The sequence below is a fragment of the Rhodococcus globerulus genome (genome assembly GCF_019334125.1).
Classification (GTDB): domain Bacteria; phylum Actinomycetota; class Actinomycetes; order Mycobacteriales; family Mycobacteriaceae; genus Rhodococcus_F; species Rhodococcus_F globerula.
Window position 1 is genome coordinate 6,150,150 of record NZ_CP079698.1, and the last position, 56,065, is coordinate 6,206,214.

The following is a 56,065-nucleotide window of genomic DNA, read 5'->3' on the forward strand; positions in this document are numbered from 1 at the left end:
CCCCGGCGTCCGTGGAAGGCCGAGCAGTTGGGCGGCGGCTACCGCGTCTCGTCGTGGTCCGAGCGCACGGCCGTGGAGCATGCCGACGCTGTCATCGCGGTCAGTGCCGGAATGCGCGCCGACGTCCTCGACGCGTACCCCTCGCTCGATCCCAGCCGTATCCATGTGGTTCGCAACGGGATCGACACGAGTGTGTGGCATCCCGGTCCGGCCGGAACCGGCGAAGCGTCTGCGTTGACGGCGATCGGCGTCGACGTCAGCCAACCGATCGTGGCGTTCGTCGGCCGCATCACACGTCAGAAGGGCGTCGGCCACCTGATCGCGGCGGCACACGATTTCGACCCGTCCATCCAGCTTGTCCTGTGTGCTGGCGCTCCCGATACACCGGAAATAGCGGCCGAGACGGAGCAGGCAGTAGCGGCCCTCGCCGCGCACCGCGGCAACGTATTCTGGGTTCGCGAGATGCTGCCCACCGAACAGATCCGCGAAATACTTTCGGCCGCAACAGTCTTCGTTTGCCCGTCGGTGTACGAGCCGTTGGGGATCGTCAACCTCGAAGCCATGGCCTGCGAAACCGCTGTTGTCGCTTCGGATGTGGGCGGAATCCCCGAGGTGGTCGACGACGGCGTGACCGGGCGACTCGTCCACTACAACGCGTACGAGCCTGCTGCCTTCGAGGAATCCTTGGCCGCGACGGTCAACGAGGTTGTTGCCGACAAAACGGGTGCCGACGCGATGGGGCGGGCCGGCCGGGTCCGCGCCATCGAGCATTTCTCGTGGGCCGAGATCGCCAGACAAACCATCGACGTCTACGACGACGCGATCAGACGCCGCGGTTGACCTTGCGGTAACTGGAGATCGTCGCAGACGCGGTGATCGGTGTGAGTTCGGGCAGTTCCGCTACCGAGGCTTCGAGTTGCTGCGCCGTAAGATGCCGCGCGGAAGGCCCCATGCCCACCAGATCGAGAACCTCGTCGTGCGTGAGGTGCATGGTGAACTCGACGCCCTCGGAGTGTTCACGCTCGAACAGTCCGGCCATGGACGATCCGAGCCGTTCCACTTTCTTGTCGTCGACGCGAACCATGCCGAGCAACTCGATCAGCTCACGCAGATGCCTGTCCGTGGGCGTCAGAACCACGAGAACGCCCTCGTCGGCCAGAACGCGGTGGGACTGCTCACCGTTGCGCGGAGCGAACACACAGAGCACGTGAGAGAGCACGCCGTCACGAATCGGCAAGGGCTGCCACACGTCCGCGACGATCGACCCGATTCTGTCGTGGACCTTGGCTGCTCGCCGGGCCGCGAATTTCGAGACGTCGAGGGCGATTCCCCGAGAATCCGGGAGTCCGCTGATCACATGCTCGAGATATTGTCCTGTGCCGGAACCGATTTCAACAATCCGCGCCGGGTCGACGCCCCCTGAGCGAGCACACGCCGCCGTAACCGCTTCCATCAACGGATCAAAATGCCCACTACCGAGCAGCCTGGATCTGGCCGCAATCATCTCGGCGCTGTCGCCGGTGAATTTGGTGGACCCACCACTGATCAGGGAAACGTAGCCCTGCCTGGCGATGTCGAATCGGTGGCCTCGGGCACATTCGAGGGCGCGGTCGATCAGATCGAGTTCAAGACTGCACTGCTGGTCCACATAGCACTGCGGGCACGCCAGCAGATCGATCACTTCGGCAAGCACACAACTGCCCTTCCGGCTCGACTCGTACACGCGCCCAGACCAACACACACTTCAGGCCCCGCACCGAAGATCGGTTGCGGAGCCTGGGTGCATTTCCTACCTGGACCCGACTAGCTGGTGACGTTTGTAAGTTCCACACCCAGCGCAGCAGCTTCATCCGGGGTCAGCTCGACGACAAGGCGTCCGCCACCCTCGAGTGGAACCCGCATGACGATTCCTCGTCCCTCTTTGGTTGCTTCGAGGGGACCGTCCCCGGTCCGGGGCTTCATGGCCGCCATCCTCTGCTCCCTCCAGATCTGCGCTGCACTTCACTGCGCGTCGACAAAACGGTGCGCCCCGCCAACGATCAGCGAGGCTCGTAGCCTCCATTGTTCCCTATCCGCCCCCGAACCGGGAATCTGAGTCACATTTACGCGTGTCCGCACTACTACGGCACTACCGGTGGAACCCAACATTCGGCAATGTGATCGTCAACCATTCCAGTGGCCTGCATGAGCGCATATGCCGTGGTAGGGCCGATAAACTTGAAGCCCAGCCGTTTGAGTTCCTTGGCCATGGCGGTTGATTCTTCGGTGATAGCGGGAACGTCTGCAATTGAAGCGAGTCGTGCGGTGCGGCGGGGCGGTGCAAACGACCAGAGCAACGCATCAAGATCCAATTCCGGTGAATTCACGAGAACCCGCGCATTGGAAATTGTTGCCTCGATTTTGGCCCGATTGCGAATTATCGAGGAATCCGCGAGCAAGCGGTCAACGTCCGCTTGGCCGTATTCGGCGACCTTCCCGGGAACAAATCCGTCGAAGGCCGATCGGAAAGCCTCACGCTTTCGCAAAATCGTGATCCACGACAAACCTGATTGAAATGCTTCGAGTGCGAGTCGCTCGAACAGGGCGTCGCGACCGTGGAGGGGTTGCCCCCATTCCTGGTCGTGGTAATCGCGGTACAGCGTGTCTCCAGGTGATTCGATCACCCAGTCGCAGCGAACAATTCCGTCAGACATCTTCCGGGCGCTCACTCACGGCCGCCGCCTCCGAGCCACTCACGGCCGCCGCCTCCTGGCCCTCCACTTCTGGGGCAGCATCCGACCTTGCTTCCAATTGCGCACGGAGAGAGTCGATTTCCATCCCAAGCCGATGCAGGGCCCAATCCACCTCACTGGCCTTGTACCCGCGCAGAACCTGCTGAAATCGCAATGCGTCGACGTCGGCGCTTGTCACACCTTCCGCGGGAAGCACAGCCGCTGTAGTGCCGGGAGGAAGCGGCGGCAGTTCTTCCGAGCGCCCGAATACTGCACTCGCGGCAAGGAAAATCATCCCGCCGACAAGCGCCATGACAATCAGGTACAGGAGGATCGTCAACATGCCCCGATACTCCCATACACGTTCCGCTCCGGTCAGACCCCCGCGCTGCGGATAATCGAATTCATCGGCGGACGGTCGAGCAACGACACCTCGGTGGTAGCCGGTGCAAACGAATCGCCGTCGACCAGGAACTGCGTCAATCCGGCGCCGGAATCCTCGATGCCACAGCGCCGCAGCATCGTCCCGATGATCTGTCGGCTCATCACGCCCAGATCGGCAAGCGGCCGATTGCGATGTTTCCGGACACCGAGATTGACCTGACCGATCGCGCTGAGTCCCAGGGTGTCGTATGTATCGAGCAACAGCCCGATCTCGACTCCGTAGCCGGGTGCGAACGGCACGGCGGAGAGCAGCTCCCGGGTTCCGGCGTACTCACCGCCCAGTGGTTGCAGAACGGCGGTGAGTTCTGGTCGCAGGGCAGCCAGCATCGGCCGCGCCACCAACTCGGTGACCCGCCCACCACCGTTGGCGTCTTCTGTCCCGCTGACGCGCAACGGGCGCCGGTAGTACCCCTTCACCAGATGAATACCGTCGACGGTGAGCAATGGACCCAACAGCTTCGGAACAAACGCCGGGTCCGGATTGATGAGATCGGAATCCACGAACGCGATCAGATCACCCGTGGTGGCCGCGATGGAGCGCCACAGGACTTCGCCCTTGCCGGCTGCGGGAGGGAGCGACGGCACCGCGGACTCGCGGCTGATCACCCGTGCGCCTGCGGCCCGTGCCCGCTTCGCGGTGCGGTCGGTAGACCCGGAATCTAGGACGACAAGTTCGTCCACCAACCCGCCGAGCAACGGATGAATGGTGTCGACCACCGATGCGACGGTCTCCTCCTCGTTGAGCGCCGGAAGCACCACGGAGACGGTGCGGCCTGCTTTGGCTCGCTCGAGTTCCTCGACCGTCCAACTGGGGTGATCCCAACTGTTGGCTTCGGACCACGTGCGCGTGGACCCAGTGCCGGTAATGCTCATGCCAGCCCCCGAACTGTTCGAACAGGGGCGCGTCGGCCCTGAATTGCCGCCACCATGTCGACCACGCGGCGCGTAGATGCCACCTCGTGCACCCGGAACACTCGGGCACCGCCCGCCGCGGCCATTGCTGTCGCTGCCAATGTTCCCTCCAGCCTCTCGGAAAGCTCTACCCCCAGAGTCTCCCCGATAAAGTCCTTATTGCTCAGCGCCATCAGCACTGGCCACCCGGTGTTTACAAGAATGTCCACTTTTCGCAACAACTCGAGCCCGTGAAAGGTGTTCTTGCCGAAGTCGTGGGTCGGATCGATCAGAATCGCATCGCGTGGCACGCCTAATGCAAGGGCTCGTTCGGCGGCGGTGACAACCTCGCTCACCACATCGGCAACCACATCTGTGTATCGGACGCGGTGCGGACGCGTCCGCGGCACCGCACCGCCGGTGTGTGAACACACGATGCCCGCACCGGTTTCGGCGGCAACCATCACCAGTTCCGGGTCGGCGCCGGCCCAGGTGTCGTTGATCAGATCGGCGCCTTCCTTGCGTGCGAGACGGGCGACGTCGCTGCGCCACGTGTCGATGCTGATCAACAAATCCGGGAACTTGTCGCGGATCGCCGCGACAAAGGGAATGACGCGCCTGATCTCCTCGTCGGTGTCGACCAGATCGCCGGGGCCGGCCTTCACTCCCCCGATATCGACCAGATCGGCGCCTTCGTCGACCGCCCGATCCACCGCAGCCATCGCGGCAGAATCCGAGAACGTCGCACCTTTGTCATAGAACGAGTCGGGTGTTCGGTTGACGATCGCCATGACCAATGCACGGTCGACCGCGACCGGTCGACCGCACAGAGTGGGCGCCGGATCTGACTGCGCGGATGAACCGGCCAATGAAGACATGCCTTTCATACTGGCATGACGGAACGCGGTCTAGCCCTTGGGTACCGAGCCTGCGGCCACCTCGTCGACGTAACCGTCGTACGAATCGCTGTAGCCGCTCTCACGGCCGGCGAGGACGTGCAGGGTGTCGGCGCCGACGTCGTATCCGTCGTTGCGCAACTCCACCTTGCGCGATTTGAACGTGCTGGTGTGTTCGAGGGAGTCGACGATGCGAACGAACAGCGGCACGGCGTAGCTGGGAAGCTTTCCGTACAAATGGGTGGCGATGTCACTGCCGTCGAAGGAATGACCGTCGCGCAGGGTCACTGCTGCCATACCGGCCCGCCCGTCGGTACCCGGGATCTCGACGCCGTAGACGACGGCCTCTTCGATCACCGGATGTGAACTGAGCGCACCCTCGACCTCGGTGGTTGCGACGTTCTCGCCCTTCCAGCGGAATGTGTCACCGAGTCGATCGACAAAGGCCACATGGCTCCACCCCTGCTTGCGCACGAGGTCGCCGGTGTCGAACCAGGTGTCACCGTCCTTGAAACCACCCCGCACCAATTTGCTGTTGGTCGCGGCTTCATCGGTGTACCCGTCGAACGGAGCTCGGTCGGTGACTTTGGAAAGCAGTAGTCCAACGGACCCCGTCGAGACTTTGCGCAACCGTCCATCCGGACCACGCAACGCCTTACCGGTTTCCTCGTCGAATTCGACTACGGCATGCGGCAACGGGCAGATTCCGGCGGTCCGATCGACGTTGAGCGCGTTGACGAAGGCGATGTTGCATTCGCTTGCACCGTAGAACTCGGCAACTCGCGCGATACCGAAACGCTCCGTGAATTCCTTCCAGATTTCCGGCCGCAGCCCGTTTCCGACCATCAGTTGAACGGAATTGTCACGGTCGGTGGGCTTCTCGGGCTGATTGAGCAGGTACCGGCACAATTCTCCGATGTAGGTGAAGGCCGTGGCTTTGTTGAGCGCGATATCGTCCCAGAATCTCGACGCCGAGAACTGCCGGCCGATGGCAAGCGTCGCACCCGAAGCCAGCACCGAAGACAACGACACCGTCAAAGCATTGTTGTGATAGAGCGGCAAGCAGCAGTACAGCGTGTCGGACGGACGTAACCGAACACCCATGAGCCCGAGACCGGACATGGACTTGAGCCAGCGGAAGTGAGTCATCAAGCTGGCCTTGGGCATTCCGGTAGTACCCGAGGTGAAGATGTAGAACGCTTTTTCCTTCGCAAGAATCTGGGCCGTCACAGCCGGATTGGTTGCGTCGGCCGTTTTTGCCAGGTCGTCGAGCTCGCTGACCAGAAGTTGCGGCGGTCCGGTAAACCCTTCCGGCAATGATTCGAGCGCTTCTTCGCTCGCATCGGCGACAACAAGCTCGCGTGCGCCGAGCAGCGTAAGACTGTGTGCAAGAACATCATCACGCTGGTTGTAATTCAGCATTCCCGCTGCCGCACCGAGTTTGACGGCAGCCAAGGCGATCAGCAGCGATTCCGGAGTGTTCTTGCCGAGGATCGCCACGACGTCGCCGCGTTGGACGCCGCGCGTGCGCAACACGTCGGCATATCGGTTTACCTGCGCGTTGGCGTCGTCGTAACTTGTTGCATGGCCTTCGAACCGGATGAACGGACGAGTCGGATGCGCTGCGGCGTTCTGCTGGAGAATGAGTCCGATAGACATCGCGGCCGAAGGCTTGCGCAGCAGGCCGGACGCCCCCTTCAGGAGTATCGGCACCTCGGTGATCATCGACGGGAGTTTCGCCGCCAGATCCAGCATGCCAACTTTGTCGCGTGCTTCCGAACTCATGTCTCCCCAATCACGTATCCGGCGACTCGACGGCCACCCCCGGGGCCACCTTACTCCACGGTAAGGTGACCCGTCACGCACTTGGTCAGGAGCTCACACAAGCGTCGAGCGCGGCCTCGACATCAGTCCTGACCAGCAACGTATCCAAAGCTTTCCGGCCCACAAACCCCGTGCCGTCCAATTTGTCCAACCATTCGAGCAGTCCGGTGTAGTGCCCCACCGGATCAAGCAGGACCACAGGCTTGCTGTGCATCCCGAGGTAGCCGGCGGTCCACGTTTCGAACAACTCCTCCAACGTCCCGATACCGCCGGGCAAGGTGATGAACGCGTCCGCGTTGTCTTCCATCAACTGCTTGCGCTGACGCATCGTGTCGGTGACGATCAACTCGTCCGCGTCGACGTCCGCAACTTCCTTGTGCACCAACGCCTTCGGGATGACGCCGACGGTCCACGCGCCCGCAGCCCGAGCCGACTCCGCGACAGCACCCATCATCGAGACGTTGCCACCACCCGAAACCAACTGCCACCCACGTCGACCGATCGCGGTGCCCACCTCGGCGGCCAAAGCCAGGAACGACTCGTCCACCGGACCCGACGCACAGTAGACGCAGATCGAGTACTTCTTGTCGGAATCGGTCACCATTCTTCTTCTTTCCCCAGATCGGCGGCCTCGTCGACGCCTAGATTGGCTTCGGCGACTATCCGGACTGCTTCTTCCACACTGTCAGTGACGTGCAGCAGATTCACATCACCTTCGGAGATCTTTCCGTCATGCTCGAGTGTGTTTCGGATCCACTCGACCAATCCGGACCAGTACTCCGTGCCGAACAGGACAATCGGGAAGCGCGTGACCTTATGGGTCTGCACCAAAGTAAGAGCTTCGAACAATTCGTCCAGCGTTCCGAAGCCGCCAGGCAAGCAGATGAAAGCCTGCGAGTACTTCACGAACATCGTCTTGCGGGCAAAGAAGTACCGGAAGTTGATGCCGAGGTCGACCCACTCGTTGAGCCCCTGCTCGAACGGCAACTCGATGCCGAGTCCGATCGAGTAGCCACCGGCCTCGCTGCAACCGCGGTTGGCGGCTTCCATGACTCCCGGCCCACCACCGGTGATGACGGCGTACCCGGCTTCGGCCAACGCCGTTCCCAGCTCACGGCCGGCCTGGTATTCGGGATGATCGAGAGCGGTGCGTGCCGAACCGAACACGGTGACCGCACGAGGGACCTCGGCGAGCGCCCCGAAACCTTCGATGAATTCGCTCTGGATGCGCAGCACACGCCACGGATCGGTATGGACCCAGTCGGTGGGGCCGCGTTTGTCGAGCAGACGCTGGTCCGTGGTGGTTTTCTCATCCTTGCGTTTGCGTCGGAGTTGAACAGGACCGCGGTGCTTGATCGACGAACTGTGCTTCTTGGAGGCTGAATTCTTCTCTGGTGCCATGCACGCAAGGCTAACGCTCAGGCCGACAAATACTTCCTCAGCACGGCCGCGACGTCGGTGATCTGCTGCACCGGGACGTGCTCGTCACGCTTGTGCGCCAGGTTCGGATCGCCGGGGCCGTAATTCACCGCGGGAATGCCGAGAGCCGAGAATCTGGACACATCGGTCCAGCCGTACTTGGCCCGGAACTGTCCGCCCGCAGCCTCGATCAACGCGGCCGCCGACGGGTTCGCCAGGCCAGGCAGAGCGCCGGGCGACGAGTCCGTGATCTCGAATCCGAGATCCAAGCCGTCGAAGACTTCCCGCACGTGAGCCTCGGCCTGGGCCTCACTGCGATCAGGTGCAAATCTGAAGTTGACGTCCATCTCGGCTGCGTCCGGCACCACGTTCCCCGCGACGCCGCCGGAGATCCGCACGGCCGAGAGTCCCTCCCGGTAGACACAACCGTCGATATCCACCGAACGCGGCGAATATGCCGACATCCGCTCCAACGCGGTACCGAACTTGTGAATCGCGTTGTCCCCCAACCAGGACCGTGCCGAATGCGCCCTGGTTCCTGACGCGGTCAATCGCACGCGCATCGTTCCCTGACACCCGGCCTCGATGAACCCGGCCGTCGGCTCGCCCAGAATCGCGACATCCGCCGCAAGCCATTGCGGGATCTCGCGTTCGATCCGTCCGAGGCCGTTGTAGGCGGCGGCGATTTCCTCGCAGTCGTAGAACACCAGCGTCAGGTCGTGGGCCAAGTTCTCGATCGTCGCCGCAAGGTGCAGGAACACGGCGTCGCCGGATTTCATGTCCACGGTTCCGCACCCGTGCAAAATGTCACCCTCGCGGCGAGACGGAACATTGTCCGCAATCGGAACTGTGTCGAGATGACCGGCAAGCATCACCCGACTCGGCAATCCGCGCGACGTCCGGGCCAGAACCGCATTGCCGTTGCGAATGATCTCGAAGCCGCTGGTCTGCTCGCGCAACGCAACCTCGACGGCGTCCGCGATAGCGGATTCGTCGTGGGAAACGCTGGGAATGTCGACCAGAGCGGCCGTCAGATCGATGGGGTCGGAGGCAAGATCGAGGATGCTCACGGCCACCAGCCTAAGCCCGCAGCCAGCGCACCCAGTAATCTCTAGTCCTGTGAGCGCACACGGAGCATCAGCAGTAGGTATCGCCAACGTGACCGCGGACGGTACCGTCCTCGACACCTGGTTCCCCGCACCGGAGCTGGGAACATTCGAGACGACCGGTACCGAGAACGTCGAGGGAACAGACATTCCTTCCGATCTCGCACTGCTGGCGGGAACCGACGAGGCACGCGAGGTTTCGCAGGTCATCGTCCGCACCACCATCGCTGACCTCTCCAAGGCTCCCGTCGACGCGTACGACGTCTACCTGCGCCTTCACCTGCTTTCCCACCGCCTCGTCGCTCCGCACGGCGTCAACCTCGACGGCCAGTTCGGCCTCCTCGCCAACGTTGTGTGGACCAACTTCGGGCCCTGCGCTGTCGAAGGCTTCGAGCAGGTCCGCTCGCGTCTGCGCATCCGCGGCGTTGTCACCGTCTTCAGCGTCGACAAGTTCCCCCGCATGGTCGACTACGTCGTCCCCTCGGGTGTCCGTATCGCCGACGCCGATCGTGTCCGCCTGGGCGCACACCTCGCCTCCGGCACCACTGTCATGCACGAAGGCTTCGTGAACTTCAACGCCGGCACACTCGGTAACTCCATGGTCGAAGGCCGCATCTCCGCAGGCGTCGTCGTCGACGACGGTTCCGATGTGGGTGGCGGCGCGTCCATCATGGGCACCCTGTCCGGTGGCGGCAAGGAAACGATCTCCGTCGGCAAGCGTTGCCTCCTCGGCGCCAACGCCGGACTCGGCATCTCCCTCGGCGACGACTGCGTCCTCGAAGCCGGTCTGTACGTGACCGCAGGCACCAAGGTCACCGGCCCCGACGGAACCGTCGTCAAGGCATTGGCTCTGAGCGGCAAGTCCAACCTGCTGTTCCGTCGCAACTCCGTTTCTGGTGCCGTCGAGGTCGTGCCGTGGAAGGGCACCGGCGTCGAATTGAATGCCGCACTTCACGCCAACGACTGATGAGTAATACCGACGCCCCCGAAGAAACGACCACCGCTCTCGGCCAGGGTCTCAAGGTCCGCCATCTGACGATGATGGGCCTGGGCTCCGCCATCGGAGCCGGCCTGTTCCTCGGAACGGGCGTCGGTATCGCGACGGCCGGTCCCGCGGTCCTACTGTCCTACATCATCGCGGGCGCCGTAGTCGTCTTCGTGATGCGAATGCTCGGCGAGATGGGTGCTGCGATTCCCGCCAGTGGTTCGTTCTCGCATTACGCGCGCCTCGGGATCGGCGAGTGGGCCGGTTTTGTGATGGGCTGGCTCTACTGGTTCATGCTCATCATGGTTCTGGGCGCCGAGATCACCGGGGCGTCCGCCATCGTCAACGAATGGCTGCCGTCGATACCGCAATGGATGATCGCGCTCGTCTTCGTGGTGTTCTTTGCCATCGTGAACCTGGCCAAGGTCAGTAACTTCGGCGAGTTCGAATTCTGGTTCGCGGCAATCAAAGTCACCGTCATCATCGGCTTCCTGATCATCGGCGTATTGCTGGTGTTCGGCCTGCTTCCCGATACTGACCCGGTGGGAACCTCGAACCTCTTCGGCCAGGGCGGGTTCATGCCCAACGGGTTCTCGGGTGTCGCTGCCGGCCTTCTTGTTGTTGCCTTCGCGTTCGGCGGTATCGAAATCGTCACCATCGCCGCGGCGGAATCGGAGAATCCGGAACGCTCCATCGCGCTCGCCGTCCGCAGCGTCGTCTGGCGTATCAGCGTCTTCTACATCGGCGCTATCTCGATCATGGTGTTGGTTCTGCCGTGGAACGATCCCGATCTCGAGACAAGTCCCTTCGTCTCCGTCCTCAATCTGGCCAACATCCCCGGTGTTGCCGGGTTCATGGAACTTGTTGTGGTTGTTGCCTTGCTGTCGGCCTTCAACGCCAACATCTACGGCACCTCACGGATGGCCTTCTCTCTGTCACGACGCGGCGACGGCCCCGCATTCATGGCCAAACTCTCGAGCACGGGAGTTCCGACCAATGCGGTATTGCTGTCCGTGTTCTTCGGCTTCGTCTCCGTCATGCTCAACTGGCTTCTGCCAGACGACCTCCTCGGCATCCTGCTCAATGCAGTCGGCGCCGCTTTGCTCGTCATCTGGATTTTCATCGTGATCTCCCACCTTCGGCTGCGGAAGCAACTCGAAGCCGAAGGCAAACTGACCATCCGCATGTGGCTGTTCCCGTACCTGAGTTACGCCACACTGGCGATGCTCGGAGCGTTTGTTGTCCTCATGCTGTTCGACGAAGACGCCCGGGATCAGTTGATCTCGACGGCAGTCCTTTTTGCGGTGATCGCCGCGCTCGGATACGCAAACTCGCGGTGGCGCAGGACCAAGGCGCTCGCAGAAACCAGTTAGCGGACTCCCGAGTTACGCGAATCTGGAAACGAACCGCCGCTGCCACGGAGTTTCCACTGCTCGTCGCGAATAGTGTTCGCGCACGTAGGCAACCGCTCCCTCGGCGGCAACACCATCGAGCACCGTCAGACAAGCCAACGCTGTTCCCGTACGACCGAACCCACCGCCACACGCAATCTCCACCCGTTCGGTTTCGGATCGCAGCAAGAGCTCCTCCAGGGCACGCCGAAACTCCGGGCGATCGCTTGGCAGCCAGAAGTCGGGCCAGCGTATCCATCGGCTTTCCCACTCAAACGAAGACGGTTGACGCGCTTGCGCATACAACCCGAAATCGGGCAGTGGCCCGTCAGGTAGTGGATTGCGCAATCCCCTACCCCGAACCAGCCGCCCCGACGGCAGCGGCATCACTCCATCGGCAGTCACGTCCCACGAATTCACTCGAGCTCCTTGCTGCAGTGATCGCCACACTCTGATACGCAAACTCGCGGTCGCGCAGGCCTACCGGAATGATTCCAACAGGTCGTCCGATGCCTGTCGCTCCGTTGTAGACGATGTACCCACAAATTCGGTGGAGGAGAATCGACAGAAATAGCTGCCCACCGACAGCGACGTCGGCATCGTGGTACCTGTTGTCGGAGGTTGGTACGTCGGCCGGCAATTCGACAGTTCGTAGATCTGATCGTCGGACAACGGTATTCGATGTTCGGTACTGCCGACCGACGTCAATTCTCTGACAGCGGCCAGGCCACCGGGTTTCGGTGATCCGCACGAGTCGGAGGGATACCCCGGCCGTACTGCGCGGCCTCGGTCGTCGACCAACCAGAATTCCTCCAGCACGGCCAAGCTGTAGTTGTCGCCGCAGCCGGGAAACCCGGTCCTGTGCGAGGACGAGCGGTTCAGCAGTTCCACCGCCCGACCGAAATCGCCCTTGGTGTCGCCTGGAGTGGGCCGATCGGATACGGGGTCGCGCACTCCAGAGTCTCGGCGTCGACAATTACGGCAACAGGACGGTCAGGGGTGGTCAGGGGTGGTCAGGGGTGGTCAGCTGCCAGATGCCGGCGACAGCGAGTACAACGATCATGATTGCGAACCATCGGCGGAGCATGAGCACACCGTATCGGTCCCCATCTGCGGCGCACGTCAATGTCCTCAAGCCAAAGACCTTCTTTCTGGTCAAAGCTATTGCGCAGGTGGATGTTCGACGGTAAGATCGAATACACGTTCGACATTACCGGGGGGCAATGATGACGACTGCAGTTTCCGACCACACGATTACACAGTTTCGTTCAGTACTGATCGACATGGATCGTTCCGTCGACAATGCAGCACGAGTTGACTTGCTGCGTGCACTCGAGGAACTGAAAGCCAGTTGTGCAGGCGCACAAGCATTGCTAGCTGCTGATCTGGATGCTTCCACTCGCAAAGACCGTGGCGAACGCGGCGTTCCAGTTGCACATCAGGGTCGCGGGATCAATGCCCAAGTTGCTCTCGCTCGACGCGAATCAGTCTGGTCAGGCACTCAACACCTAAGCCTTGCCCGCGCATTGAACGACGAGATGCCCTACACACTCAGGCTCCTGATCTACGGCGCCATCAACGAGCAGCGGGCCACCATTCTCATGCGCGAAACCGCTTGTCTCACAGTCCAAGATCGCGCCGCACTCGATCGCGAGTTCTGCTGCGACGCAGATAACCTGGCCGGCTGCGGAGACCAACAACTGACCGCCAGAATCCGCGCACGCACCGCCGAGGTAGATGCCGAAAGCATGGTTCGGCGCGCCCGCAAAGCCGTAGGTGACCGGCGGGTGACATCACGGCCGGCGCCCGACACTATGTGCTACCTCAGTGTTCTGCTCCCTGTCACGGAAGGGGTTGCCGTTCACGCCACATTGATGCGAGATGCAGATTCCATCCTCGCGCGTGGCGATGATCGCACTCGCGCTCAGATCATGGCCGATCTCGTCGTCGAGCGAGTCACCGGAATCGGGCGCGCAACGCCCACACCCGTCACAGTGAATCTTGTGATTTCCGACCAAGCACTCTTCGGCGATGCCACAGACCCCGCACACGTCAACGGTTACGGACCTATCCCCGCCGGCATTGCCCGGGAATGGATTGCGCAGTCCGGCAAACACATCCGGAGACTCTATGCCTGCCCCTCCACGGGAGAGCTGACAGCTATGGAATCCAAGTCCCGAATCTTCCCGAAGGGACTGGCGCAGTTGATCGACCTCCGCGATCGAAGCTGCCGCACGCCGTGGTGCGACGCACCGGTTCGTCATCGCGACCACATTCGCGACCACCAGAGAGGCGGCGCCACCAGCGCAGTCAACGGTGCAGGACTGTGCGCGGCATGCAATTACGCCAAACAGGGATTGGACTGGTACGCGGAAACCGACGATCACGCACCCGGCACCAGGCACTCCTTCACGACCACAACGCCTACCGGCCACCGGTATTCGTCGGTCGCTCCACCACTTCCGATACCGTGGGCCAGCCCCGAAGCCGCCTAAACAGTCACGCGGGCGAGGCAGATCCGGGCAAGCTCGTCGAGTGGCACCGAGAGCACATCGGCGAGTGCGGCAATCGTGACAAACGCCGGCGTCGGCATGCGCCCGGTCTCGATCTTGCGCAGTGTTTCCGGCGAAATCGCGGCGGCCTCCGCCACATCGACAAGCGTGCGACCACCGCGGGCCTGACGCAGATAGGCGCCCAACTGCTGACCGACAGCAAGCTGGGCCGGAGTTAACGGAAGTCGCACCATGCGACCAGAGTACCGTATGGTGGTATTTTAATACCGGCCCGAAAGGAAATTCCTGTGGTGGAACTGAAAACAACCAACGAGATCGAAGCAATGCGCGTCACCGGCGCGTTCATCGCCGAACTACTCGCCGATCTCGCTGCTCGCGCCAAGCCCGGAGTCAATCTCCTCGACCTCGAGCACCGCGCCCGCCACCTGATCGAAGAACGCGGCGCCGTGTCCTGCTACTGGGACTACTCACCGTCATTCGGACGTGGACCCTTCCGCAACGTCATCTGCTTGTCCGTCAACGACGCGGTGCTGCACGGACTTCCGCACGACTACGTGCTACAGGACGGCGATCTGCTGACCATGGACATCGCGGTCTCCATCGACGGGTGGGTTGCAGACTCGGCGCGCAGTCTCATCGTCGGCGTTCCCCGCGCCGAGGACCAACGCCTCATCGAAGCCACCGAACGTGCCCTCACCGCAGCTATTGCAGTCGCCCGGCCAGGCAATCGCCTCGGCGACATCTCCGCTGCGATCGGCGCTGTCGCAGCCGATTACGGCTACCCCGTCAATACCGAATTCGGTGGCCACGGTCTCGGCCGCACCATGCACGAAGATCCGCACATCCCCAACATCGGACGCGCAGGTCGCGGCATGAAACTGCGACGCGGACTGACCCTCGCGATCGAACCGTGGTTCGCTCTCACAACCGACAAGATCATCTTCGACGACGACGGATGGACTATCCGCTCGGCCGACGGATCACGCACAGCGCACAGCGAACACACCATTGCCGTCACCGACGGTGATGCGCTCGTCCTGACGCGCTAAGCGCCGCGGTGAGCCAATGCGTTGACAAATACGCCGGAGATTTCCGACGGATCACGGGCGATGTAGGTGGACCCGCCGGTGACGCGTGAAATGTCTGCCAGCGCAGCCGCATCGGCGTCGTCGGTGATTCCGATGGTCACGATGATCACCGGTCGCGCTGGGTCCTGCTCCCGTTCGAGCACGTCGAGCAACTGCTCGCGCGTGATGCTGTCGGGGTCCTCGTTAGCACCGTCGGTCAGGATGATCACACTGTTGACCGCGCGCGGGTCGTACGATTCCTGAACTTTCCGAAACGCCGCGAGTGTGGTGTCGTAGAGGCCCGTTGCGCCGCGCTTGAGTTTCGTCAAGGTCTTGGTCTGCTCTGCCATGAGGCTTCGCTGCGTTAATCCACCAACCATGGTGTCGTAGCGGCGAATCGGAACCAGTTCCTGGTAGTCCTGGGTTCCGTTCATGCCCTGGGAGAAGGCCCAGAGTCCGGCTGCGACACTGTCCGGGAACACCTGGTTGCCGGTGAGCGCGGCAGCTGTCGTGAGGTCCATGCGGGTCTTCCCACCGGCGGCCGGGAAGTCCATCGACGACGACACGTCGATCGCGACGAGAGTACGGATCGGTTTAGCCAACAATGCCCAGGATCCGAGCGTCTTGTCGAGTGCGGCTTGGTCCGGCACCGGCAAGGCCTGGACAGCTCCGACGCCCCCATCTACCTGTCCCTGGCCGGACGGGTCGCGAAAACCGTTGCGAGCCAGTATTTCCTGTGACTCCGGGCTCTCGAAAAGCGCCGCGAGGACTTTTGCTTTCTGCGCCGCGGCGTAATGGCGATCGGGCGCCGAGGCACTTACCACCAACGGATAGTCCATCAGCACGGTTCCGGTGGACGGTACCGTCGCGCTGATGGCGGAGTTTGCGAACTGGGTGACCTGCTGTTCGGTCGACACCCCCACCTTGCCGGTAGTGACAAGTTCGGTCAGCATCTTCGCGCCGACAGGCTGGTCCTCGGCGCGCACACTTTCGGCCTGGGCGTGCGGCACCAAAGCTGTGCGAACAGCATCCGCGCCGCTCCCGCTCTCGGCCAGTGCAGCCTGGATCGGGGCGGACGCGATTCCGGTGGACAGCGGATTGCCGAGGGCAAGATCGGGCACTTGGAGCACCGACAGCCAGTCGGCAAACTCCTCACCCCCGGATGCCAGCACCACTGGAGACGTCGCGATGGAACCGCCGGCGGCGGCAACCGGACCGGCCGCGGTGAGGGCTGCTTTGCTGATCCACGACGTGGAGTCCGGAATCCACAGATCCGGTGCATCGGCGCCCTTACCCAATCGTCCGACCACGTCGCCTGGCAGTGCTGCTTCGACAACGACGTGCATGCAGTCCGTCTGCTCCGGGGTGGTTCCGGCCAACACCTCGGATATCGACGGCGCTATGGACGGGTCTGCTGCCAGGGTGAAGTCTTCGACGCTGTCGCAGGTATCGGGTTGCACGGACTTGAAGACGACAATTCCGGTGGCAACGAGCGCCAGCGCAACCATCCCGCCGACTGCGTAAAAACCGAATGATCGCCCGCTGTCAGCGCTCGAATGCCGTCCGCCCGCCATGAAACCTGTCCCTCCGATGCCAGTTGCGCACGCAACTGGAGCAAGTCTTACCGGCGGGTAGTGTAGCGAAAAACACAGAAAAACCAACCAAACAAGATTATTCGGGCAGTAACAAGCGCTTTTGCACCTTGCCCATCGCGTTCCGCGGCAGGGTGTCGACAAACCGAATTTCGCGTGGACGCTTGTGCGCGGACAACTGCGCACCCACCAGATCCACGAGGTCCGGTTCTGTGACCTCGGGTGTTGAGGGCCGCCGAACAACCCATGCCACAATCCGCTGGCCGAGGTCAGGATCGGGAACGCCGACCACCGCGACCTCGGCGACACCGGGATGCCCCAGGATGGCCGTCTCGATCTCGCCGGCACCCACTCGGAAGCCACCCGTCTTGATCAGATCGATGGATTCACGGCCGACGATGCGGTGGAATCCCTCCTCGTCGACGACCGCGACGTCACCGGTCTTGAAGAAACCGTCCTCGGTCCACGATTCGGCAGTGGCATCAGGGCGATTGAGGTAGCCGTCGAACAGCATGGGTCCACGAACCTGAAGTCCACCGATGCTCTCGCCGTCGTGAGGCACGTCGTTACCGGCCTCGTCGCGCAACCGGGTCTCGACCCCGCGCACCGGTAAACCCACCCAGCCTGGCCGACGCTCGCCGTCCGCACGGGTGCTGAGGGTCAGCATGGTCTCGCTCATTCCGTACCGCTCGATAGGAGCATGGCCGGTGAGGGCGCGCAGCTTCTCGAATACCGGCACGGGCAGCGGTGCGCTACCGGAGACGAGCAGCCGGGCCGAAGCCAACGCCCGCGCCGACGCTTCGTCGTCGGCAATTCGCGACCACACCGTCGGCACCCCGAAGTAGAGGGAGCCGCCGGCGTCCGCGTACGCCTGCGGTGTCGGTTTCACAGTGTGGACCAACCGGCTGCCCACTCGTAGTGGTCCGAGCACGCCCAGGATCAGTCCGTGGACGTGAAAGAGAGGCAATCCGTGGACAACGGTGTCTCGGTGTGTCCACTGCCAGGCCTCCGCCAGGGCATCGAGACCTGCGGCAATTGCCTGCCGACTCAGCAGCACACCCTTCGGCGGTCCGGTCGTTCCCGAGGTGTAGAGGACAAATGCAGTGGATTGCGGCGCCGGTTCCGGGTAGCTGTGCCACGAACGGGCGTGCAGGCGAACCGGAACCACCGGCAGGCCGACGCACAATTCGTCGGTCTCCCCCAGCCACGCCTGGGCGCCGGAGTCCTTCAGTATGTGTTCACGTTCGGCCGTTCCCGAATCCGGTGGCACAGGCACAACAGTGACGCCTGCGATGAGCGCTCCGACTACCGCCAGGATGGTCTTTGCCGTGGGAGTCGCCAGCACCGCAACACGCTCGGCCTGCGCAACCCGCTCTGCCACCGACGTGGCAGCGCCGAGAATATGGCTGCGCGAGAGAACCGTATCCCCGATGGTGATCGCGTCGTCGACGTCGTCGCCGCGGGCGATGGCAAGGGGATTCAGTGATCGAAGCAGCATTTTGACAGCATCTCACAACGCAGAAATCCCACTGCGTCGCAGCATCACTGTCTGGCCACGACCGAGCGCAGGAAGAACGCAAGATTCGCCGGCCGTTCCGCGAGCCTGCGCATGAAATACGGGTACCACGCGGAGCCGTACGGAACATATGTCCGGACATGCTGCCCCTCGGCAACCAGCCGTGCTTGCTCGGGTTCCCGGATACCGAACAACATCTGGTACTCGAATCGCTCGACACCACAAAACATCCGGGCCGCCGCCGCGATCACCACCGGATCATGCGACGCCACCATCGGGTATCCCGTTCCCCGGCACAGGATATCGAGACACCGCAGGTACGACGCCGTCACATCCTCGCGCCGGATATAGGCCACCGCCTCGGGCTCGTTGTACGCACCCTTGCACAGCCGGATCCGCGCATCATCGAAAGCGAGGCAATCCGATTCGGTGCGCCGCAGGTAGGCCTGCAGGACAGTGCCCAGCCACGGGAAATCGGCGCGCAACGATCGCACGGTCGCGAGCGTCGCATCGGTGGTGGTGTGGTCCTCCGCGTCCACGGTCACCCACACTCCGGCGGACTGAGCTGCCGCGCAAATAGTTCGAGCGTTTTCGGCGGCTACATCGGTATTCAACTCTGCGCCCAACGACGACAGTTTCACCGACACCTCGACCCGCGGTACCGGAGCAAGCGTGCCGGAAAACTTCCCCAATTCCTCGATCAGCGACAGGTATTCGTGCACGGTTGCCCGCGCCGACCCTGCGTCCGTGACGTTCTCTCCCAGGAAGTCGACGGAGACGTACCGACCGTCGTCGAGTAATCGGCTCACCACCGCTATCGCGTCGCTGCGCTCGCGGCCGGCGACAAACCGGTTCACCACTTGACGGCTGAGCGGCGCCCGGGTAATCGCATGCTCGCATCGAGGAGAACGAGCGGCCGCCAGGATGACCGGGCGTAGCGAATTGGTAAGCACAGCAGACGGTTTCACGTCTCGTTCCCCTGGTGCGGATATCGGTAGTCCGTCGGAGCGACAAAGGTTTCCTTGACCGTACGGGCCGAAACCCAGCGCAACAGGTTGATGGGCGAACCCGCCTTGTCGTTGGTGCCGGATCCGCGGGCGCCACCAAAAGGTTGTTGCCCCACTACCGCTCCGCTCGGCTTGTCGTTGACGTAGAAATTGCCGGCCGTGAATCGCAGTGCGGCGGTTGCCTGAGCTACTGCCGCTCGATCGGCGGCAAAAATCGATCCCGTCAACGCGTATGGCGTCGCAGCATCCACCTCTTCCAGGATCTGGGCAAAGGAATCGTCGTCGTAGACGTGAATCGAGAGGATCGGACCGAAATACTCGTCGGTCATGGCCTGGTCACGTGGATCGTCCACCAGCAGGACCGTCGGCCGCACGAAGTATCCGACGCTGTCGTCGGACTTGCCGCCGACCGCGATCGTGATACCGGCGGTGGCCCCCGCCCGTTCGATTGCCGCCGCACTCTTGTCGAACGCCCGACGGTCGATGACCGCGCCCCCGAAGTTCTCGAGATCGTTGACGTCGCCGTAGCTGATTGCGTCGACCTGCCCGAGAAAGCCGTCCCGCATCGATGTCCACAGACTTCGGGGGATGTAGGCGCGTGAGGCCGCCGAACACTTCTGACCTTGGTATTCGTAGGCACCTCGGATCAGCGCAGTCGTGAGGATCTCCGGGTCGGCCGAGGAATGCGCGACAACAAAGTCCTTGCCGCCGGTCTCGCCGACCAGACGCGGATAACCTGCATATTTGTCGATGTTCGCACCTACCTGCGTCCACAGTGACTTGAATGTTCGGGTCGAACCTGTGAAGTGAATTCCCGCGAGACGTCGATCCTGCAGTGCCACTGCGGAAATGTCCGGGCCGTCGCCGGTCACCAGGTTGATCACGCCAGGAGGCAGACCCGCTTCTTCGAGCAGTTGCAGCGTCAGATACGCCGCCACGCTCTGAGTTGGTGACGGCTTCCAGAGAACGGTGTTGCCCATCAGCGCCGGGGCGGTCGGAAGATTGCCGGCAATCGCGGTGAAATTGAACGGCGTGACTGCGTAGACAAACCCCTCGAGCGGCCGGTAGTCCATCCTATTCCAGACACCCGGCGACGACTGCGGCTGTTCCTCCAGGATCTGACGCGCGAAGTGCACGTTGAATCGCCAGAAGTCCACCAACTCGCAAGGAGCGTCAATCTCGGCCTGCTGCACCGACTTCGACTGACCCAACATCGTTGCCGCCGCGATCCGCTCGCGCCAGGGCCCGGACAGAAGGTCGGCAGCTCTCAAAAGCACGGCAGCTCGGTCGTCGAACGACAGTTCGCGCCAACCCGGCGCTGCTGCGGACGCGGCCTCGATCGCCCGGGCAGCGTCTTCACCGGTGCCGTTCTGAAACGTGCCGAGGACGTGGGCGTGCCGGTGCGGTTCGACAACATCAACCGACGCACCCGAGCCGCGCACCTCCACTCCACCGATCACATGCGGAATCTCGAGGTGCTCGTCGGATACAGTCCGCAAAGCCGATCGGAGCCTTTTCCGCTCGGGGCTGCCGGGCGCATAGGAATGAACCGGCTCGTTGGCCGGAATCGGAACTGCAGTCACGCCGTCCATATCGCCCTCCGTAACCGAAAAACGCCTACCTTCAGTATCTCCCCTGGAATGCCCTCGATAGTGTGCGAATACACCCGCAGCGCTCGAATCGAAGGATGGCTCATGACCACACTGAACGACCTGCTCACAAAAATCGGTTCACAGTCCATCGAGATCGTCGACCTCACCGCCCCCTTGAGTTCCACCACCCCGGTCCTGTCGCTGCCCGAGCCCTTTGCCAACACCATCCCCGCCAGCCTCGAACCCGTCAGCAATTTCGACGACGCCGGACCGATGTGGAGCTGGAACAATCTGCACACCGGTGAGCACACCGGAACCCACCTCGATGCACCGACGCACTGGGTGAGCGGCCGCGACGGCCTGAGCGTCGATCAGATCCCGCCGAGCCGGTTGATCGGCCCCATCGCCGTCATCGACGTCACCGCCGAGGTCGAGAAGAACGCGGACTTCGTGCTCGAACCCGAGCACATCGAAGCCTGGGAATCAGAGAACGGGCCCCTTCCCGAGGGCGCGTGGCTGGTCCTGCGCACCGGATGGGGTTCGCGGGTGGGCGACCCGGAGCGCTTTGCCAACGCCGACGCCGACGGCCCGCACACCCCGGGTATCTCGGCAGCGGCAGCGAAGTGGCTGGCCGAATCGAGTCCGATCAGCGGTTTCGGAGTGGAGACGGTGGGAATCGATGCCGGCGCCGCAGGCGGTTTCGAGCCGATGTTTCCGGCGCACTACTACCTGTTGGGCAACAACAAATACGGACTCACCCAGTTGCTGAATGTCGACAAGCTGCCGACACTCGGCGCCGTGCTGGTTGTCTCACCCCTGCCGATCGTCGGGGGAACCGGCAGTCCGGCCCGGGTCTTTGCATTGGTCGAGCGCTCGTGACGCTCGTGAATACCGTTGCCGACCTGGTCGGACGCACCCTCGCAGAGTTGGGCGTCGGGTATGCGTTCGGGGTAGTCGGCAGCGGAAACTTCACCGTCACCAATGCGCTACGGCGGCACGGAGTTCCGTTTGTCGCCGCCCGGCACGAGGGCGGCGCTGCCACCATGGCCGATGCCTACGCGCGCATGTCCGGAACGGTCGCCGTGGTCACCACCCATCAGGGATGTGGTTTGACCAATGCTCTGACCGGCATCACCGAAGCCGCCAAGAGTCGCACCCCGCTCATCGTGCTGACCGCCGATACCGCCGGCACGGCAGTGCAATCCAACTTCAAGATCGACCAGGACGGTCTCGCTCGGAGCGTGGGCGCAGTGGCCGAGCGGGTACACAGCGCGGATTCTGCTGTCGCGGATACCGTTCGAGCGTTCAATACTGCCTGGCGCGAGCGCCGCACCGTCGTACTGAATCTTCCGCTCGATGTGCAAAGCCAGATCGCGGCCAGTGCAAACACGCCACCCAATGCGCCTGCACTCCAACATATTCGGCCGGATGGGATCGCGCTCGAAAAGTTCCTCGAACTACTTGCCGCCGCCGACCGCCCCGTTTTCGTGGCCGGACGCGGTGCTCGTGACGCCGGACCTGAGATCGCGGAACTTGCCCGCCACACCGGCGCGTTGGTTGCGACATCTGCCGTTGCTAACGGCTTGTTCCACTCGGATCCTTTCTCCCTCGGCATCTCCGGCGGGTTCTCGTCCCCTCGATCCGCGGAACTCATCGCCGGCGCCGACCTTGTTGTCGGATGGGGATGCGCGCTCAACATGTGGACCATGCGCCAGGGACATCTGATCGGCAAAGACACGACGGTTGTTCAAATCGATCTCGACTCCGCCGCACTGGGTGCCCACCGGCCGATCCACCTCGGCATTGTCGGCGACAGCGCGGCCACGGCCACCGACGCCTTGGACGCACTCGACAAGGCACCCGTCCGGGTCGGCTACCGCACCGATGCGGTTCGGGATTCGATTGCGACGGAATCGAAGTGGAGTCAGGTTCCGTTCGAGGATCTCAGCACCGAGCACTCGATAGATCCCCGGTTGCTCTCACTCGAACTCGACAGCATCCTCCCCACGGAGCGCACGGTGTCCGTGGATTCGGGGAACTTCATGGGATACCCCAGCGCCTACCTGTCGGTGCCGGATCACTTCGGTTTCTGTTTCACGCAGGCTTTCCAGTCCATCGGATTGGGATTGGCCACCGCTATCGGCACCGCGTTGGCGCAGCCGGATCGTCTGCCCGTTGCAGCCCTCGGCGACGGCGGCTTCCTGATGGGCATTTCGGAGCTGGAAACCGTTGCGCGGCTGAAACTTCCCCTGCTGATCGTGGTCTACAACGACAGCGCGTACGGGGCCGAAGTCCATCATTTCACCGACCCAGACACTGACCGCACTACCGTGACCTTCCCGGACACCGATCTCGCGGCCGTTGCCCGCGGTTACGGCGCCGACGGCCTCACGGTACGCACGGCCCGAGACCTGGACGCCGTGCGTACATGGGTAAGCGGGCCACGTAGTGGCCCGCTTGTCATCGACGCCAGGATCAGCAGCGACGGCGGATCCTGGTGGTTAGCCGAGGCCTTTAAGGGCCACTAAAGGCTTGTCGTCAGCCGCTTTGCGGCAGCGGCAATCCGCTCGTCCGTGGCGGTCAGTGCGATCCGCACGTGCTGACCGCCGGTCGGGCCGTAGAACTCGCCCGGCGCAACCAGGATGCCTCGCTCCGCGAACCAGGCAACAGTGTCCCGGCAGGCCTCGCCCCGCGTAGCCCACAGGTACAGGCCGGCTTCGGAATTGTCGACGGTGAATCCTGCACTGCGCACCGCGTCGAGCAGGATGGTCCGACGCTCACGGTAACGCTCACGCTGCACATTCTCGTGCAGATCGTCGCCGAGCGCGGCTTCCATCGCGGCCTGGATGGGCAGCGGCAGAATCATTCCAGCGTGCTTGCGGACTTCGAGAAGTTCCGCGACCAATGCCGGATCTCCGGTGACAAAACCGGCGCGGTAGCTCGCGAGGTTCGATGTCTTCGACAGTGAGTGCACGGCCAGCAGACCGGTCAGGTCACCGTCGTTGACGCGGGGATCGAGGATGGACAGTGCGTCCGATTCCCACGTCAGACCGAGGTAGCACTCGTCGGATACGACGATGGCTCCGCGCTCACGTGCCCACGCCACCACCTTCTGCAAGTGCTCGAGACCGAGAACCTTGCCGGTGGGGTTGGACGGTGAGTTCACGAAGATCAGCGACGCCGATTCGGGACCGAGCTTGTTCAAGCCGTCGGCCCGCAAGATCCGAGCGCCTGCGAGCTTCGCGGCAACCTCGTAGGTTGGGTATGCCAACTCCGGAATGACCACAAGATCCTCGCCGCCCAGGCCCAGAAGGGTCGGCAGCCACGCGATCATTTCCTTGGTACCGATCGCGGGCAGCACTGCCGCCGGGTCGATATCGGGGATGTTGTATCGCCGATCGAGTGACTCGGCGATCGCCTCACGCAGGGAGAGGGTGCCGTGGGTGGTCGGGTAGCCCGGAATCTCCGCAACGGATGCAAGAGCTTCCTGAATGAGCGGGTCCACCGGATCCACCGGGGTGCCCACCGACAGATTCACGATGCCGTCGGGATGTGCGTGTGCCGTGGCTGTGACATCCGCCAGGGAGTCCCAGGGAAAATCGGGAAGCCCGGCGGCCACCGGAGTACGAGACAAGATCTCTATTCCTCACCCATGGGAGGCAGCGCCTTGATGAACGGCGTGTCGTAGTCGACCTTGCCGAGCTTGGCGGCTCCACCCGGTGAGCCGAGGTTGTCGAAGAAATCGACGTTTGCGCTGATGTAGGGGCTCCACTGCTCCGGAACGTCGTCTTCGTAGAAGATCGCTTCGACAGGGCAGACAGGTTCACACGCGCCGCAGTCGACACATTCGTCGGGGTGGATGTAGAGCATGCGTCCACCCTCGTAGATGCAGTCGACGGGGCATTCTTCGATACATGCCTTGTCCATCACATCTACACACGGTTCAGCAATCGTGTAGGTCACTGCCTTCTCTCCCTGCCTTCCAGAGGTGCGCCTGCTGCACGCAAGCGACTTAACACATTTCAGCCTACTGTGGTGGCGTTCCGCGACCGAATCGCGATCCACTTCTCGCCCGCGGACGCGGCCCGCACAAGCGCGCCGCGCTCACCGAAATAGTCCGCGACCACGCCGATCACCGGAATCTTCCCGACGATCTCGTACGGCTTGGTGCGCAGCGGACGCTTATGCAGTTCGTCGCCGATTGCTCGAAAAATTTGTGCGGTTTGCCACAGCGTTCCGATCAGAGCGAATGGTCGCCATGTCTCATCCGTACTGGTGACAGCCTTTTCGGTGAAGTCCTCATCGTCCAGCAGATCGCGAGTGCTGACTTCTCGGCGACACAGAACGGACGCCAGGAGATCAACCTGCTGATCACGTTCCGTCACGCCGTGCTCGCGGGCGACGGCCACCAGGACGACAGCCTGGTTGGCAAAGGCCAGCAAGTCCTGGATCGGAAACCGGTTGAGCAAAACCCCGAAAATTCCGGGAAATGCCACAGCGACCGTGTTGAGGGCGCCCAGTCGGGTGGTCCACCATTTCGATCGCTGCTCATCCGTCATGACGGACCACGCCGCGGTACCGGGGAACTTGATCACGTCCAGAACCCAGGCAACGGCGTCGAGAACTGTCTCTGCCGCGCTGCGCTCGGGGTCCGTGGGCTCGAAACTACGACGCTTGATGCCGAACGGATCGCTGTACGCGAGGTCGAGGACTGGGTTGATGCCCCAGACCGCTCGATCGAGCACCTCGACTACTCGGCGATCACCCAGGATGTCTGCCATCAGACGGCCACCCCGTCACGACGCGCGTGCGTGGTGGTGCGCTCACGAGCCGGTCGACCGATGCCTTCGGCGATCGCCCGCAGTTCTGCAACGGTCTTCTCGCTGCCGTGCTCGGACCCGGCCATCCGGGAGATGGTCTCTTCCATCAGGGTTCCGCCGAGGTCGTTGGCGCCGCCGTTGAGCATCATCTGCGTTCCGGTGATACCCAGTTTGACCCAGCTGGTCTGGATGTTGGAGATCCGCCCGTGCAGCATGATGCGGGCAAGCGCGTGCGCCGCGCGGTTGTCGCGAATGGTCGGGCCGGGACGGGACGCACCCGCCAGATACAGCGGGGCGCTCTGATGCACGAAAGGCAGCAGCACGAACTCCGTGAATCCGCCAGTGCGGTCCTGGATTCCACGCAGCACGTTGAGGTGGCCGACCCAGTGGTGCGGCTGATCGACGTGCCCGTACATCATGGTCGAACTCGATCGCAGGCCCACTTCGTGCGCCGTGGTGACCACTTCGATCCACTCGGCCGTAGGCAATTTGCCCTTGGTCAGGATCCAGCGCACCTCGTCGTCGAGGATCTCCGCCGCGGTGCCGGGGATCGTGTCGAGACCGGCTTCGCGCAGCGCAGTGAGCCAGTCGCGGATGCTCTCACCACTACGCGAAGCACCGTTGACGATTTCCATCGGCGAGAACGCGTGGACGTGCATCGACGGTACGCGCTTCTTGACCGCACGCACCAGATCCGCGTAACCGGTGACCGGTAGTTCCGGGTCGATTCCGCCCTGCATGCAGACTTCGGTGGCGCCGGCGACGTGTGCCTCCCACGCCCGGTCCGCCACTTCCTCGGCCGAGAGCGTGAAAGCGTCGGCGTCGCCCTTGCGCTGCGCAAACGCGCAGAATCGGCAGCCGGTGTAGCAGATGTTGGTGAAGTTGATGTTCCGGTTCACGACGTAGGTGACGTCTTCGCCGATGGCATCCTTGCGGAGCGCATCTGCCAGTGCCACAACGGCTTCCAGCCCTGGGCCCTCCGCGGTGGCCAGCGCCAGGTATTCGTCGTCGGAGCACCCGGCGGGATCACGCTCGGCACTGCGCAGTGCCGCAAGAAGATCCGTGTCGACGCGAACCGGAGCACTCAATTCCAGAACCTGCTCACGCACGGTTTCCCAGTCGCCGAAGGCACTGCCCAGGTCGCTGCGAGTCTCGGTGTTGCGGCCGTCGGTGTCGATCTCGGTATTGAGGTCGACTCGTCCGCTCGACTCCCAGGATTCGTCCGGTTCCTGCCACGGCCGGCCCACCGGCTTGGTGTCGAGTTTGGCCAGTCCGGTCTTCGGATCGGCAAGTGCCTGAACGTGACCGGCGATCCGCGGGTCGATCCAGGGAGCACCGGCCAGAACGTAGGCGGGCTGAGCGGCGGTGCGTTCGGTGAGCGTGAAGCCGCCTTCCGCACTGATCGCTGCCAGAGTCTCGAGGTTGGGCCACGGACGCTCGGGGTTGACGTGATCGGGAGTCAGGGGCGACACCCCGCCCCAGTCGTCGACGCCCGCGCCGAGAAGTGCCAGGCACTCGCTGTTCGAGACCAGATTCGGCGGGCTCTGAATCCGCATCGACGGACCGAGCAGCAGACGCGCAACGGCGATCGCCGCGAGGAACTCGTCAAGCGAGGCGTCCGGGGAGTCTCGCATCGCAGTGTCGGGCTTGGCCAGGAAGTTCTGGATGATGACTTCCTGAATATGACCGAAAGCCTTCTGCGACTTACGGATCGCCATGATCGACTCGGCCCGCTCGGCAAAGTTCTCGCCGATGCCGACCAGAATGCCGGTGGTGAACGGCACGTTGAGGCGACCGGCATCGGTCAGGGTCCGCAACCGGACGGCCGGGTCCTTGTCCGGGCTGCCGTAATGGCATTCACCCTTGTCCGTGAACAGCCTGGTAGCCGTGGTCTCGAGCATCATGCCCATCGACGGCGCCACCGGCTTGAGGCGCGAAAGTTCCTGCCAGCTCATCACACCGGGGTTGAGGTGCGGAAGAAGTCCGGTTTCCTCGAGCACCCGAATCGACATCGCCCGCAGGTAGTCCAGAGTCGAGTCGTATCCACGCTCGTCGAGCCACTGCTTTGCTTCCGGCCAGCGCGCTTCCGGACGATCCCCCAAGGTGAACAGCGCTTCCTTGCAACCTAATTCAGCGCCCTGACGAGCAATCTCGAGGATCTCATCCGGTTCGAGGTACATGCCGCGTCCCTCGGCCCGCAATTTGCCAGGGACCTTGACAAACGTGCAGTAGTGGCACTTGTCCTGGCACAGGTGGGTCAGCGGAATGAACACCTTGCGCGAGTACGTCACCGTATTCGGGCGGCCGGCGGCTAACAAACCCGCGTCCCGAACCTTGGCCGCCGACGCGCACAGGTCCGCCAGATCGGTTCCCCGGGCCTGCAGCAGCGTCGTTGCCTCGTCCACGTTCAGCGTCGCGCCGTCGCGAGCGCGGCGCAGCACGCGTCGCATCGCTGATGGGCTCGGCGACGCGGTCCCAGTTGCCGACGCGGACAGTCCAGGCATCGGAAGCATCGTGGGTTTGACGGAGTCATCACCAGTTCGGTTCACCTAGCGATCATGCGCCATACCCGACGACTACTGCCACTCGGTGCCGGAAGTACCAGAACTCAGCTAGGTGGATACTCCTCGTCGATCGCAACTTCACGCCGCTGATCGACAACATCGGCCGCGGGCGCATCGAGCGGAATATCGGTCAGGTCAGGTTCGTCGGGAGTATTCGGATCTACCGGTGTTGCCTGTTCCAGAGCATCGGACTCCGGTGCCTCCGAGCTGAATGCCGAATCCTGTTCAGTCATCACGTGCTCCCTTCATGGTCGCCACACTCCACCATAGGGTGGTTGTCGACAGAACGCCTCAACTCGACCAAAGTAAGCACCATGACCGCGTCTAACACCATCACCATGGCCGATCCGCTGTGGCGTCCGAGCACCAAAGCACCCAGATTGTGGGCCATCACCGCAGCGCTTTTCTGGGCGCCGGTCATCGTCGCCGAAATTGTCTGCGCGATCCTGATCTCCGGCCTGCCGACCTGGGTGGTGGGGGCAGTAGCTGCGGTCACCGTGTTCTGCGCAGCGGTACACATTCTGATGGTGCCGATGTGGCGTTACCGGGTGCATCGCTGGGAAATCAGCGACACCGCCGTGTACACCCGCACCGGCTGGTTCACGCAGGAACGACGCATCGCCCCGATCTCACGGGTCCAGACCGTCGACACCGAACGTGGCCCCATCGACCGGATGCTGGGGCTCGCTACCGTCACCGTGACGACTGCGTCGTCGGCAGGCGCCGTGAAGATATCCGCCCTCGATCAGGACGTGGCCGACCGTACAGTTGCACAACTGACTGCAATCGCCGGGACCAATTCGAGCGACGCGACATGAACGACATCGACAAACTCATGATCGACATTCCCGACGAAGCAGAATCCGCAGCCGCCGAGGCCGCGGAGCAGGAACAGCCGTGGCTTCGCCTCGACCGACGGATGCTGCTGGTCCATCCGATCAACGAAGTGGTCAAACTGCTTCCGGTCCTGCTGATTTCCTTTGTTCTCGGCAGCCAGAGCGGCAACCACTACTGGGGATTCGGTGTTGTCACGCTGCTCGTGATCTACGGCCTCCTGCGGTATTTCACCACCACCTATCGCATCGGCCCCATCCACGTTCAGCTGCGCACCGGCGTCTTCCAGAAGAAGCTGCTCTCGGTGCCGCGCAGTCGCATCCGGTCAGTCGACGTCGAAGCCGGAGTCCTGCACCGCGTGCTGGGGCTGTCGATCGTGCGAATCGGCACGGGGCAGCGTGCCGGAAACGGCCATGATTCCAACAAATTCGAGCTCAACGCACTCTCGAGTGCGCTGGTTCCGGATCTACGCGCAGCCTTGCTGAGCGAGTCTCGGGGCACGCCCACACCCGATACACCGACCGCGCCGGTGTCTGCGGACGTCGAAATCGGGCACTGGCACGTGAGCTGGGTTCGGTTTGCGCCCTTCTCGTTCACCGGCATCGCGATCATCGCGGCAATCGTCGGCATCGCGTTCCAATACGGAATCGGCTCTGCGATCGCGAAGTCGTCCGCGGTCACCGGAGGCGTCGAATCGCTCGAAGGCCTCGGCATCACCGTGCTGGTCATTGTTCTGCTGGTGGCGCTGCTCATCCTCTCCAGCGCCTTTGCGTGCATTCAGTATCTGATCGCGTTCGGCGACATGACGCTCACCGACAACGGTCGCATCCTGCACGTCAGCCACGGGCTGCTCAAGACCAGGGCGACAACGTTGGACCGGGCCCGGCTGCGCGGTACGACGCTCAAAGAACCTCTCCTGCTTCGACTTGCGGGCGGTGCGCGCCTGGACGCGATCATGACGGGAGTGAGTGCGGAGAAAAAAGAATCCTCGCTCCTGCTGCCGCAAGGCCCACGGGCCGAAGCGGAACGCGTCATGGCAACGGTCATCGGCGACAGCCGGCAGGCGTCCGTTCCGCTCATTCCCCACGGCGGGGCGGCCCGCCGCCGCCGATACACCCGAGCCCTGTTCCCGGCTGTGGCCGTTGCGGTCGCGGCAGTGCTCTGCCTGATCTTCGGAGTTCACGTCCCCACCTATGTCTGGGTCGCCGTCGTCGTGCTCGCTGTGGGCGGAGCGGGGCTTGCCTACGACCGGTACAACGGACTCGGCCACGCGGTACTACCCGGCTGGCTCATCACCCGCAGCGGCTCCCTCGACCGCAAACGGCACAGCCTCGAAGCCGACGGCGTGATCGGCTGGACGGTTCGTGAAACGTTCTTCCAGCGACGCGCCGGAGTTGCCACCGTCATCGCCGCAACCCCGGCAGGCACCGGCGGCTACGACGTGATCGATCTGCCCGCCGAGAATGCGTGGGGTCTGATCGAAGCCGTCACGCCCGGAGCGCGCGACGTCTGGGCAAATCCTCGATGATCAACCGCGCCAACGCACCGAGGCGCGAGCGTTCCGGTTGGATGGTGGGGACTCCGAGAAGTTCCAACGGCGCGGCCGTCACCGGGCCGACGCAATAGGTGGGCACGTTGTCTCGCATCGCCGCGACGAAACGTTCCAACTCCCCCATCTCTTTGGCCGTGCTGAGCATGGACGACACTGCCGGGGCACTGGTGAAAGTGAGTGCGTCGATACTGCCCGAACGCACAGCGGAGACCAGTGCCCGCACCTGCGACTGATCCGGCGGCCGAATCCACCGGTAGACCGAGACTGCCGTGACCACCGCGCCGATGTCGGTCAACGAAGCACTCAGATCGGTCAGCGGTTCCCATTCGGTGATGATCCCGTGCAGTTGAACGGCCACGCGAACGCCGTCGACGCCCTCGCCGGCCAAGTGCGTCAGCACTTCCTCGGACGACTCCCCGGACGGCGACCATTCCTCACGCAAGCCCGCGCCGCGGATCGCCCCCATCGCCTTCGGACCGCGAGCCACGATGCGAGTCCGGTTCAGCGCGCCGAGAAACTGCTCCGTCAGATCCCACGACTCCACCGCCTCCAGCCAACCGCGGAACCCGATTCCCGTGCTGATCACCACGAGTTCCGGCGGATCCGCAATCAATGCCTCGGTCTGAACTCGCAGATCAGCGTCGTCGACCAGAGGAAGCACATGAATCACCGGGGTCCGGACCGTCTCCGCACCTCGCCGTTCGAGGAGCGTCGCAAATTCTTCCGAACGACGCTCCGCGGTCAGGGCGATCGTGACGCCCGCAAGATCTAGTTCAGCCACACTGCAAGTGTCCCTTATGAACGCTTCGAAGTATCGATAGACGCGAGCGCCTTGCCTGCCACTCGAAACAAAAAGACGATCGCCGGTGCCAGCGCGCCGACAAGCAGCAGGAACGTGAGCGGCGACGACAACACCAGAACGTCGCCGCCTGGCCCGCCAACCATGCAGAAAAGGAATCCGGCGATCCAACCGGCCAGCGGAAGCGCTGCCTTACCGGTTGTCGTCACTGTCCGCGCCGCGATGACCAACCCGAGGTTGAACACGGCTGCCACCAGGATGCTGACCGGAAACGGTGTGGTGCCGAGGTAGCTCGGGAGGAAGATGACCGACAGTACGGCGCACAGAAATCCGTCGAAGATCAAGACGCCGAGGATGACCGGGTCGAGAAACGCAAATCTACCGTCGGGTGTTTCGACTGCGTCCGGTGAAGCACTGGTCATGAGATCCCACCGAAGAGGTCGCCCTCACGGCCGTCTGCGTCCACCGGACCCAACTCGCCGCGGACAAGCACAAAATGCTCGACCGGCACGATGGGCTGTACGACGTTGTTGGACAACGCGAACTCGGTGCGGCTCGGCGCGACAGTCACCTGCGTGGCATGCGCGGACAGCGCGCCGGCCTTGGACTCGAGAACGGCGCTCACATCGATCGCCGTCGTGACGTCCGCGTCGACCACACAGGGAAGCTCACCGGGCTCAGGTAGCCGCCACTGCGCCGGCACCTGAGCGATCGACGCGATTGCCCGCTCCAGAGAGCTACGTTCGGTCACGGTCCAGTAGAACTTCTGAGGGCTCCACGGCTCGCCGGCCTCGGGATAGACCGATGTTCCGGCCGCGGCAACGGCAGCGGTTGTGATGGCATTGGCTTGAATGTGATCGGGATGGCCGTACCCGCCGTTGGTGTCGTACGTGATCACCACATGCGGGCGCAGTTCCCGGATCACCTCGACCACGGCGCGAACCGCAACGTCGAGATCGGCGTTGACGAACGCCCGCGGATTGGCAGCTGACGGCGTACCGGCCATTCCGGAATCACGAAAGTGACCGGCTCCCAGCAGGAATCGGGGTTCACTCACACCGAGACGGGACAACGCCGCGGTCAGCTCCGCAATCCGGTAGCCGCCGAGTTGATCAGCGGCGTCGGCAACCAGCCCGGCCCACCGATCACCGATTACCTCCCCTTCCTCACCCAACGTGCAGGTCAGGACGGTCACCTCGGCACCTTCGTCGACGTACCTGGCGATGGTGCCGCCGGTGGTGATCGTTTCGTCGTCGGGATGCGCGTGAACCAGCAGCAGTCTCTTCTTTACGACGGTCATTCCTTCACCCTCACCCAGTTGGTTGCGTCACCGAATATTCCAACCTGAACCGGACTGGTCAGGGTGACACCTTCGACGCCGGTTCCCAGTGCTGCCAACGTGCGGTCCTGCACGATGGGCAGAACCGCCGCGAGATCCCACAACTTGGGCTCGGCGTCGGCGATCAGCGCCCCGAAATCACCGATCCCGCTGAGAGCTTCGTCGATCCGCGGCTGCAGCGAAGGGTCGCACAGTCCTGAAATATTGCTCGGCGCTTCCGAATCGGACTCGCGAGCCGTCGTCGGCGTCGGCGCGGTAGACGTCGACTCCGGAGTCTCGGTAGTGGTTACCGGCACGGTGGGAGTCAGGGGGCAACTGAACCGAGACGCCAACGACGTGGCAGGGTCGACGCCGGCGCGGATCCAGCCGACCACCATGTCTACGCTCCCCGTCGTGAGCTCCGTACCGTACAGCTCTTCTGCCGGAAGAGATTTCACGGTTGCCGCAATCCCCGCATCCCGCAGTTCATCGGCAGCGGTGTTGGCCACCGCGATCGCGATATCGTCGTTCTCCGGCGCCCCGAGCGTCAGTTCGAGCGGCTTGCCGTCACGGACGACGCTTCCGTTTGTTCCCCCGACCACGACCGGTCCCGCCGGCGGCACGACGACGTAGCCGGATTCCACCAATTGCTCCATCGAACGCTCACGACTCTGCTTGGGCGGCGCCGTCGGTACGTAGCCGGGATCGGACGGCGAGAGTATCTGCGCTTTTGCCGGAACCGCAGCAGATTCACTGCCCGCGGCGACAACTGCCAGGAGATCGGAATCCAGAAGTCCCAGAACAGCTTTGCGGACCCGGACATCGGCAAACGTGGCACTGCGTCCGTTGATCGTCATGTCGAGAGTGCGCGGCACGAACGTAAAGGCCGTGCTCACTCCCGGAACCGCCGACAGCTGAATGTCCGTAGCACTGCCCGCATGAATCTGCGCGATCTGCGAATCGTCGGTGCGCATCGCTTCGGCCAACTGCGCCGCCGACCCGGCCCGACGCATCACGATCTGATCCGGGTCCGACGGCTCTCCCCAGAACCTGTCGTTGCGTTCGAGGATGATCTCGTCTCGGCCACGGTCGACGGAGCGCACGTGGAAGTGCGCCCCCGACACCGGAATTCCCTCACTCAAACCGGTACTGAAACCGCCGGGGGTGTCTTTGACAAGGTGGGACGGAAGAAGATCGGTGAAGAGTTCACGCCACGCCGGATACGCCGCGCGCATCACGACGTTCACGGTCTTGCCGCCACCGGACGAGGTGACGTCCGAAATCAACTGGTACCCGGCCGGGTTCACAACACCGGGAACCGAAATCATCTGCTGCCACAGGTAGCGGAAATCCTCGGCGGCGATCGGTGCGCCGTCGGACCACTGTGCTTCGTTGCGGAGCTGATAGCGAATCGTGAACGGCGCCTCCGAGACAACTTCCGCGGAGACGGCCAACGAGTCGTCGAGGACCCACTCGGCCTGGCCGGGCTGCACGGGCGAGCTGATCGGACGAAATACGCTGGGCAACACCAAATTACCGACGGCAGAGTTCACCGGGGACAAATCGGCGAGGAGGTGGGGATTGAATCCGTCACCCACCTGGTCGATAGCCACCGACACCACCCGCATTGCCGGCGTGACGGGCGTCGTAGTCGGCTTGACCGTCTCGGTGCTCTCGACAGGCGGCGGTGGATCAGCAGTGCACGCCGTCAGAGACAACGCTGTCACCGCCACGGCCAACGCCAGGTACCGACGTCCAGCAACCACAGAGATATCCTTCCGTTTTCAGGCACGCGCAGCCTGAGTCCACGGTTTCCCAACCAACACGATGCCTGGAAACCATGAAGGCGAATGTACCTTTTGCCGGAAGAACACCGAGCAAAAGGCACATTCGCCTTGTCATGATTGTTACTGCGAAAGACTACAGAGAAGCCTTGTCGCGGGACTTGCTGCGTGAACGCTCACGAGCGCGCTCGGTTGCGTTGAGGTGCACCTTGCGGACGCGGACGTCCTCCGGGGTGACCTCGACGCACTCGTCGCCGGAGCAGAATTCCATGGCTGCTTCGAGTTCGAGCTTGATCGGCTTTGCGAGGGTCTCCATCACGTCTGCGGAAGACTGACGCATATTGGTCAGCTTCTTCTCGCGGGTGACGTTGATGTCGAGGTCTTCCTGACGCGGGTTGATGCCCACGACCATGCCCTCGTAGGTGTCTGCGCCGGGCTCGACGAAGAACGTTCCACGGTCAGCCAACTGGATCATGGCGAACGGGGTGACGGTGCCGGAGCGGTCCGAAACGAGCGAACCGGTGTGGCGCGCACGGATCTCGCCGGCCCACGGGCCGTAACCGTCGAACACGGCGTTGGCGATACCGGTTCCGCGGGTATCCGTGAGGAATTCCGTACGGAAACCGATGAGTCCACGCGAAGGAACGATGAACTCCATGCGAACCCAGCCCTGGCCGTGGTTCGACATCTGGACCATCTTGCCCTTGCGGTTTGCGAGGAGCTGCGTGATGGCGCCGAGGTATTCCTCCGGGCTGTCGATGGTCAGCTCTTCGAACGGCTCGTGGACCTTGCCGTCGACGACCTGGGTGACAACCTGCGGCTTACCGACGGTGAGCTCGAAGCCCTCGCGACGCATCTGCTCGACGAGGATGGCGAGAGCGAGCTCTCCACGACCCTGGACCTCCCACGCATCGGGGCGACCGATGTCGAGGACCTTGAGCGAGACGTTACCGACGAGCTCCTGGTCGAGGCGAGCCTTGACCATGCGCGAGGTCAGCTTGTGACCCTTGACGCGGCCGACGAGGGGCGACGTGTTGGTGCCGATCGTGACCGAGATGGCCGGCTGATCGACGGTGATGCGGGGCAGCGGCACCGGGTTCTCGAGATCAGCGAGGGTGTCGCCGATCATGATGTCCGGGAAGCCTGCCACTGCGCAGATGTCGCCTGCGTAGGCAACCTCTGCCGGAACGCGCTCGACACCGATGGTGGTGAGCAGTTCGGTGATCTTGGTCTTGGTGATGACGGGCTCGCCGTCGACCTCGCGGCACCAGGACACTGTCTGGCCCTTGCGCAGCTCACCGTTGTGGATACGAACCAGCGCGAGGCGGCCGAGGAATGCGGACGCGTCGAGGTTGGTGACGTGAGCCTGCAGGGGTGCGTCGGACGTGCCCTTGGGGGCCGGGACGTACTCCATCAAGACCTGGAAAAGTGCGGTGAGGTCTTCAGCGTCGGGTGCCTGGCCGTTTTCGGGCTGCACGGTCGAGGCCTTGCCCTCACGGCCGGAGGCGTAGAGGACGGGGAGACCGAGCGCGAGCTCAGCGGCTTCGGCGGCTTCGTCGGACAGGTCCGACGCGAGGTCGAGGAGCAGATCCTGCGCCTCGGAGACAACCTCTTCGATGCGGGCGTCAGGGCGGTCCGTCTTGTTGACGACCAGGATGACGGGCAGCGACGCAGCAAGCGCCTTGCGCAGCACGAAGCGTGTCTGAGGAAGCGGGCCCTCGGAAGCGTCGACGAGCAGAACGACACCGTCGACCATGGACAGGCCGCGCTCGACCTCTCCACCGAAGTCGGCGTGGCCGGGGGTGTCGATGACGTTGATGACGGTGATCGAGCCGTCGTCGTTGCGCTTGTGTACGGAGGTGTTCTTCGCGAGAATCGTGATTCCCTTCTCGCGCTCGAGGTCTCCTGAGTCCATGACGCGATCGACCAGCTCGGCGCGCTCCTCGAAGGCGCCGGACTGACGAAGCATGGCGTCAACGAGGGTGGTCTTGCCGTGGTCGACGTGTGCGACGATGGCAACGTTACGGAAGCTGGTGGTGGTCACGCGATGGCTCTCCTGGCTGAGTAATTCGGCTAAGTAATCGGCCACGCGAAACTCGCATCGCACGGCTCTTCTGGTGGCCGCTGCACGAATGTGTGATCCGAGTACGTGCACGAATCGCCTCGAGAAGGCACCGCGGCCTAGTAAATACTACTCGCTCCGAAGACCTGCTCGCGCAAAGTGCGTCCTCTATCACGGCCACGACCTGCAGATAGTGATTTTCACCACTACTGCAGCAGGTAAATCTTTTGCTGGCAATTCAGCGCTTTTAAGGTTACGCTAACCTTGTCTGCAGTGCGGTTCTCCGCCATCGCCGTTGAAGGAAAGACGCAGTGCCACATGGGAAAAGTTAAGCCAAGCAAAGTTTCGCAGCTCAAGCCCAAGAAGAAGTGCTGCCGCAAGAAGACTCGCTGCGTGAAGTGCCCGGTTGTGATCATGCGGATGCGGAAGCTCGAGAACAACGGCGCCTCCAAGAAGGAACTCAAGGTCGGCCTCAAGATGGCTCGGGCAGCCTGAGCCTGCGCAATTCGGTGAGCAGATCCGGTATCCACGCCTGATCGTTCACCACCATGTCGAACTTTTCCAGATCGTCGGCGTCCACCCACGCAAGCTGCGCATGATCCAGTGCCGCGGGCTCCCCGGCCAGGATGTCCACTCGATACGCTCGCAGAACTCGTCCACTCCCCAATGCAACGTCGACGCCGATTCGACGCCCACAGCGGACAACAACGCCTAATTCTTCTGCCAGTTCCCGCTCGAGAGCGTGTTGCGGCGTCTCGAACGCCTCGACTTTGCCACCCGGAAGCTCCCACATCCCCGCCAACTCCGGCGGGCGGATGCGCTGCGCCAGCAACAACCGGCCATCGCGGAAGATCGCACCGGCCACTATCTCGTACTCGTCGGCAGCCCCGCCACCCCTTGCAGCCTCGTCGCTCATGACACCATGATGGAGTATGGCTTCCGTGATGTCCGATTCCGCGATCGACGCTGCTCTCGCGGAACTGCCCGACTGGCACAGATCCGACAATGCAATTGCGCGGGTGGTCGAATCGACAACATTCCCCGAAGCCGTCGCGCTGCTTCAGGACGTCGCCGCAGCTGCCGAAGCCGCCGATCATCATCCCGACATGGACGTCCGGTGGCGGAAAGTCACCTACACACTGTCGACACATTCGGCGGGCGGCATTACCGAACTCGACGTGAAGTTTGCTCGGAAGATCGATGCGCTTGTCGCAGATTCGGCAAAAAGCTGACGTCTGAAACCGCCTGAACCGACATAACAGTTGCATCAATATTCACATTGATCACTTCTGTCACAGGGTATGGTCTGCAAGCAATCATTTCGAGGCCAGTCATGTAATAGACTCCACCGGGATCCGTAGCTGCTCAGAAACTGAACGGCTGTACAACCCGGGGCTCACTTACATAGAGTGACCCCTCGAGCCGTCAACGCAGGCGCTACGGCGCCTGCGCGGTCTGACTAAGGATGGGGAAACAGTGCTTCGAACCCGAGGTATGCGTAAGGCGTTCACCGCCGTCGCAATTGCCGCAGCAGCAGGACTTGCATTGCCGGCACAGGCAATGGCCGATCCGGCTCCCGCGCCGACACCGGACAGTGTGCCGATCGAGTTCCTGGCATCGTTTGCTCCCGCCATCATCGGCGCAGCCGCAGGCCCCGTCGACGCCCAGGGCGTCACCCAGGTCGCCGGCAATCCGCAGGCCGATCTGCTCGCACAGGCTCGCGCGATTCTCAATTCCGCCGGGCTCCCGCCCGAGATCAAGGCGACGCTCGAGAAGGTCATCACCTTCCTCGACGGCAGCGGCGGCGGCGGACCGGCGATTCCGGACGAAAACGCCCCCGTCATCGCACAGTTCCTGTACCCGACTCTGGGTAAGGGCTGCATCTCCGCGACGGCTGATTCCGTCGGCACCGCACTTGCCGTTCCCGGCCCGGCACACCTGCCGCCTCCGGGACCTGCCGCAGGTCAGGCCGGGTTTGTCTTCACCGCGCTTGGCACTGCTCCGGCCACCGATGACCAGCCCGTCCCGCTGACGGTCACCTGGATCAACATCGACAACGGTCGCAGCGCTACGCAGAATCTCACCACGGCCGCTCGCATCAACCCGGACGGCCCCGCCACCCTGTCGGCTATCGCCAACACCGGCCCGGGACGCGTGCTGTCCGTGATCAGCGGTTCGCTGACCACCCAGCCCGAAGGCGCAGATCGCATCACCTGCAGCTTCCTGCCGACCGTGGGTATGTTCGCAGTGGCTTGATCCACAAACGACGCAAAGAGGCTCGCCGAATTTTCGGCGGGCCTCTTTTGTGTGTGCAGTGCTCGTGATAGACCAAGGAATGGGACATTCCAGATCAATTCTGTCGATCCGCTCCGAAGGATCGATTCTTTCGATCGGTAGCACTCACTCGATCTTGTCGATCGGCAGCGCCTTCTCGATACTGTCGATCGGCAGCATCGGTTCGGCCGGGTCGATCCTGAGCTCTGGTTCCTTTGCCAGTCTCGGATCGGCGTTTTCCGCGCTGTCTCGGTGGTCACTGATGTCGTGGCGCGGAAATCACTCGTCGCCGGACGACCGGCCGAATCTGGTTGTGATTGCGCCCGAACCGGATTCGACGCTAGCTCACACTCAGACGTGATCGTCGGGTGCCGGCCGCGGCCAGGTCCGACCTTCGAGTTCTTCCACCGATTGGTTCAAGTGCCGCAGTAGGTCACCCAACGCCCGACGCGACTCCGGCGTCCAGTTTCGCACCACCTTTGCCACACCGGCAGTCGAATGTTCACGGTCTGCGCGCAGTTGTGCCAGACCGGACTCGGTGGGGCGGACCTTTCTCGCGAGTCCGCCGTCCGGGTCTTCGACGCGTTCGACCAAGCCTTGGCGACGGAGAGCGCCGATCTGCCGATTGATGGTCGAAATGTCCAATCCGAAGGCGCAGGACAGCTCTTTCAAGCTCATCGGTTGTTGTAGTTCCAGGCGCCCGAGTAGCAGGTATGCCGAGCGGTCCAGATGAAGTTCGGCGCGCTGTGCCAGGGCGTGATACCGCGACAACAGCGTCAACTCGTATTCAATGTCGACAAGGTCGCGGTCTGGGTCCGGCTTTTGTCCGTGCACATTCGTCACGTTGTGCAGGATACACAGAATGTGTAGCGTGCACAGAATAGGTGGCAAGCGCTACCCACATACTTCGGGAGCCGAATGTCCGTTCACGCCCATCCGTCGAACACGGAAACAGCCGTCGACGCGACAGTGTCCCCGCGCCCACGATTGATCCTCACTGTCCTCGGCCTGTGCGGGATCGTCGTCGCCCTGATGCAGACGCTGGTCGTCCCGATCATCCCTCAGCTACCGAGCCTGCTGAACGCGTCGCCGGCCGACACGTCGTGGGCCATCACCGCTACGCTTCTCGCCGCTGCTGTCATCACCCCGATCAGCGGCCGCCTCGGCGACATGTTCGGCAAGAAACGCATGATCCTGGTCAGTCTCGGCCTGGTGGTTCTCGGTTCCGTCATCTGCGCGCTGTCGTCGTCGCTCATCGTGCTGGTGATCGGGCGCGCGCTCCAAGGTGCCTCCGTTGGTGCCATCCCGCTGGGCATTGCCATCCTGCGTGACGTTCTGCCACCGAAGAAGGTGGGCGGCGCGATGGCCGTCATGAGCGCCACCCTGGGCGTCGGCGGCGCTGTCGGCCTTCCCATCGCCGCGCTCATCGCTCAGAGCGCCGATTGGCACTTCCTGTTTGTCGTGTCCGCGGCTCTGGGTTGCCTCTGTATGTTGTTGGTGTTCTTCGTCATTCCCGAGTCATCCGTCCGCAAGCCGGGACGTTTCGACTTCGTCGGCGCCCTCGGCCTGGCCGCTGCCCTGATCGCCCTGCTCCTGCCGATCACCAAGGGCGGCACGTGGGGATGGACCGATCCCAAGACCCTGGGGCTACTGGCGTCGTCGGTCGTCATCTTCGTGGCGTGGGGCTTCTGGGAGCTCAGACGCAGTGCGCCGCTGGTGAATCTGCGGATCGCGGCACGTAAACAAGTGCTGTTCACCAACCTCGCATCCATTGCCATCGGCTTTTCGATGTACGGGAATTCGCTGTCGCTGCCACAACTTCTCATGGCTCCGAAGGACACCGGCTACGGATTCGGATTGTCGATGGTGACCACCGGCCTGGTACTCGCACCCGCCGGACTGGTGATGATGGCACTCTCCCCCGTTTCCGCCCGCATCTCGGATTGGAAGGGTCCGCGCATCACCTTGCTGACCGGATCGCTGGTCATCGGACTCGGTTACGTCGCCGCCCTCTTCGCGACGTCCGCGGTGTGGCAAGTCGCGCTGGCCGGAATGGTGATCGGAGCTGGTGTGGGACTGACATTCTCGGCGATGCCGGCCCTCATCATGAGCTCGGTTCCGATCACGGAATCGGCTGCCGCGAATGGTTTGAACTCACTGATGCGGTCGATCGGAACCTCGAGTTCTGCCGCCGTGGTGAGCGTTGTGCTTGCCGGTGCCACCATCATGGTCCACGACCGCGTCTACCCCACGCTCGATATGTTCAAAGCCACGTTCGTGATTTCGATTGTCGCGGCGGCCGTAGCGATGATCTTCGCGTGGTTGATTCCCAAACGGAAAGCGCCGCACAGGGAATCAACCACGTCGCGGCCGCAAGAATGACACGGCCGTAAGAACTGCGGGAGGTGCTACTTCTCCGGAGCGCCTTCGATGCTGCCGGCAATCTGCAGCTTCGACAGCAGGGTGTAGATGAAGTCGATGAGAAACTCCATGAAAATATTTCCTCTCGCAAATACGGGTCCCGACCCGTCAACGACGGTACCGCAACACAAGATCGGCCGAATCCGCACCTCTCGGACACGAGAACATGTTCTAATTTGACTCGGTCGTCTACCCGAGGAGTCACACATGGCATGGACACGCGCTGAACTCGATCAGGCCTTTACGGGTTTCCAGAACACCGTCGTCGAATGCACGCGCAGCGGCGATTGGAATGCGTTTGCCGACATGTTCACCGAAGACGTCGTCTACGTCGAGCATGCCTTCGGGACCCTCAACGGCCGTGAGGCCGTGCGCAAGTGGGTCACCCGCACGATGACCGAGTTCCCGGGAAAACGCATGACGGAGTTCCCCGCAAACTGGTACGTGATCGACGAGGAGCGCGGGTGGATCATCTGCGAAATCGACAATCCTATGGAAGACCCGGGCGACGGATCCACTCACGGCGCCGCGAACATCACGATCCTGCACTACGCCGGAGACGGATTGTTCTCCCGCGAGGAAGACGCATACAACCCGATGAATTTCCTGGCGATGACCAAAGCCTGGTGCTTGGCCGCCGAAGCCGCGGGCAACCTTCCCGAGGATGCCCGCGCCTGGTTGGCAAAATTCGGCGCTATGGTGCGATAGAGCCGATCGGAATGTTGGGCACGATCGAACCGGCCAATGACCACTGCCCGTAGTCGAGGGCAAGGATCGAATTCAGGTCGACGCCGATTCCGTCGACCGTGCGCTTGTCGATCTCGAACTGATGCAGGTGCGCGCGAGGATGGACGTAGCCCTTCGGCGAGCCCCAATTATGTTGCCAGTACCAGGTTCCGACCCCCACGCCGATCATCGCGTCGAGCACGCCGGTGTTTCCGTAGATTCCAAGATTCTGATTGCCGACTACCGACGCCCATCCCTCGAGATAGGGCCTGATGAGGTTGTTGATCTCGGCCGGCGACGGGTTGTCGTCGATGGACGCGTAGATCGGACGCCCCTCGGGTCCACCCGCTTGGCGGTGCAATTCGAGGCCCCGTGTTGCATGCCTCTTGCCGCCTTCGCGGCCTTCACGCCAATCGGCCGTCGCACTTTTTCCGAACTGATAGCAGGACACGACCTGCAGTCCCGCTGCTGTCAGAGCGTTCACTTCACCCGCCTTGACTGGCTTCCCCACCATCCAGTTTGCGTCAGGGCGGCGGTCGGATACGTAGCGGATCGCGCCCGCGTAGCCGCCCGCCCGAATCGACTGCGCCGACGGGACCCCGGCGGAGTAGTCGAGCAGAGTTCCGAGCGAGCCGGCATTGGCCACCGTGGCCGTGCCACTGAGCGCGGCCAGTCCAGCGGCGGCAGAACCTGCGGCCGCGTACTTGAACAAACTTCTTCGTGAGACGTGCACACTGCTCCGATCATCGGCGTATCCCGCCCGATCTAGGCGGAAAGTCGAGTTTCTTTGTTCACTCGATTGCACCACAGTCACAAGGCCACCGCCTTGCACTTGACCAACACCAGCCACACCACCGCCGTGACCAGCGACAACAAAAACGATGGCCCCCGAAACTTTCGTTTCGAGGGCCATCGTCATCGGCCGTAGCGGCCGGAAGTTATCAGCTGAGCGACGTGAAGAACGTCAGAGCACTGAACAGGTCAGATGCGTTGCTGAGGAAGTCGGTGATGAAAGAGAACTGGCCCGAGAGTTCAGCGCTGGTCATGTGTTAACTCCTGTCGAAGATGAAACATCAGTGGTCTAACAGGCCCTCTTGCTGACCTGCTGGACTAAGACTAGAGGTCTTCCGTTACTTCCGCGACACCAAATGTGTCCGGGACGTTACATCTTCGGACCTAGGCGGCAAACGCATATTCACAGGTAACGCCCAGCAGGCGTGATCCGATCGAGATAATTCGCCCTATTTTTAACGATATCCGAACACGGTTTCCATTAGTGGTTATTACTTCGCAATCTCTCAATTCAGCCAAATGATGTTGGTAAGCCTAACTTAATTGATCCTGTTTCAGCACTAGCGCCGCCCTGACCAGGAATGGGACGATTCCCCGCGAGGCCGATCGGCGCACGGAGGCCATGCCGCGCAACTCTTCAGCCACGGCTGCGATTAACAGAACATTGATGCCTGTCGAGTCCGATCGCAACGAAGCCCGAAACAAACCCGACCTCCCAGAACGTGATGCTATTCACACCAAATGTCCGGGCCGTTGCAGACGCATCGGGCACAGTTGATGTCATGAGCCGCAACAAGAAGTCATGGAGTGAACTCTCACCGCGCCAACGACGCATTGTGATCGTGATGGGGTCGATCCAGTCGATTCTGGCAATCGCCGCCTGGGCCGATCTGGCGAAGCGCGATCGTGCGGCGGTCAACGGCAGTAAGGCCAAATGGGCAGCGATCATCGCGATCAACTTTTTCGGACCGATCACGTACTTCCGGCGCGGCAGGATTCAGTCGAAGTAGTCCCAGAACTGCAACCACTTCACGGAAGCGAACAACCCGAGCGTCCCGGCATATATCGCCAGGACAGCGGCGGTGCCGAGGACGTTCGTGCGTAGTTTCGCTCCGTCGAACGGGTCGAGCCATCGACCGAACCGACGCGTCGCCGCCGGCATCAGGAACCACGTCATCGCCCCAACGCTGACGATCTGGCTCAGCCACATCGACAGCCAGGGCGGTGCGCCGATCCCGTCGAGCACCGGACCGAGAAATCGCGACAACGTCATCACTGTCGGGTAGAGGACCAGAAGAATGATCATCGCGGTCTTCCAGTTCGGAGTCGCCCGCGTCTGCCCGTTCTCGGTGCGCAAGATCGTGCCGAACGGGGTGGAGCGCACGGATTCGGTGAAGTCTTCCGCCAACTCCTCGCGAAGCGCAGGCAACACCGCCGCCCGCTGCTCCGATCGCATCCACGCGGACAGTTGCGGTTCCGTCCGGAAGCGCAGAACCGATTGCCACCGCGTCGCATCGGCAGTCGAGCACAGCAGCAATGCGCTCTCGTACCCTGAGAAACGCGAACTTTCCACGATCAGGCGATGCTGGGTCCGCAGAAATTCGTCTTGCCGTCCGGCGACAACCGTGTGGTCGTACACGCCGATGCCGGGCGGCGGCACAGCATCGTCCACAAGGACAAGGTCCGAACTCTTGGCGCGGATCCCCCGCGCCACCCCGTGGTCGACAAGACGTGCATGCGCTGGCGAGTCGAGCCAGCCATGTAGCTCTTCGACGCTGGAAAAGGTATGGGACACACCGTAATCGGAAAGCTCTGAACCGTCACTGATTGCGCTGCCGAGATAGCCCTGAGCCGATCTCGCTGTTCTGACAGCCTGAGCGGTCCACTCGGCAAAGCGCTCATCACCACCGTTTTCGAGGCGGTGATAGGCCGTGACAACCGTCGCCGAACCGGACACGTCAGGTCGACACCCTGCGACCCTGGACGTACACGTGCGAGATCGCCGGCTCACGCATCGCCATCAACAATCCGAACAGAGTTTGATCACGCGCCAGAATCGGATCAGGCGACCGCGTGCCGAAGTCGATCAGATTTCCCAGCGCCGGCCACCCGGCAGGATCAACGACGAGAAAATCTGCCTCTTTACCGGCGTCGAGGTTTCCGATGCGGTTCTCCATGTCCAGCGCACGCGCTCCGGCCAGTGTTCCCGTGAACAGTAATTCGGCCGGGTGGAGCGAAAGCGCGCGCTCGCCCTCCTCCGAGATATGCACTTTGAAAGCGTCGCCCAGAACCCGCGACAGGAGGAATTCGTCGCCGCCGCCGAAGTCCGAACCGATCGCGATGTTGACTCCCGCCGCCACCGTTCGCTTCCACGGCATCGTGCCGGAACCGAGGAACTGCTGCGACGTCGGGCAATGAGCAATCGACGTTCCGGTCTCCGCCATCCGAGCCAATTCGGAATCCTGGCAGTGGACGGAGTGCGCAAGAATTGCGCGGGGTCCGAGGAAAGACTTGCCACCGACTTCGGAGCCTGGCAGGAACTTGCCGTCGTACGTATCGAGGTACGACTGAACCTGGTAACGCTCGAGCGTCGTCGCCACTTCGCCGGTGCCCGGCCTGTTGTTCTCGTTGAGGTGACTGTGGAAGTACACGCCACGGCCTCGCACCGAGTCGTACAACTCCCCCAGATTCTTCAGGGTCTGCGCCGTCACGGCCAGGGAAAACCGCGGTACGACGGCAACGTGCAGGAGAGCAGTGTCAACGTCACCGGTGTCCGCACCGTGCCACCGATCGATCTCGTCGCGGGTCAGCGTGATCGCGTCGTCCTCGGACGTGATGAGCGCGGCTGCAGATTCGGGCCCCGTGGTTTGAATGCCACGGCCGCTGACGAGGCGAAGCCCGGTTCGCTGAGTTTCCGCGAACAACGCGTCCTGCGCGTGTGGAAAAGCGGAACCGAAGACCATTGCCGCAGTAGTTCCGGTGGCTATCCGGCGAGCACAGAACGCGGCAGCGGCGTGCGCGGCAAATTCCGGATCGGCCAATCGTGATTCCGAGGGGAACACGCAGAGATCGAGCCACTCGAGCAGTTGTCCACCGCCGTAGGCGTCACCGGCGTAGATCTGCGGAAAGTGAACGTGAGTGTCGATGAATCCGGGGAGCAGAAACCCTGGGCGATGATCGTGGACGTCGCCGCCGTGCAGATGCTGCGGCAACGCGTCGAATTCACCACAGAAAGCCACAACACCGTCGTCGTCGATCGCGAGCACACCGTCGGGGAGAGAGACGAGCGCGTCGGCCGCGCCCTCGACCGTCGGGCTACCGGAAATGTGGAAGATATGGCCCCGATGCAGCTGTATCACTCATTGAGCAAATCACAGTCGCGGCGATACCGCGCGTTCGAATTGTCCGGATCAGTTCATGGTGGCGTGCCACACGAACGCTGCGGCCAAAGCGCCCGCGCCGTTCAGGGACCAGTGCAATGCGATGGGCGCAAGAAGACTGCCACTTCGATGGCGAAGCCAGGTGAAGACGAGACCGGCCGCCGCGGTGGCCAGAACCGCGCCGAGAATACCGGCGATCTGTCCGACGACCCCATTACCGAGGAAGCCGGACAGTCCCTCGTTTCCACTGGTCAGACCCATCGACGACGCGATGTGCCACAGCCCGAACGTCAACGAACCCGCTGCGGCGACACCCCGGAAGCCACTGACCCGGTTAAGCGTCCCGTGCAGGACACCGCGGAATGCCAATTCCTCCGGAATAACGGTCTGCAGGGGAATGATGATCATCGACGCGATGATTGCGCCCGAGATGGTCGCGTAACGATCAGCCATGAAGAACGGCCTGGTCAGCGGCAGCAACGCGCCGACCGCCACGACGGTCAGAACAAGTCCGACTGCGATGAGTGCGTACTTCGAACCGCTTTTGAGATGCTTCGGGGACAGGCCCAACTCCGCCCAGCCCAGCCCTCTGCGCTTGCTCATCGCGAGCAGCACAAGCGCCGAGATCGGAACCGTCGCGATGCTCGCCCACACCGTGGTGAAGTGCGCAATCAGATTGGTTCCCACCAGAACCGCGATGACCACCACGATGTCGATGTACGCGTGAACGCGAGGACGCGAGGTAGACGGGGCCGTGTTCAGGACAACAGCATCAGACACGGTTGAAAAACTCATATAAGGCCGTCACCCATCGCCGCAGTTAGCTGAAAATTCACTCATTCAAGTGTACCGACGCTGCTGACGTGCCCGCCAGGTTTGCGTCGACACTCACAGTCGACTCTCAGAGTGCGGCACGTTCGAGTTCTGCCACGTCGATCTTCTTCATCTGCATCATCGCGTCCATCACACGCTGGGCTTTTGTGCGATCGGGATCCTGCATCAATTCGATCAATCGGTTCGGCACCACCTGCCACGACAGACCGAACTTGTCCTTGAGCCAACCGCACTGGCTTTCCTCACCGCCCTCGGTCAGAGCCGACCAGTAGTGGTCGACTTCAGCCTGGTCGGCGCACGGAATCTCGAACGACACCGCCTCCGAGAACGTGAACATCGGTCCGCCGTTCAACCCGGTGAACCGCTGTCCGTCGAGTTCGAACACCACCGTCATGACCGACCCTGCCGGTTGACCGGACGGCGATCCCTCGCCGTATCGCTCGATTCCGATGATTTTCCCTTTGCCGAAAACCGAGATGTAGAACTGTGCTGCTTCCTCCGCTTGCGTGTCGAACCACAGGCACGGGGTGATCGAGGGCATGACTACTCCTTAGGTCGGGACGGTCTTCACAGGGATAGACCGTCGCGGCCGCCGGAAATCATCGGGTAGTTCAGTCGAACAGAGCCGACTCGATCACCGGCCAGGAACGCGCCAGTTCGTCGGACCAATACGGCCAACCGTGTGTGCCCACCGGTTGCGCGCTGCGCGTGACGTCGACGCCGTGACTGCGGAGCACACCGGAAATCTGATCGGTACACAGATTGGCACCGAGTTCCATGACACCACCGACGACAACGACCCGAGCAAGGTCGGGCGTCTCGAGTGTTTCGTGGGGACCCGGCAATCCTGTGCCCGATGACAGGTACACCTTTGTGCCGCGAAGCTTGTCCGCGTTGGCAAAGATGTCGTGCTCGCGCCACGCGGGGCTGTCCACCGGACCCCACATCTGCTCCGATGTGGCCATTCCGTTGATGACAACAAGATCCGTCAGAGCCTTACCGAATCCACCCACCGTCGTGTAGCACCCACTGTAGGCAGCTACCCCGTCGTACAGATCCGGTGCCCGCTGGGCAAGCATGAGCGCGGCCTCGGCCCCCATCGAGATGCCACCGATCGCGTTGCGCCCACTGGTGTCGAAGGCCCCGTCGATCAATGGCGGCAATTCCTTGGTCAGGAATGTCTCCCACTTGAGCTTGCCGAATTTCGGGTGGTCTTCCTGCCAATCGGTGTACATGGTTCCGGTTCCGCCGATCGGCGCAACCACAAAAACGTTCTTGTCCGCGAAGAACTCCCGAGCATTGCCCTTCGTCGGTTCGAACCAGTTGTTGTCCTCGATCTGGCCCGAGTTTCCGTCGAGCAGGTACAGAACGGGCCGAGGCTCCGAACTATCGGCCGGGAGAAACACCCGCACGGCCATCGTGCGGCCCATCGCCGGACTGTCGACGTCGAGCAGCACTTCCCGCTCCGACACCGAAGTGGTCGCGGCGATTCGCGGCGACGCATCGGCGGACACGGTTTGTGCCGGCGGCGCTGCTTCGTCCGCGCTCGCAACGATCGGGAGAGCAACGACCGACGCCAGCGACACGGCGCACGCCAGTGCGATCTGAGACATACGCATGCAAAAGTCCTTACAAGCCGAGGGACGCGGCAAACATCGGCCACGAATCGTGCAGGTCGTCCTGCCAGTAGCCCCACGAGTGGGTACCGGCCGGTTTGATGTTGTATCGGATGTTATCCATGCCCAGTGCGGTGGTGCGATCCGCCAACTGCATTGTGCAGAAATGTGTCGCAGCCTCGATGCCCCCACCCAGAGCCAGCGTCGCTGCCAGCACCGCGACGTCGTTGTCGATTCGCGGATCTGCCAACGTGTCGTACGGGCCGGGGATGCCCGTTGCGGTCGTGATGTACATCGGAATTCGCGGTAGCTTCTCCGCATTCACCACCGGATCGTGTGCAACCCACGCGGGGTCCTTGTACGGCCCCCACATGTTCTCGGGGTTACCCCCACCGATCCCGACGACCACTTTGACGAAATCCTGTCCCGGACCGGGACTGGTCATCGCGCAGCCACTGAACGAAGCGACGCTGTTGTAGACCGTCGGCGCACTCATCGCCAGATTCAACACAGATGTACCCGCCATCGAGATCCCCCCGAGTGCGTTCTCGCCCGTCGTATCGAAATACTCGTCGATCACGTGCGGCAGTTCCGACGTGAGAAACGTGGTCCACCTGTTCACGCCGTTGTTGTCGTTGATCTGTGCGAGCCCCGGATCCGGCCGCAACCAATCGGTGTAATAGCTGAACGCCCCGTCCAACGGAGTGACCACGTTGACGTGCTTGTCGGCGAAGAACTCCGGCACGTCGGTACGTACCGACCATGTCGCGTCGTTCTTCCCACCATCCACTCCGTTGAGCAAGTACAGCGTCGGCGCGGGCGTCGACGTGTCGGCCGGGCGAAGCACCTGGACCGGAATTCCGCGATCCATCGACGGTGAATACACGACGACGTCGACGAGGCGGCCTTGCGCGGGTACGGCGCTGATCACGCGTGGACCGCCCGTCTCGGCCACTGCCGGCGACGACACGACAAAGAGAACGGTTGCGGCCGTCGCAGCACCGATCAATGCACGCGCTATGCGGATACCTCTCATGAAAACGTCCCTCGAGTTGCCGAGCACAGATGGACATTATTGCCCGAAATGTTCCGTTTCGAGGGCAAACGACCCAGTCACGACTACCGTCCGACCGCCCGGCGTAATCGAGGAAAACCCCCAACGATAACCTGAACGAGACCTTCGCACGCACCCTTGTTCAGGAGAAAAGATGGCCGACTTCCTCTATGAGGACCTGTTGCCGATCGGTGAGGACACCACCGAGTACCGACTGCTCACCACTGAAGGGGTGTCGACAGTCGAAGGCCCGGACGGTCGGACCTTCCTGAAGGTCGAGCCCGAAGCGATGCGTCTGCTGACCGAAACGGCTCTGCACGACATCTCCCACTACCTGCGCACCGACCACCTGACGCAGCTGGCGAGCATCCTCGACGATCCCGAAGCGTCCAACAACGACAAGTTCGTTGCTCTCGATCTCCTGAAGAACGCAAACATCGCAGCCGCTGGTGTTCTCCCGATGTGCCAGGACACCGGTACCGCAATCGTCATGGGCAAGCGCGGACAGCACGTATTGACCCCCGGTGATGACGAGCAGTCCATCGCCCGCGGTGTGTACGACGCCTACACACGCCTCAACCTGCGTTACTCGCAGAACGCCCCCATCACGATGTGGGACGAGAAGAACACCGGAAACAACCTCCCCGCACAGATCGAGCTGTATGCCGATACTGCTGCCGGACACGAGAACTCGTACAAATTCCTGTTCATGGCCAAGGGCGGCGGCAGCGCAAACAAGTCCTACCTGTACCAGGAAACCAAAGCGATCCTGAACCCCGACTCGATGATGCAGTTCCTCGAGGCAAAGATCCGCTCGCTCGGTACCGCAGCGTGCCCGCCGTACCACCTCGCGATCGTCGTCGGTGGCACGTCTGCCGAGTTCGCGATGAAGACGGCCAAGTACGCGTCCGCGCACTACCTCGACGAGCTCCCCACCGAAGGCGCCATCACGGGCCGCGGCTTCCGCGATCACGAACTCGAGAAGAAGGTCTTCGAGCTCACGCAGAAGATCGGCATCGGCGCACAGTTCGGCGGTAAGTACTTCTGCCACGACGTCCGCGTCGTCCGTCTCCCCCGCCACGGCGCTTCGCTGCCCGTTGCCATTGCCGTGTCGTGCTCCGCAGACCGTCAGGCCAAGGCCAAGATCACGCCCGAAGGTGTCTTCCTCGAACAGCTCGAATTCAACCCGGGCCGTTTCCTGCCCGAGGTCACCGACGCGCAGCTCGACTCCGAAACCGACGGAATCTCCGGAACCGGCAAGGGCGCAGCGGTCAAGATCGACCTCACCAAGCCCATGGCCGAGATCCTCGCCGAGCTGTCCAAGCACCCGGTGAAGACGCGTCTGTCGCTCACCGGTCCGTTGGTCGTGGCCCGCGACATCGCGCACGCCAAGATCAAAGAGCGCCTCGACGCCGGCGAGGAAATGCCGCAGTACCTCAAGGATCACCCGGTGTACTACGCCGGACCTGCCAAGACTCCGGATGGAATGGCCTCCGGTTCGTTCGGCCCGACCACGGCCGGCCGCATGGACTCGTACGTCGAGCAGTTCCAGGCCGCTGGTGGCTCGATGATCATGCTGGCCAAGGGAAACCGGTCCAAGCAGGTCACCGACGCGTGCAACACGCACGGCGGTTTCTACCTCGGATCGATCGGTGGACCGGCGGCTCGTCTGGCACTCGACTGCATCAAGAAGGTCGACATCCTCGAGTACGCCGAACTGGGTATGGAAGCCGTCTGGAAGATCGACGTAGAGGACTTCCCCGCGTTCATCGTCGTAGACGACAAGGGCAACGACTTCTTTGCCCATACCGGTGAAGTAACCCTGACGATCGGCAAGCGTCCGGGTCTGTAGACAGTTCAATAGCAAAGAGCCCCGGCGAATTCCGATTCGCCGGGGCTTGTTTGTGGGTTTGTCAGGTCCAGAGAGCAGCCACAAAAACAGTCACGACGGACAGTCCACCGACCACGTGTACCAGGTTGGGGTTTGGCTGCCCCTTCTTCTGCCTGGCCCGCGTGATCTCCGCCAACGCGACGATGGCCAGTGAAAGTACAAGCTTCACAGCGATCTTCGCGTGAATGTAGTTCTTGTCCAGGGCACCTTCGCCGAGTCCGACGATGATGAGACCGGACAGGAACTGGAGGCGTGCACCCCAGACCATGACCTCGGTGATCTTCGGAGCCTTCAGGACTGTGAAATAGCTACCGACAAGGGCCGCCATACCGAGCAGGTGAATAACTACAAAGATATTGTAAAGAAATGACATATCTGCACTGTAGCGCCTAGTTCACGCCGCTTTTACCGAACTCCGCTATCAGTTACAGGATTCCGGCGTCCCGGGCCGCATCGCGGTATTTAGCGGCGAGCGTATCCACCGTTTCGTGCGCATTGAGCCCACTCGGATTGGGCACGATCCAGAGTTTCGCCCCCTCGAAATCATGGTCCTGATGGCCGGCCTTGGCTTTCTTGTTGCCGAAAGCTGTTCGATAGGCGGTGATCCCGGCGAAGGCAACAACAACAGGCTTGGTGTCCTGCACGATGTTTCGCACCCGAACTCCACCCGCCGCCAGCTCCTCCGGCGTCAATTCATCGGCGCGCGCCGTTGCCCGCACAGCGAGATTCGTGATGCCCACTCCCCGATCGATCAGGTGTTGTGTGTCTGCTTCCGACATACCGTCTGACGGATCAATCGGGCGTTCGATGATGCCTGCCCGCAACAACGCCGGATAGAAACGATTACCCGGCCTCGCAAAATGCGCACCCGTTGCTGCCGTCCACAATCCCGGGTTGATGCCTACGAACAGCAATCGGCAACCTGGTCCGATCAGATCGTCGATCTCGGCGTCGCGATACGACTCCAACTCCGCGCGCGTGAATCCCATAGGGCCAGTAGATCAGACCCGCCGCGCAAAGGTATCGCGCACCTCGTCGATCGCGTCGTGCATCAACTGTTCGTAGTGATCGATATCCGCAATCGCCGACGGACTGGTTGTGATGCTGATGGTCACGGTGTCACCGATTCCGTGGACACCGTGTGTGAGTGACATGACCGGCGACAGGCTCGGAAACCCTGCCGTGAATCGCACGGTTCCGCCGCCGAACACCAAGTCCGCGGCTCCGCGAGCAACACTCGACACCACCGTATTACCCGTCACCGTCTCGGGAATCGCGGTGAAGTCGTATTGCTGCACGCCCCAACGAATCAGCGGCCCCGGCACAGCCTCGAGCGCCCGGTCCGACGCCGCACTGGATGGGTGCGCTGCTCGCGCTCGGCGCTCGGCCAGCGATTCCGTGATGCGTTCGGCTCGCTCGCGAAGATCGGCCACCTCCGGAAACAGACCGACACCTGCGTTACGGAAGTGGTTGCGCGATTTCGGTTTTCCATCCTTCGCGATAGTGACCTCCGCGCCCAACTCAGGAGGAACGGCGCCATCGGCGGCCAGTAGGTATTTGGTCATGGCCACCGAGATAGCCGTCATCGCCCCCACTGTCACGGAGACCCCGTCGGCTCGGAGATCCACCGCGTCGCGCACGACCATCCGAACAAGCCTGTGCGCATCCGGGGCGATGTTCGAGGTAACCTTCGGACGGTTCGGGGCCTGCGGCGCAACAACTCCCGACTCGGTATCGGCCTGGAGTTGTAGCTGAGCCTGATGACCCGCGCGGCCGTCGCGAAACAGTCGGTAGATCTGGCTGGGCAGGCGCAGTCCTGCCCGGGCGAGTATTTCTACCGAACTGATCGAGCGTCTGTCGATCTCTGTGCTTTTCGGCTCGTCTGCCGAGAACAGCGTGCGGGCAACAGCACTCGCCCGCTTGCCGTCCGCCAGCGAATGAGCCACTTGCAGAACGGCAATCAACGCAGGGCCGTCGCAGCGCGGTGCGCCGTGCACGCCTTCGAAAAGATGCAGCAGCCAGGGTGTCGCGCGCGGATTGACGTGGTTCTCGAGCAACACCTCGATCGCGTTGATGCACTGCTCCCACGAAGAGTCGGGAAGTCGATGCGTCACGACCAACGACTGGTCGACCGGCATCGGTTCCCACAGCGGATAATCCAGATGCCACGGCACTTCACGAATCCGCACGCACAGATCCGGAATCGACGACGCGCGATCGAGGACCGCGCGTCGTACATCCTCGAGCGATTCCGATTGCCCCTCGAAGCAGTACAGCAGGAGTTGATCGTTGGGGATCTTTTCCGAAATCCAGAAAGTTTGGGCGTCGGTGGGCGTCATCCGTAACACCGGGTGACGGTACCACCGCGGCATCAGCCCTTTTCGGCTTCGGCTTTCAACTGTGCAAGGCCCTTCTCGAAGTCCTTGCCCACCATCTTGTCCATGCTGAAAACGAATCCGAAAATCTTGAAGAAGAAGTTCTTCTTCCCTGTCATTTGCCATGTCACCCGAGTCGAACTGTCCTGCGGTTCGAGAAGAAACGTCGTGACGTTCTGCGCTTTGAACGGTTTGAGGAACGAAAGATCCAAGACAACACGGCTACCCGGCACCGATTCGGTGATCTTCATCGAGCCTGAACCGGCCTTCTTGTTGCCAGACCAGGCGTACGACGCACCAACACCGGAATCCGGTCCCGAGTATGTCCGCTGCATCGCCGGGTCCAGTCCTTCCCACGGGGACCAGGTGGTCCAGCGGTGGAAGTCGTTGATCAGATCGAAGACTGTGGCAGCCTCCGCATTGATCACAGCGGAGCGTTCGACAAGAAACTCGTCGGAATTCGGTGAAGCCATAGTCGTCTCTCCAGAAGTTCTCGGGGCGATCAGTCTGACGGAATTATCCACCGTGACGCTGCCGCCGTCGAGACAGAACTCAATCGCGCAGGCACAGGCAGAAGTGATGGCCGACCGGGTCGCGGTAGACCCGGAAAGTCGGATGCTCAGCAATCCCGTCGACGCGTTGCGCTCCGAGGCTCAGTACCCACTCCTCGGCCGGGTCGAAAGCCTCTACCAGGAGATCGAGGTGGATTCCCACACCCACCTTCGGCCAGTCCACCGGAACAAAACCCGGGGCAAGTTGAAACGCGAGTCGTTGACCTGGCAGGCCTTCGATGACGTGCCAATCATCCTCCGCGCGAACAATTCTCCATCCGAGAACCTGTTCGTAGAAGCGTGCCAGCGCAGCCGGATCCGGACAGTCCAGGACTGTGTAGTCCATTCCGATATCCGGGTGCATCGCTAAGCCTTCTTCTCCGCAACTTTCTTACGCACGAAGATGAGTGGCAGCAGCAGAGTCGCGAGGGCCGTGACAAGCCACACGAGGACCGTGCTCATAATCCACGTCGACACACCGGTGATTGTCAGCCCGCCGAAAATCGATGCGATCAGCAGAGCGACGAAAGTCGAGACCAACCCGATTCCGCCGAGGAATGCCGGCGCGTGGCGCTTAGCCATTTTGGCGATGAACGGCGACAGGACCGACTGCGCGATCGCAAAGATGACAACCGCCGTGATGAAACCCGACGCGCTCACCGAAAACCCCGAAAGCAACCACGTCGCAACAAGAAGTCCGACCGCGGCAGACCCGAGGAATATCGCGGCGCGAATCAGAAAACTAATCATTAACCGATCCTATATGCCCGATATACGTCACGGCAGCACTTCACAATCCGAGAGAATCCTGAACGTCGCGCAATGCCCGCGCCGACGCATGCAGACCCTCGCGTTCAGCTTCCGACAACGGCACCTCCAGCACCCGGCCGGCTCCGCCGCCACCAACCAGCGTCGGCAACGACAGACATACCCCTTCGAGGTCGTGCACCCCGTTCTGCAGGGTCGAAATCGGCAGCACCCGCTGCTCGTCGCGCAACACCACCTCCACCATGAAGGCGCTCGACAATCCGATGGCCAGATTGGTCGCGCCCTTGCCCTCGATGATCTGATACGCGCTTTGCACCACCGCGGTCGCGACCTCGTCACGGATCGCGCTGTCGAGTGTGTTCCCCGAAGGACCCACAAATGCCGTCGCCGGAACCCCGCCGATGGTGGCGCTGGACCACAAAGGAATTTCGGAGTCCCCATGCTCGCCAACGATGAAGGCGTGCACATTCTCGACCGCCACGCCCAACTTCGACGCCATGAGAAAGCGCAGACGGGCTGTATCCAACACCGTCCCGGATCCGAAAATCCGGTGACGGTACGGCCGACCCGCGGCCTGAACCGCTGCGTACGTCGCGATGTCGACGGGATTGCTGACAAAAAGAATGATTGCTTCGGGCGACTGCGAGAGAAGTTGCTCCGTCAAGGTCTGCACGATCTTGACGTTGACCGCCGCCA

At 62.4% G+C, this 56,065-nt stretch carries 60 protein-coding genes (2 of these 60 only partly in view); 17 read left to right on the forward strand and 43 right to left on the reverse strand.

The genetic code is table 11. From position 1 onward, the window contains the following. Positions 1-840, forward strand: the 3' portion of a protein-coding gene (gene glgA, locus KYT97_RS27930; RefSeq protein WP_033234437.1) for a glycogen synthase. Its footprint begins 336 nt before the window's first position; 840 of the gene's 1,176 nt are visible here — the last part of the coding sequence; its start codon lies off the left edge, out of view; it ends in the stop codon at positions 838-840. Here the strand turns inward: glgA and KYT97_RS27935 are convergent. The 10 genes from KYT97_RS27935 to dapE form a co-directional block, all read right to left on the reverse strand. After that, the gene (locus KYT97_RS27935) at positions 824-1,693 is read right to left on the reverse strand and encodes a putative RNA methyltransferase (RefSeq protein ID WP_116102060.1); all 870 of its coding nucleotides are present in this window, start codon (positions 1,691-1,693) and stop codon (positions 824-826) included. The genes glgA and KYT97_RS27935 overlap by 17 nt on opposite strands. Before the next feature lie 110 nt (positions 1,694-1,803). After that, positions 1,804-1,971 carry a DUF3117 domain-containing protein gene (locus tag KYT97_RS27940; RefSeq protein WP_003945169.1) on the reverse strand — a complete coding sequence of 56 codons (168 nt, stop codon included), beginning with the start codon at positions 1,969-1,971 and terminating at the stop codon, positions 1,804-1,806. 149 nt (positions 1,972-2,120) lie between these two features. Then, on the reverse strand, positions 2,121-2,693 hold the full coding sequence (locus KYT97_RS27945; RefSeq protein ID WP_095888537.1) for a DNA-3-methyladenine glycosylase I: 573 nt from the start codon (positions 2,691-2,693) through the stop codon (positions 2,121-2,123). Then, positions 2,686-3,054, reverse strand: a complete 369-nt coding sequence (locus KYT97_RS27950; RefSeq protein WP_219111322.1) for a DivIVA domain-containing protein — start codon at positions 3,052-3,054, stop codon at positions 2,686-2,688. The genes KYT97_RS27945 and KYT97_RS27950 overlap by 8 nt, the downstream gene beginning before the upstream one ends. A 32-nt stretch (positions 3,055-3,086) precedes the next feature. After that, a complete protein-coding gene (locus KYT97_RS27955; RefSeq protein ID WP_033234441.1) occupies positions 3,087-4,028 on the reverse strand; it encodes a glucosyl-3-phosphoglycerate synthase in 942 nt (313 codons plus the stop codon). After that, a complete protein-coding gene (folP, locus tag KYT97_RS27960; protein ID WP_092807391.1) occupies positions 4,025-4,924 on the reverse strand; it encodes a dihydropteroate synthase in 900 nt (299 codons plus the stop codon). Before folP ends, KYT97_RS27955 begins: the two co-directional genes overlap by 4 nt. Before the next feature lie 30 nt (positions 4,925-4,954). Beyond that, positions 4,955-6,727, reverse strand: a complete 1,773-nt coding sequence (locus tag KYT97_RS27965; RefSeq protein WP_219111324.1) for a long-chain-acyl-CoA synthetase — start codon at positions 6,725-6,727, stop codon at positions 4,955-4,957. An 85-nt stretch (positions 6,728-6,812) separates the two neighbouring features. Then, positions 6,813-7,370: an LOG family protein gene (locus KYT97_RS27970; RefSeq protein WP_092807229.1), complete on the reverse strand. Its 558-nt coding sequence runs from the start codon at positions 7,368-7,370 to the stop codon at positions 6,813-6,815. Continuing rightward, entirely contained in the window at positions 7,364-8,167 is an 804-nt protein-coding gene (locus tag KYT97_RS27975) for an LOG family protein (RefSeq protein WP_033234444.1), read from the reverse strand. Before KYT97_RS27975 ends, KYT97_RS27970 begins: the two co-directional genes overlap by 7 nt. A 17-nt stretch (positions 8,168-8,184) precedes the next feature. Beyond that, positions 8,185-9,255: a succinyl-diaminopimelate desuccinylase gene (dapE, locus tag KYT97_RS27980; protein ID WP_230590146.1), complete on the reverse strand. Its 1,071-nt coding sequence runs from the start codon at positions 9,253-9,255 to the stop codon at positions 8,185-8,187. Between the two features lie 49 nt (positions 9,256-9,304). On the opposite strand from dapE, the gene dapD reads away from it, so the two are divergent. Both dapD and KYT97_RS27990 read left to right on the forward strand, forming a co-directional pair. Then, complete coding sequence (gene dapD, locus KYT97_RS27985) at positions 9,305-10,258, forward strand: 2,3,4,5-tetrahydropyridine-2,6-dicarboxylate N-succinyltransferase (protein WP_033234446.1); 954 nt, start codon at positions 9,305-9,307, stop codon at positions 10,256-10,258. Then, positions 10,258-11,649 carry an amino acid permease gene (locus KYT97_RS27990; protein ID WP_095888533.1) on the forward strand — a complete coding sequence of 464 codons (1,392 nt, stop codon included), beginning with the start codon at positions 10,258-10,260 and terminating at the stop codon, positions 11,647-11,649. The genes dapD and KYT97_RS27990 overlap by 1 nt, the downstream gene beginning before the upstream one ends. A 12-nt stretch (positions 11,650-11,661) precedes the next feature. Here the strand turns inward: KYT97_RS27990 and KYT97_RS27995 are convergent, their stop codons facing one another. Both KYT97_RS27995 and KYT97_RS28000 read right to left on the reverse strand, forming a co-directional pair. Beyond that, positions 11,662-12,054, reverse strand: coding sequence for a protein-tyrosine phosphatase family protein (locus KYT97_RS27995; RefSeq protein WP_219113166.1), 393 nt, complete (start codon positions 12,052-12,054; stop codon positions 11,662-11,664). Positions 12,055-12,147: 93 nt separating this feature from the next. Further along, on the reverse strand, positions 12,148-12,621 hold the full coding sequence (locus KYT97_RS28000) for a hypothetical protein (RefSeq protein WP_245005942.1): 474 nt from the start codon (positions 12,619-12,621) through the stop codon (positions 12,148-12,150). A 269-nt stretch (positions 12,622-12,890) separates the two neighbouring features. On the opposite strand from KYT97_RS28000, the gene KYT97_RS28005 reads away from it, so the two are divergent. Further along, positions 12,891-14,162, forward strand: coding sequence for an HNH endonuclease (locus tag KYT97_RS28005; protein ID WP_425332393.1), 1,272 nt, complete (start codon positions 12,891-12,893; stop codon positions 14,160-14,162). On the opposite strand, the gene KYT97_RS28010 is transcribed toward KYT97_RS28005, so the two are convergent. Next, on the reverse strand, positions 14,159-14,413 hold the full coding sequence (locus KYT97_RS28010) for a helix-turn-helix domain-containing protein (RefSeq protein ID WP_045069480.1): 255 nt from the start codon (positions 14,411-14,413) through the stop codon (positions 14,159-14,161). The genes KYT97_RS28005 and KYT97_RS28010 overlap by 4 nt on opposite strands. A gap of 54 nt (positions 14,414-14,467) precedes the next feature. Here KYT97_RS28010 and map point away from each other — a divergent pair, with 54 nt between their 5' ends. Continuing rightward, the gene (gene map, locus KYT97_RS28015; RefSeq protein WP_033234450.1) at positions 14,468-15,229 is read left to right on the forward strand and encodes a type I methionyl aminopeptidase; all 762 of its coding nucleotides are present in this window, start codon (positions 14,468-14,470) and stop codon (positions 15,227-15,229) included. On the opposite strand, the gene KYT97_RS28020 is transcribed toward map, so the two are convergent. From KYT97_RS28020 to pruA, 4 genes are all read right to left on the reverse strand, one after another. Next, positions 15,226-16,821 carry a substrate-binding domain-containing protein gene (locus KYT97_RS28020; protein ID WP_219111326.1) on the reverse strand — a complete coding sequence of 532 codons (1,596 nt, stop codon included), beginning with the start codon at positions 16,819-16,821 and terminating at the stop codon, positions 15,226-15,228. The two genes, map and KYT97_RS28020, sit on opposite strands and share 4 nt — an antisense overlap. A 97-nt stretch (positions 16,822-16,918) precedes the next feature. Further along, positions 16,919-18,337 (reverse strand): acyl-CoA synthetase, encoded by a 1,419-nt coding sequence (locus KYT97_RS28025; RefSeq protein WP_219111328.1) that lies wholly within the window; start codon positions 18,335-18,337, stop codon positions 16,919-16,921. Between the two features lie 44 nt (positions 18,338-18,381). Further along, on the reverse strand, positions 18,382-19,323 hold the full coding sequence (locus KYT97_RS28030; RefSeq protein ID WP_219111330.1) for a proline dehydrogenase family protein: 942 nt from the start codon (positions 19,321-19,323) through the stop codon (positions 18,382-18,384). Next, the gene (gene pruA, locus KYT97_RS28035) at positions 19,320-20,954 is read right to left on the reverse strand and encodes an L-glutamate gamma-semialdehyde dehydrogenase (protein WP_219111332.1); all 1,635 of its coding nucleotides are present in this window, start codon (positions 20,952-20,954) and stop codon (positions 19,320-19,322) included. The genes KYT97_RS28030 and pruA overlap by 4 nt, the downstream gene beginning before the upstream one ends. Positions 20,955-21,056: 102 nt before the next feature. Here pruA and KYT97_RS28040 point away from each other — a divergent pair, with 102 nt between their 5' ends. After that, entirely contained in the window at positions 21,057-21,833 is a 777-nt protein-coding gene (locus KYT97_RS28040; protein ID WP_219111334.1) for a cyclase family protein, read from the forward strand. Next, entirely contained in the window at positions 21,830-23,482 is a 1,653-nt protein-coding gene (locus tag KYT97_RS28045; protein ID WP_219111336.1) for a thiamine pyrophosphate-binding protein, read from the forward strand. The genes KYT97_RS28040 and KYT97_RS28045 overlap by 4 nt, the downstream gene beginning before the upstream one ends. On the opposite strand, the gene dapC is transcribed toward KYT97_RS28045, so the two are convergent. The 5 genes from dapC to KYT97_RS28070 all read right to left on the reverse strand — a co-directional run bounded on the left by dapC (position 23,479) and on the right by KYT97_RS28070 (position 28,571). Then, positions 23,479-24,588, reverse strand: a complete 1,110-nt coding sequence (gene dapC / locus KYT97_RS28050; protein WP_045069464.1) for a succinyldiaminopimelate transaminase — start codon at positions 24,586-24,588, stop codon at positions 23,479-23,481. The genes KYT97_RS28045 and dapC overlap by 4 nt on opposite strands. A 5-nt stretch (positions 24,589-24,593) precedes the next feature. Next, positions 24,594-24,917 (reverse strand): ferredoxin, encoded by a 324-nt coding sequence (fdxA, locus tag KYT97_RS28055; RefSeq protein ID WP_033234456.1) that lies wholly within the window; start codon positions 24,915-24,917, stop codon positions 24,594-24,596. A gap of 59 nt (positions 24,918-24,976) precedes the next feature. Next, positions 24,977-25,735 carry a hypothetical protein gene (locus KYT97_RS28060; RefSeq protein WP_219111338.1) on the reverse strand — a complete coding sequence of 253 codons (759 nt, stop codon included), beginning with the start codon at positions 25,733-25,735 and terminating at the stop codon, positions 24,977-24,979. Then, a complete protein-coding gene (locus tag KYT97_RS28065; RefSeq protein ID WP_045069893.1) occupies positions 25,735-28,287 on the reverse strand; it encodes a bifunctional FO biosynthesis protein CofGH in 2,553 nt (850 codons plus the stop codon). Before KYT97_RS28065 ends, KYT97_RS28060 begins: the two co-directional genes overlap by 1 nt. A gap of 95 nt (positions 28,288-28,382) precedes the next feature. Beyond that, a complete protein-coding gene (locus KYT97_RS28070) occupies positions 28,383-28,571 on the reverse strand; it encodes a hypothetical protein (RefSeq protein ID WP_033234459.1) in 189 nt (62 codons plus the stop codon). An 81-nt stretch (positions 28,572-28,652) separates the two neighbouring features. Between KYT97_RS28070 and KYT97_RS28075 the strand changes: the two genes are divergently transcribed. Next, positions 28,653-29,156 (forward strand): PH domain-containing protein, encoded by a 504-nt coding sequence (locus KYT97_RS28075; protein ID WP_219111340.1) that lies wholly within the window; start codon positions 28,653-28,655, stop codon positions 29,154-29,156. Then, positions 29,153-30,700, forward strand: coding sequence for a PH domain-containing protein (locus tag KYT97_RS28080; RefSeq protein ID WP_219111342.1), 1,548 nt, complete (start codon positions 29,153-29,155; stop codon positions 30,698-30,700). Before KYT97_RS28075 ends, KYT97_RS28080 begins: the two co-directional genes overlap by 4 nt. Here KYT97_RS28080 and KYT97_RS28085 read toward each other — a convergent pair. The 5 genes from KYT97_RS28085 to typA form a co-directional block, all read right to left on the reverse strand. Next, positions 30,660-31,505: a uroporphyrinogen-III synthase gene (locus KYT97_RS28085; protein ID WP_033234462.1), complete on the reverse strand. Its 846-nt coding sequence runs from the start codon at positions 31,503-31,505 to the stop codon at positions 30,660-30,662. The two genes, KYT97_RS28080 and KYT97_RS28085, sit on opposite strands and share 41 nt — an antisense overlap. 14 nt (positions 31,506-31,519) lie before the next feature. Beyond that, positions 31,520-31,945 carry a hypothetical protein gene (locus KYT97_RS28090; RefSeq protein WP_172937426.1) on the reverse strand — a complete coding sequence of 142 codons (426 nt, stop codon included), beginning with the start codon at positions 31,943-31,945 and terminating at the stop codon, positions 31,520-31,522. Continuing rightward, on the reverse strand, positions 31,942-32,823 hold the full coding sequence (gene mshB, locus KYT97_RS28095) for an N-acetyl-1-D-myo-inositol-2-amino-2-deoxy-alpha-D-glucopyranoside deacetylase (protein WP_095888526.1): 882 nt from the start codon (positions 32,821-32,823) through the stop codon (positions 31,942-31,944). The genes KYT97_RS28090 and mshB overlap by 4 nt, the downstream gene beginning before the upstream one ends. Then, on the reverse strand, positions 32,820-34,607 hold the full coding sequence (locus KYT97_RS28100) for an ABC transporter family substrate-binding protein (RefSeq protein ID WP_092807197.1): 1,788 nt from the start codon (positions 34,605-34,607) through the stop codon (positions 32,820-32,822). The genes mshB and KYT97_RS28100 overlap by 4 nt, the downstream gene beginning before the upstream one ends. 154 nt (positions 34,608-34,761) lie before the next feature. Then, positions 34,762-36,669, reverse strand: a complete 1,908-nt coding sequence (typA, locus tag KYT97_RS28105; RefSeq protein WP_045069461.1) for a translational GTPase TypA — start codon at positions 36,667-36,669, stop codon at positions 34,762-34,764. A 336-nt stretch (positions 36,670-37,005) separates the two neighbouring features. Here typA and KYT97_RS28110 point away from each other — a divergent pair, with 336 nt between their 5' ends. Further along, on the forward strand, positions 37,006-37,182 hold the full coding sequence (locus KYT97_RS28110; protein WP_092807195.1) for a hypothetical protein: 177 nt from the start codon (positions 37,006-37,008) through the stop codon (positions 37,180-37,182). Here KYT97_RS28110 and KYT97_RS28115 read toward each other — a convergent pair. Then, the gene (locus tag KYT97_RS28115; protein ID WP_092807193.1) at positions 37,160-37,603 is read right to left on the reverse strand and encodes a (deoxy)nucleoside triphosphate pyrophosphohydrolase; all 444 of its coding nucleotides are present in this window, start codon (positions 37,601-37,603) and stop codon (positions 37,160-37,162) included. The two genes, KYT97_RS28110 and KYT97_RS28115, sit on opposite strands and share 23 nt — an antisense overlap. A gap of 16 nt (positions 37,604-37,619) precedes the next feature. Between KYT97_RS28115 and KYT97_RS28120 the strand changes: the two genes are divergently transcribed. The 3 genes from KYT97_RS28120 to KYT97_RS28130 all read left to right on the forward strand — a co-directional run bounded on the left by KYT97_RS28120 (position 37,620) and on the right by KYT97_RS28130 (position 39,322). Further along, positions 37,620-37,919, forward strand: coding sequence for a 4a-hydroxytetrahydrobiopterin dehydratase (locus tag KYT97_RS28120; protein ID WP_141486264.1), 300 nt, complete (start codon positions 37,620-37,622; stop codon positions 37,917-37,919). A gap of 262 nt (positions 37,920-38,181) precedes the next feature. Beyond that, complete coding sequence (locus tag KYT97_RS28125) at positions 38,182-38,943, forward strand: Rv1157c family protein (protein WP_219113170.1); 762 nt, start codon at positions 38,182-38,184, stop codon at positions 38,941-38,943. 79 nt (positions 38,944-39,022) lie between these two features. After that, a complete protein-coding gene (locus KYT97_RS28130; protein ID WP_092807383.1) occupies positions 39,023-39,322 on the forward strand; it encodes a hypothetical protein in 300 nt (99 codons plus the stop codon). Here KYT97_RS28130 and KYT97_RS28135 read toward each other — a convergent pair. Then, entirely contained in the window at positions 39,313-39,804 is a 492-nt protein-coding gene (locus KYT97_RS28135) for a MarR family winged helix-turn-helix transcriptional regulator (protein ID WP_245005944.1), read from the reverse strand. The two genes, KYT97_RS28130 and KYT97_RS28135, sit on opposite strands and share 10 nt — an antisense overlap. 75 nt (positions 39,805-39,879) lie before the next feature. Between KYT97_RS28135 and KYT97_RS28140 the strand changes: the two genes are divergently transcribed. Continuing rightward, the gene (locus KYT97_RS28140; RefSeq protein ID WP_219111344.1) at positions 39,880-41,343 is read left to right on the forward strand and encodes an MFS transporter; all 1,464 of its coding nucleotides are present in this window, start codon (positions 39,880-39,882) and stop codon (positions 41,341-41,343) included. A gap of 246 nt (positions 41,344-41,589) precedes the next feature. Then, positions 41,590-42,090, forward strand: coding sequence for a nuclear transport factor 2 family protein (locus tag KYT97_RS28145; protein WP_033234471.1), 501 nt, complete (start codon positions 41,590-41,592; stop codon positions 42,088-42,090). Here KYT97_RS28145 and KYT97_RS28150 read toward each other — a convergent pair. Beyond that, positions 42,077-42,841, reverse strand: a complete 765-nt coding sequence (locus KYT97_RS28150) for a DUF1906 domain-containing protein (RefSeq protein WP_033234472.1) — start codon at positions 42,839-42,841, stop codon at positions 42,077-42,079. The two genes, KYT97_RS28145 and KYT97_RS28150, sit on opposite strands and share 14 nt — an antisense overlap. 841 nt (positions 42,842-43,682) lie before the next feature. Here KYT97_RS28150 and KYT97_RS28155 point away from each other — a divergent pair. Next, entirely contained in the window at positions 43,683-43,910 is a 228-nt protein-coding gene (locus KYT97_RS28155) for a PLDc N-terminal domain-containing protein (RefSeq protein ID WP_033234609.1), read from the forward strand. On the opposite strand, the gene KYT97_RS28160 is transcribed toward KYT97_RS28155, so the two are convergent. The 6 genes from KYT97_RS28160 to KYT97_RS28185 all read right to left on the reverse strand — a co-directional run bounded on the left by KYT97_RS28160 (position 43,898) and on the right by KYT97_RS28185 (position 49,766). Beyond that, positions 43,898-44,857: an antibiotic biosynthesis monooxygenase gene (locus tag KYT97_RS28160; protein WP_219111346.1), complete on the reverse strand. Its 960-nt coding sequence runs from the start codon at positions 44,855-44,857 to the stop codon at positions 43,898-43,900. The two genes, KYT97_RS28155 and KYT97_RS28160, sit on opposite strands and share 13 nt — an antisense overlap. Position 44,858: 1 nt before the next feature. Further along, entirely contained in the window at positions 44,859-46,259 is a 1,401-nt protein-coding gene (locus KYT97_RS28165) for an amidohydrolase family protein (RefSeq protein WP_219111348.1), read from the reverse strand. Between the two features lie 51 nt (positions 46,260-46,310). Then, on the reverse strand, positions 46,311-47,075 hold the full coding sequence (locus KYT97_RS28170; RefSeq protein ID WP_219111351.1) for a CPBP family intramembrane glutamic endopeptidase: 765 nt from the start codon (positions 47,073-47,075) through the stop codon (positions 46,311-46,313). A gap of 106 nt (positions 47,076-47,181) precedes the next feature. Further along, positions 47,182-47,655, reverse strand: a complete 474-nt coding sequence (locus KYT97_RS28175; protein ID WP_219111353.1) for a VOC family protein — start codon at positions 47,653-47,655, stop codon at positions 47,182-47,184. A gap of 70 nt (positions 47,656-47,725) precedes the next feature. Further along, on the reverse strand, positions 47,726-48,733 hold the full coding sequence (locus tag KYT97_RS28180) for an alpha/beta hydrolase (RefSeq protein ID WP_045069438.1): 1,008 nt from the start codon (positions 48,731-48,733) through the stop codon (positions 47,726-47,728). Positions 48,734-48,743: 10 nt separating this feature from the next. Then, on the reverse strand, positions 48,744-49,766 hold the full coding sequence (locus KYT97_RS28185; RefSeq protein ID WP_219111355.1) for an alpha/beta hydrolase: 1,023 nt from the start codon (positions 49,764-49,766) through the stop codon (positions 48,744-48,746). Positions 49,767-49,938: 172 nt separating this feature from the next. On the opposite strand from KYT97_RS28185, the gene KYT97_RS28190 reads away from it, so the two are divergent. Continuing rightward, a complete protein-coding gene (locus tag KYT97_RS28190) occupies positions 49,939-51,636 on the forward strand; it encodes a fumarate hydratase (protein ID WP_033234479.1) in 1,698 nt (565 codons plus the stop codon). 61 nt (positions 51,637-51,697) lie between these two features. Here the strand turns inward: KYT97_RS28190 and KYT97_RS28195 are convergent, their stop codons facing one another. From KYT97_RS28195 to KYT97_RS28225, 7 genes are all read right to left on the reverse strand, one after another. Continuing rightward, entirely contained in the window at positions 51,698-52,048 is a 351-nt protein-coding gene (locus KYT97_RS28195; RefSeq protein ID WP_033234480.1) for a hypothetical protein, read from the reverse strand. 52 nt (positions 52,049-52,100) lie between these two features. Then, positions 52,101-52,664, reverse strand: a complete 564-nt coding sequence (locus KYT97_RS28200) for a mismatch-specific DNA-glycosylase (protein WP_219111357.1) — start codon at positions 52,662-52,664, stop codon at positions 52,101-52,103. A gap of 12 nt (positions 52,665-52,676) precedes the next feature. Then, positions 52,677-54,014 carry a WS/DGAT domain-containing protein gene (locus KYT97_RS28205; RefSeq protein WP_219111359.1) on the reverse strand — a complete coding sequence of 446 codons (1,338 nt, stop codon included), beginning with the start codon at positions 54,012-54,014 and terminating at the stop codon, positions 52,677-52,679. A gap of 32 nt (positions 54,015-54,046) precedes the next feature. Beyond that, on the reverse strand, positions 54,047-54,523 hold the full coding sequence (locus KYT97_RS28210) for an SRPBCC family protein (RefSeq protein ID WP_092807175.1): 477 nt from the start codon (positions 54,521-54,523) through the stop codon (positions 54,047-54,049). A 79-nt stretch (positions 54,524-54,602) separates the two neighbouring features. Further along, positions 54,603-54,965 (reverse strand): VOC family protein, encoded by a 363-nt coding sequence (locus tag KYT97_RS28215; protein WP_045069430.1) that lies wholly within the window; start codon positions 54,963-54,965, stop codon positions 54,603-54,605. Positions 54,966-54,967: 2 nt separating this feature from the next. Then, on the reverse strand, positions 54,968-55,351 hold the full coding sequence (locus KYT97_RS28220; protein WP_033234484.1) for a phage holin family protein: 384 nt from the start codon (positions 55,349-55,351) through the stop codon (positions 54,968-54,970). A 40-nt stretch (positions 55,352-55,391) separates the two neighbouring features. Further along, positions 55,392-56,065: the 3' portion of an L-lactate dehydrogenase gene (locus tag KYT97_RS28225; protein WP_219111361.1), read on the reverse strand. The gene runs 292 nt beyond the window's last position; only the last 674 of its 966 coding nucleotides appear in the window; its start codon lies off the right edge, out of view — the gene reads right to left on this strand; the stop codon is at positions 55,392-55,394.

Coding starts and splice junctions, on each gene's coding strand:
- KYT97_RS28170 (WP_219111351.1), bottom strand. CDS start 47,075: ATGAGTTTTTCAACCGTGTCTGATGCTGTTGTCCTGAACACGGCCCCG.
- KYT97_RS28120 (WP_141486264.1), top strand. CDS start 37,620: ATGGCTTCCGTGATGTCCGATTCCGCGATCGACGCTGCTCTCGCGGAA.
- KYT97_RS28070 (WP_033234459.1), bottom strand. CDS start 28,571: ATGACTGAACAGGATTCGGCATTCAGCTCGGAGGCACCGGAGTCCGAT.
- KYT97_RS28125 (WP_219113170.1), top strand. CDS start 38,182: ATGCGTAAGGCGTTCACCGCCGTCGCAATTGCCGCAGCAGCAGGACTT.
- KYT97_RS28010 (WP_045069480.1), bottom strand. CDS start 14,413: ATGGTGCGACTTCCGTTAACTCCGGCCCAGCTTGCTGTCGGTCAGCAG.
- KYT97_RS27970 (WP_092807229.1), bottom strand. CDS start 7,370: ATGGTGACCGATTCCGACAAGAAGTACTCGATCTGCGTCTACTGTGCG.
- KYT97_RS27940 (WP_003945169.1), bottom strand. CDS start 1,971: ATGGCGGCCATGAAGCCCCGGACCGGGGACGGTCCCCTCGAAGCAACC.
- KYT97_RS28180 (WP_045069438.1), bottom strand. CDS start 48,733: ATGCGTATGTCTCAGATCGCACTGGCGTGCGCCGTGTCGCTGGCGTCG.
- KYT97_RS28190 (WP_033234479.1), top strand. CDS start 49,939: ATGGCCGACTTCCTCTATGAGGACCTGTTGCCGATCGGTGAGGACACC.
- KYT97_RS28090 (WP_172937426.1), bottom strand. CDS start 31,945: ATGACCAGTGCTTCACCGGACGCAGTCGAAACACCCGACGGTAGATTT.
- KYT97_RS28155 (WP_033234609.1), top strand. CDS start 43,683: ATGAGCCGCAACAAGAAGTCATGGAGTGAACTCTCACCGCGCCAACGA.
- KYT97_RS28080 (WP_219111342.1), top strand. CDS start 29,153: ATGAACGACATCGACAAACTCATGATCGACATTCCCGACGAAGCAGAA.
- KYT97_RS28140 (WP_219111344.1), top strand. CDS start 39,880: ATGTCCGTTCACGCCCATCCGTCGAACACGGAAACAGCCGTCGACGCG.
- KYT97_RS28195 (WP_033234480.1), bottom strand. CDS start 52,048: ATGTCATTTCTTTACAATATCTTTGTAGTTATTCACCTGCTCGGTATG.
- KYT97_RS27965 (WP_219111324.1), bottom strand. CDS start 6,727: ATGAGTTCGGAAGCACGCGACAAAGTTGGCATGCTGGATCTGGCGGCG.
- KYT97_RS28185 (WP_219111355.1), bottom strand. CDS start 49,766: ATGAGAGGTATCCGCATAGCGCGTGCATTGATCGGTGCTGCGACGGCC.
- folP (WP_092807391.1), bottom strand. CDS start 4,924: ATGTCTTCATTGGCCGGTTCATCCGCGCAGTCAGATCCGGCGCCCACT.
- pruA (WP_219111332.1), bottom strand. CDS start 20,954: ATGGACGGCGTGACTGCAGTTCCGATTCCGGCCAACGAGCCGGTTCAT.
- KYT97_RS27950 (WP_219111322.1), bottom strand. CDS start 3,054: ATGTTGACGATCCTCCTGTACCTGATTGTCATGGCGCTTGTCGGCGGG.
- KYT97_RS28005 (WP_425332393.1), top strand. CDS start 12,891: ATGATGACGACTGCAGTTTCCGACCACACGATTACACAGTTTCGTTCA.
- KYT97_RS28205 (WP_219111359.1), bottom strand. CDS start 54,014: ATGACGCCCACCGACGCCCAAACTTTCTGGATTTCGGAAAAGATCCCC.
- KYT97_RS28075 (WP_219111340.1), top strand. CDS start 28,653: ATGACCGCGTCTAACACCATCACCATGGCCGATCCGCTGTGGCGTCCG.
- KYT97_RS28145 (WP_033234471.1), top strand. CDS start 41,590: ATGGCATGGACACGCGCTGAACTCGATCAGGCCTTTACGGGTTTCCAG.
- KYT97_RS27945 (WP_095888537.1), bottom strand. CDS start 2,693: ATGTCTGACGGAATTGTTCGCTGCGACTGGGTGATCGAATCACCTGGA.
- KYT97_RS28110 (WP_092807195.1), top strand. CDS start 37,006: ATGGGAAAAGTTAAGCCAAGCAAAGTTTCGCAGCTCAAGCCCAAGAAG.
- KYT97_RS28065 (WP_045069893.1), bottom strand. CDS start 28,287: ATGCTTCCGATGCCTGGACTGTCCGCGTCGGCAACTGGGACCGCGTCG.
- KYT97_RS28220 (WP_033234484.1), bottom strand. CDS start 55,351: ATGATTAGTTTTCTGATTCGCGCCGCGATATTCCTCGGGTCTGCCGCG.
- KYT97_RS28060 (WP_219111338.1), bottom strand. CDS start 25,735: ATGGCAGACATCCTGGGTGATCGCCGAGTAGTCGAGGTGCTCGATCGA.
- KYT97_RS27955 (WP_033234441.1), bottom strand. CDS start 4,028: ATGAGCATTACCGGCACTGGGTCCACGCGCACGTGGTCCGAAGCCAAC.
- KYT97_RS28175 (WP_219111353.1), bottom strand. CDS start 47,655: ATGCCCTCGATCACCCCGTGCCTGTGGTTCGACACGCAAGCGGAGGAA.
- KYT97_RS28215 (WP_045069430.1), bottom strand. CDS start 54,965: ATGCACCCGGATATCGGAATGGACTACACAGTCCTGGACTGTCCGGAT.
- KYT97_RS27990 (WP_095888533.1), top strand. CDS start 10,258: ATGAGTAATACCGACGCCCCCGAAGAAACGACCACCGCTCTCGGCCAG.
- mshB (WP_095888526.1), bottom strand. CDS start 32,823: ATGACCGTCGTAAAGAAGAGACTGCTGCTGGTTCACGCGCATCCCGAC.
- KYT97_RS28200 (WP_219111357.1), bottom strand. CDS start 52,664: ATGGGATTCACGCGCGCGGAGTTGGAGTCGTATCGCGACGCCGAGATC.
- KYT97_RS28115 (WP_092807193.1), bottom strand. CDS start 37,603: ATGAGCGACGAGGCTGCAAGGGGTGGCGGGGCTGCCGACGAGTACGAG.
- KYT97_RS28130 (WP_092807383.1), top strand. CDS start 39,023: ATGGGACATTCCAGATCAATTCTGTCGATCCGCTCCGAAGGATCGATT.
- KYT97_RS28210 (WP_092807175.1), bottom strand. CDS start 54,523: ATGGCTTCACCGAATTCCGACGAGTTTCTTGTCGAACGCTCCGCTGTG.
- KYT97_RS28025 (WP_219111328.1), bottom strand. CDS start 18,337: ATGCTGCTTCGATCACTGAATCCCCTTGCCATCGCCCGCGGCGACGAC.
- KYT97_RS27995 (WP_219113166.1), bottom strand. CDS start 12,054: ATGCCGCTGCCGTCGGGGCGGCTGGTTCGGGGTAGGGGATTGCGCAAT.
- KYT97_RS28020 (WP_219111326.1), bottom strand. CDS start 16,821: ATGGCGGGCGGACGGCATTCGAGCGCTGACAGCGGGCGATCATTCGGT.
- KYT97_RS27975 (WP_033234444.1), bottom strand. CDS start 8,167: ATGGCACCAGAGAAGAATTCAGCCTCCAAGAAGCACAGTTCGTCGATC.
- KYT97_RS28040 (WP_219111334.1), top strand. CDS start 21,057: ATGACCACACTGAACGACCTGCTCACAAAAATCGGTTCACAGTCCATC.